This window comes from Lentzea aerocolonigenes (genome assembly GCF_000974445.1).
Taxonomy (GTDB): Bacteria; Actinomycetota; Actinomycetes; order Mycobacteriales; family Pseudonocardiaceae; genus Lentzea; species Lentzea aerocolonigenes.
Genome location: NZ_BBOJ01000019.1, coordinates 1 through 56,122 on the forward strand (window position 1 = coordinate 1; position 56,122 = coordinate 56,122).

Below are 56,122 nucleotides of genomic sequence, written 5' to 3' on the forward strand. Positions count from 1 at the left end.
GCCTGCACCGCCCTGGAACCCGACCTCACCAAGCTGGCCAACCCCATCCACGGCACCATGCTCGCCCTGCGCTCCATAGCCGAGCGAATCATCGCCCTCAACCAGCAGATCACCCAGCTCGACAAACACCTCGACCGGCTGGTCACCGCCACCGCCCCGACCCTGGTCCGCCTGCTCGGCATCGGCACCGACGTCGCAGGCCAGCTCCTCGTCACCGCCGGCGACAACCCCGAACGACTCCGCAGCGAAGCCTCCTTCGCCAAACTTTGCGGCGTCGCCCCACTCCCAGCCTCATCCGGACGAACCGACCGGCACCGCCTCAACAAAGGCGGCGAACGCCAAGCCAACCGCGTCCTGCACGTCGTCGCCGTCGTCCGCCTGCGCTACTGCCCACGCACCCAGGCCTACCTGCAACGACGCACCGAACAAGGCCTCACCAAACGCGACATCCTCCGCTGCCTCAAGCGCTACATCCTCCGCGAAGCACACACAGCGATCATGAAAGACCTCGCAGCCATCGCTTGACATCTATAGGAGCGTCAGGCGTGCCATCAACCCGCAGACGGCGCTGGCCGGTCTTTGATCAGATTGGCGGGGTAAGGGCAGAGCCCCAAGCTTGAAACAGGAACCGGACACGGCGACGCAACCCACCGCACCCCCAAATCAGCCCAACAACGTAGCCGCCGAAGGATCCGTGATCAACGCAGCAAACGTGTGCCGATCCCCCCACCGCCCAGCAACCCAAGCAAGCGCCCGCGAAAGCCCTTCAGGCGTGTCGGCAGCATGCGGAACCCCATCCGCCATCCACCACTCAACCCGCTGCCCATCAACGAACAACGACTCGTGCACCACAACAACACCATCCGGCAGCGCAACCTCCAACAGTTCGCACGCCATGCGAACCGCCCCCAGGTCCCGCCACTGAACAACCTCACCCACATGATCAGGCGACCCGGAGAACTCCTCAGAAGCCAGCGCCAGATCCAACAGATCCGCCAGCTCCTCAGACCCGTCCGCAAGCAGCACCCGAGACGCAGGCACCACCCCGAGCAACCAGGGATGGTCCAGCACAACGACATCGTCAGCCGCAGCCACGGCCCCGGAAAGCACCCGAACCCGCTCAGGCGGCGCGAAATCCCCTTCGGGCAACGCCGCGTACGCCCGCAACACCACGGCGTCAGCGATCACCCGGTCCGATTCACCAAGCCGCTCCAACACGAACTCGGCATCATCGTCGTCCCAGATCTCCAACCGGCCCCGGACCCCAGCCGCCCGCAGAACGTGCTCCGGCAGCTCCAAATCCGGCACGACATCGAAGAGCCCGTCGAGCAACGACGCCTCTGCCAGCCGGTACTCGCGAGGAGCCTTCCCGGCCAACGACGCGTGCCGGGCGATCCACCACCCGGTGTACCCGTCAGGCTCGGCAACAGCCCTCCAGGTGACCGGATCCGAAGCCAGCAACCGCAACGCGGCCGGCCAGTCCGCCACCAGGTCCAGATCACGCACGGCCACAACACGCCGAGGCTCGTCCGGCACCGAAGCCCACCAGGCGGACTCGTCCGGCAGATCGTGATCAGGCCCGGCCGGCTCGTCATCGACAACGAGCGAGAACGTGTCGACCACACCGACAGCGACCAGGGCAGCCCGCGGATAGGCCTCAGCGATCTCCTTGGACAGCAACGGGAACGCGTCAGCCTCAACCACACCGACAAGCGGCGAGTCCGGCATCAGCAGCTCGTCCGCCCGATGCCACTCCCCCGAACCATCGGGCAGCGCCAACGCCCCGAGCCAAGGCTCCTCGCCCGCCCGAACCCCAGCCCGGTCCACCAGCCGCAGCACGGTCTCGACCAGGTCGAACCCGTCCAGCCCGGCCTCGGCGTCCTCCACGGACCGCGCCACGGACTCCCGCAGCGCGGGGTCAGCCAGCAGCTCCGAAGCCCCGGCCTCGACAGCACCCAGCCGAACCAGCAACGGATGCACCGCATCCGGATGCACGACCCGCAGCCCGGGCAACGGCTCGTCCGCGATCAGGGTGGTCCGCGGCCCGGTGACCGTGCGCCCGTCAGCCAACGGCACCGGCAGCGACTGCAGCGCCTCACGAACGTCCGGATCGACCTCGGCCAACGGCTCGAACGCCGCGTAGACCTCTCGCCACCAGCCCGGATCGCCCGAAACCCCGGCCAGTGCGGCGACCACCTCGGCCACAGACACCCGCGGAACTTCCAGCGCCGCCAACGCCTTCGCGTGCACCGGTGCCGACAGCTCGGCGTCCAGCAGGCCGGGCAACGCGTCCTCGACCAGCTCGACGAGCTCCTCCGAGCCGACGTCCAGCACGCGGGCACGCGCTGGCGCGATCCACTCACCCGAGGCCAGCGGCAGCCACGAAGCGGCACGCAACGACCGCAGCACGGCGGTGCGCAGCCGGTCGTCCACTTCGGACAGCGGGAAGCCCGGCAGCGGCACCAGCGCGGTCCGCTCCACGGCGGGGACCCGTGCGATCAGCGACGGGTACAGCTCAGCGGCGGCGTCCAGCACCGACCAGGCGGCGGCGCCCGGCAGGATCCGGCGGCGCGACGGCTCGACCGGCAGGGTCGCGATCAGGCGGGCCGGCAGGGACAGGCGCTCGTCGGTCGGGGTCGGTGCGTGCAGCACGTCCTCGCCCAGCGGGCCGTCCAGCGGGTACGCCCACGACACCGTCCACTGAGGACGGTGCTCGACGCCCTGGACCAGCTCGGCCGGGAGTTCACCGACGGCGCGTTCGACCAGCCAGCGCGACGAGCCGACGGTGACCACGCCGTCCGCGGTCACGAAGCGCTCCCACGACTGGGAGCCGATCTCGATGCGGCGCAGACCGGGCAGCGCCAGCAGCAGGTCGGGGACCTCGGCGGCCAGGTCGTCCAGCGAGACGTCGACCTTCAGCGGCAGCCGGACCTCGGTCGTGAAACCGTCCGGCACCGACTCGGCACAGGGCCACACCAGGCGCAGCACCGGCACGTCGCCACCGCGCTCGGAAGCGAGCTCCGGCACCTCGGTACGAGTCCGCTCGGCGGAGAACTCCACCCCGCCCGACGTCGACACCACGCGCGGCGCGTCCGACACGGCCAGGACCGCCGCGAACCCGACACCGAACTGGCCGACCCCGGACTCCTTGGCCGAGGCGCGCAACGACGCCAGCGCCGCGACTCCTGCGGCGGTCAGCGGTGCGCCGGTGTTCGCGGCACGCAGCTCGCCGTCGACGAGAGTGATCCGCAACACACCCGGCTCGGCACCCGCCGCGTCGGCGGCGTTCTGGGCGAGCTCGACGAGCAGGCGGTCCCGGTAGCCACCGAGACGAAGATCTTCTTCAGCGTTCGCGTCTTCGCGGAAGCGGGTGGGTGACCCGCGCCACGCGGCGAGGACCGAGGTGCGCAGGGCCTCGGTGCCGAACGGGTCGGTCACTCCGAGACGTCCAGAACGTCCAGCTGCGCGTCGTCGTAGACCAGATCGGCGACCGGCACCATCGGGCTGATGTCGACCTCGGCCTGCGAGTGCGCGCCGCAGCCGTACTCGACGTGCACGACGTGGCCGTCCGCGGGCGAGATCTCGTTCGCGCACACACCGAACGCGGCGCCGAAGGCACCGGCCACGCGGGTGTAGAAGCCGCACGAGCCGCAGTGCGCGGGGGCGCTGCGGGCCATGTCGGACTTCGGCCCGAAGTCGGAGGAGACCCAGCGGTCCGCGGCGTCCAGGCGGCCCTCGCGGGACAGCACGCGCGTGCGGCCGAGACCGATCTCCAGCGCGACCTCCTCGACCGCGGGGTCGTCGGACTGCACGTACGCCTCGACCAGGCGCGGGTCGTCCTCGCGGGGCGGCAGCAGGTCGCCGACGCCGAGGTCGCCGGCGCGGACCCTCTCGCTCCACGGCACCCACTCCGGCGCGACCAGGGCGTCCTGACCGGGCAGCAACACGACCTCGCTGATCGACACCGGCGTGCCCTCGCCCGCGTACGCGACGGTCACCGCCCAGTTCCAGCCGCGGTAGCCCGCGTGCTCGGCCTCGAACAGGTGCGTGACGGAGTACTCGTCCTCGCCGTGCACCCCGACGTGAGCGCCGACGCGTTCCACACCTGCCTCTTCCTGCGCAGCGGCGCGGGCGAGATCAACGGCGTCGAGGAGCATCTCAGTCGCGGTCACGTCGTGAATTGTGCCGCAGGTCTTCGCCGGGACGAAAACTCGTGCCACCCTCCGTTGGGTGCGCTCACCCGTCTGGCTGGTCCTCGTCGCGGTTCTGGCCGCCTGCTCGACCCAGCAAGAAGCAAAACCGCAGGTAGAAGTCCTGCAGAAGATCCCGCACGACACAGCGGCCTTCACCCAGGGGCTGGAACTGGTCGACGGCGTCCTCTACGAGGGCACCGGCCTGGTTGGTCAGTCGTCGATGCGCGCGCTCGACCCGTCGAGCGGGAACGTGCAGAAGAAAGTCGATCTTCCACCGGACTTCTTCGGCGAGGGCATCACGGTCCTCGGCGACACCATCTGGCAGATCACCTGGCGCAACGGCGTGGCGATCGAACGCGACCGCAAGACGCTGAACGAGGTCCGCCGCGTGAGCTACGAGGGCGAGGGCTGGGGCATCTGCGACGACGGTCAGCGGCTGATCATGAGCGACGGCAGCGCGAAGCTGACCTTCCGCGACCCGAAGTCGTTCAACGAGACCGGAAACGTCCAGGTCACCCGCAACGGCCAGCCGCTGACTCAGTTGAACGAGCTGGAGTGCGTCGGCGGCAAGGTGTGGGCGAACGTGTGGAAGACCGACGAGATCGTCCGCATCGATCCCGCGAACGGTCAGGTGACCAACACCTACGACCTGTCCACGCTCAAGCCGACCGGCGAGAACGTCGACGTCCTCAACGGCATCGCGCACGTCCCGGGCACCAACGAGTTCCTGGTCACAGGCAAGAACTGGCCGACCATCTTCCGAGTGAGGTTCAACGGAATGGGGCAGGATTAGTGTGTGACGGGCGACCGCGGGTGGAGTGACGAACCGACTCCGAAGCGCTACCCGTGGCAGGACGACGAGTACCAGCCGCGGGAACGTCGCGGAACCGCGTCCGAACACGGTTTCCAGCCCCCGCCGCGGCGCCCTCAGAACACCCGGCCGCTGCCGAACGAAGATCAGCAGACGACGCCGACGCCCAAGCCGCCGAAGAAGCTCACGGTCACCCGCGTCGCGTGGTTCCGCAGCAAGCAGCTCTCGCAGCAGGCGGTCGCGGCGTTCCGGCGCGCGGCCCACGCCGACGGTGCGAAGAAGTCCGGCATGTCGTCGGTCACCTACGCGGTGATGATGAACTACGCCGCCGACGCGGCGATGGCCGTGGCGCTGGCGAACACGCTGTTCTTCAGCGCGGCCAGTGCGGAGTCCAAGACCAAGGTCGCGCTGTACCTGCTGATCACGGTCGCGCCGTTCGCGTTGATCGCACCGGTCATCGGGCCGTTGCTCGACAGGATCCAGCGTGGACGGAGGCTCGCGCTCGCGGCGTCGTGCGTGCTGCGGATCGTGCTGTCGGTCGTGATGGCGCTGAACTTCGACAACTGGCTGCTGTACCCGGCCGCGCTCGGCAGCATGGTGCTGTCCAAGTCGTTCACCGTCCTCAAGTCCGCGATCACCCCGCGCGTGCTGCCGCCGGAGATCACGCTGTCCAAGACCAACGCCAGGATGACGGTCTTCGGTCTCGCGGCGGGCGCGGTGTTCGGTGCGTTCGCAGCGGGCTTCGCGAAGGTGTTCGGCTCACCGGGCGCACTGTGGTTCACCGCGGCGCTGTGCCTGGTGAACGCGTGGCTGTGCATGAAGATCCCGTCGTGGGTCGAGGTGACCGAGGGCGAGGTCCCGGCGACGCTGAGGTCCAGGTCCGCCAAGCAACCCATGTCGCGGCACATCGTCGTCGCGTTGTGGGGCAACGGTTCCATCCGCATGCTGACCGGTTTCCTCACGCTGTTCGCGGCTTTTGTGGTCCGCGCGGAGACCGAGGGCGACGCGGTGCGGCAACTGCTGCTGCTCGGCGTGATCGCCGGTGCCGCGGGGGCGGGCAGCTTCCTCGGCAACGCGATCGGCGCGCGCCAGCACTTCGGCAAACCGGACGAGGTGGTCATCGCCTGCGTCGCCACGGCACTGGTGGCCACGATCGTCGCCGCCGCGCTGCCGGGCCTGGTCACCGCGGCGATCGTCGGTCTGCTGGGCGCCACGGCGTCGTCGCTCGCGAAGGTCAGCCTGGACGCGGTGATCCAGGACGACCTGCCGGAGGAGTCACGCGCGTCGGCGTTCGGCCGTTCCGAGACGATCCTGCAGCTCGCGTGGGTCTTCGGCGGTGCGCTCGGCGTGCTGCTGCCCGCGACGTTCTGGGTCGGCTTCCTGGTGCTCGCCGTGCTGCTCGCGGTGGGCCTGGCGCAGACGTGGATGTACCGCAACGGAACGTCGTTGCACAGGCTCGTCCGCAGGCCGACTCCCGCGACCCCGTAGGCTGCCTGACGTGCGTCGACTTGCTTCTGTCCTGGCCGCCAGCGTTCTCGTGCTGACGGGGTGCGCGCTGCCCCGCCACTACCCCGAGGTCACGTTCTACGCGAACGGCAAGACCATCCGGGTCGAACCGGCGGTCTACTGCGACCTCAACGGCGACAACTGCGCGGAGCGGGGCAAGCCGGCGCGGCTCAAGGTCCCCGCGGGCAAGGTCGTGCAGATCTCGGTCGACGGCCAGATCGCGAACGGGATCTGGGAAGCCGTGTTCCTCTACCGGGAGGCGAACGGCCAGGAGAGGACCTCGGGCACCAACCTGCTCGGCAAGGGCGAGGACTTCACCTACACGCTCGCCCTGCCGAACAAGACCGACCAGCTGCTGGGCATCGAGATCCACGAGGCGGCCGCGGCGGTCATGCAGACCGGTGAGCCGTTGCTGCGCGGTTTCTGGGCCGTCGAGGTCACCGGCTAACGCCTGCCGAACGCTTCCCACCACTCGCTGGGAACGATCTTCAGCGCCGACTCCATCAACGCCTTGCCGGTGTCGGTGACCACCGACGCCCGCATGGTCTGGATGAAGCGGTCCATCTTCGTGACCCCGGCGGCCTGGTACTCCCTGGCCTGCAACAGCAGTTCGAGCTTGTCCGCGTCACGCGAGCAGCGCGCCTCCGGCGTGAAGTCGTCGCTCTTGGCCGACTCGTGCTCGGCGATCAGCTGCTCGATGTGCGCGGCGAGAGGCGGCGGCAGGTGCCGGACCTGGTCGGCGGCCACGGCTTCGGGCGGCATCTTCACGTCGAGGTAGAGCTTGCCGACGTACGGGATGTCGCCGATGCGCGCCTCGGGCACGTCGTGGAACAGGCCGAGCGTCGCCGCCCGGTCCGGGTTCGCCCCCTCCTGCACGGCGATCGCGTACGCCAGAACGCCCACCCGGAACGAGTGGGCGGCCACCGACTCGGGGTTCTGCACCCCGGCGAACAGCCACCCCGCCCTGGGCAGGCGCTTGAGCTGGCCGACCTCGTAGAGGAACTCGACGATCCGATCCGCAGCCAGATGATCCGCTTCAGACATGCGGACGATCTTTTTACGGATCGAGGTCCCGCGCCACCGCCCGGACGACCTCGGCGACGAGCTTCATGCTCTTCTTGTCCGACGGGTAGCGGCCGCGGCGCAGGTCGGGCTGCACCTTGTTCTCCAGCAGCTTGATCATGTCCTCGATCAGGCCGTGCAGCTCCTCCGCGGGACGGCGGCGCGCTTCGGCGACCGACGGCTGCGGGTCGATCAGGCGCACCGACAGCGCCTGCGGACCACGACGGCCTTCCGCCATGCCGAACTCGATGCGCTGACCGGCCTTCAAACCGGTGACGCCGGGGGGCAGCGCGGCTTTGCGGACGTAGACGTCCTCGCCACCGTCCTGGGTGACGAACCCGAAGCCCTTCTCCGTGTCGTACCACTTGACCTTGCCGGTCGGCACCGCGCTCACCATTCCCTAGCTTGAAGCACAACGAACGCGCCCGTGGGCGCACCCAGGACGCGTCCCACCAGACTAGCGAGAAGACCAGGCGGAAGGCACCTCCGTTAGCGCGACTACCCTGCCGGTATGACCGCTCCGAAGTTGATGCCGCTGGCCATCGGCCTGTTCGCCGTGGGCGTACTGGCGATCATCGCGGTCTTCGTGCTCTTCGCCACGGGCCACAGCGACCTGCCGGTGTGGCTGAACGTGATCGCGACCTACCTGCCGGCCGTCGGCCTGGGTCTCGGAATCATCGCGGTGATCAGGAAAGCACGCCAGAAGAGGTCCTGAGCCACTCCGGGAACTCCCGCAGGTCCTCCAGGACGACCGCGGCACCCGCCCCGGCGAGCTCCTCACGCGAGCAGGGCCCTGTCACCACGCCGACGCCCAGCGCACCGGCCGCCGCGGCCCCGCGCATGTCGCCGATGTGATCACCGACGTAGATCGCGGCGCCGTGCAGCTTCAGCGACTCGGCCTTGCCCGTCGACCACAGCTCGCCGTAGAGGTGGTCGACCTCCCAGCCCAGCGCTTCCAGGTGCAGCGCGGCGTTCTTGCGGTACTTGCCCGTCACGACCATGGTCTGGCCGCCGAGCTCCCGCACGCACTGCAACGCGGCGGCCGCGCCGGGCAGCGCGACCGTCGCCGGGATCACGACGTCCGGGTAGAGCGCGCGGAAGAGCGACACCATGTCCGGGACCTCGTCCTCCGGCACGCCCATCTCGCGGTAGATCATGTCGAGGGGCGGGCCCAGGTTCGCCGCGAAGTGCTCGCCGTCGAGCTGATGGCCGGTGCGCGCGCCCACCTCGTTCATCACGGCCGCCATGCCGGGTCTCGGGTCGATGAGGGTCATGTCGAGGTCGAAGCCCACGGTGAACGGCACAGAAATCAACTCTACGTCTTTACAAAAGCTGTAACTGTGTAAAGGTGGGAGCGTGAGTGACATCACCGAGCTCTTGGTGGACGCGGCAGCCGACCTCCTTGCCGCCCACGGGTTCCACGGGCTGCGCATGATCGAGGTCGCCAGTCGCGCCGGGGTGAGCAGGCAGACCGTCTACAACGAGTTCGGCAACAAGGAGGGGCTCGTCCAGGCCGTCGCGGCCCACCGGACCGACGAGTACCTCTCCGGCATCGTGACGCGCCTGAAGCAGGACCCGGACCCGTGGCAGGCGATGCGGTCGGCGTTCCGCTTCACCTTCGAGCAGACCGAGAAGGACCGGCTGGTCTCCGCCGTGCTGACCGGGCAGGACGCGGAGGACCTGCTGCCGTTCCTGACGACCCGCGGCCACCCCGTGCTGTTCCACGCGACCGAGGTCGTCGAGCGGCACCTCAGCGAACACTTCCCCGGCAGGCACGTGCGGCTCACGGCCGAGACGACCGTGCGGCTCGCCCTGAGCCACCTGCTGATGCCGAGCGGCGATCTCGACAGCGCGATCGACGCGGTCGTCACGGTCGCGAGGGCGACGCTGGAGGCCTGACGCCGGGAACGCGGGGCCCCCGCGTTCCCCAAGCCGGGCGCTTGTTGCGATAGGTTTGCAACAAGGGGGTGTCCGGTGGTCGCTGTCAGCACGCGCCTGCGCACGGGTGCGGCGTTGCTCGGGCCGGCGTTCGTCGCCGCGATCGCGTACGTCGACCCCGGCAACGTGGCCACCAACACGGCGGCCGGCGCGCGGTTCGGGTACCTGCTGGTCTGGGTGCTCGTCGTCGCGAACGTGATGGCGGGGCTCGTGCAGTACCTGTCGGCGAAGCTGGGTCTGGTCACCGGGCAGTCGTTGCCGGAGGCGGTGCGCGATCACCTGCCGCGGCCGGTGCGGCTCGCGTACTGGGGCCAGGCGGAGGTCGTCGCGATGGCGACCGACCTGGCCGAGGTGCTCGGCGGTGCCGTCGCGCTGGCGATCCTCTTCGACCTGCCACTGCTGCTCGGTGGCGTGATCACCGGTGTGGTGTCGACGGTGTTGTTGCTGGTGCAGGACAAGCGCGGGCAACGGCCGTTCGAGCGCGTGATCACCACGATGCTGGTCGTGATCGCCGTCGGGTTCATGGCGGGGCTCTTCGTGTCACCGCCGTCGGTTTCCGGGGCCGTTGCGGGTGTGGTGCCGCGGTTCGACGGCGCGGACAGCGTGCTGCTCGCGGCGGGCATGCTCGGCGCGACCGTGATGCCGCACGCGGTGTACCTGCACTCCGCATTGGCCCGCGACCGGCACGGCAGGAACCCGTCGGTGCTCGGCGCGACGAAGGTCGACGTCGTGGTCGCGATGCTGCTCGCCGGTGCGGTGAACATGGCGATGCTGCTCGTCGCCGCGTCTTCGCTGCAGGGTCGCGATGGGGTGGACACGCTGGAAGGAGCGCACGCGGCGGTCGGCACCCAGCTGGGCGGCGGGATCGCGCTGTTGTTCGCCTTCGGTTTGCTGGCTTCGGGTTTCGCGTCCACCGCGGTCGGCTGCTACGCCGGTGCCGTCGTGATGGACGGCCTGCTGCGGGTGCGGATTACTTTACTGGCAAGGCGAATCGTCACTCTGGTGCCCGCACTGGTGATCCTCGCGTTCGGGGTCGACCCGACGTTCGCGTTGGTGCTGTCCCAGGTCGTGCTGTCGTTCGGCATCCCGTTCGCCCTGGTGCCGCTGGTGTGGCTGACCGCGCGCCGGCCGTTGATGGGCTCGTACACGAACCGGCGCTCGGTCACCGTTGCCGCTTCCGCGGTGGTGTTCGCTGTGGTGGTGCTGAACGTGGCGTTGATCTACTTGACGACGTCCGCGTAGCTCACGCCGATCTGGCCCAGCGCCTCCTCCAACGTGCGCATGACCTCCAGCGTGTTCTGCCACGTGATCGCGGGACTCTCCGTCAGACCGGCGGCCACGCACTCCTCGACCGCGCGGATCTGGTGCGTGTAGCCGCCGTCCTCGATCGTGTGCTCGACGCCGTTGATCGTCGCTTTGGTGGCCGCGAACATCGGCTCGGCGATGTCGATCCTGCCCTTGGTGCCGACGATGTCCGCCGTGCAGCCGAGGTCCGCGACGAGCGAGCAGCTCAGCAACGCGTGGGCGCCGCCGGGATACCCGAGCAGCAGACCCGCGTCGGAGTCCACATCGGACGGTGCCTTGCCTCCCCACGCCCTGACCTCCAGCGGCACGCCGAGCAGCATGTGCGCGAGCGCAACCGGGTAGACGCCGAGGTCGAGCAGCGCGCCGCCACCCGCCTCCTTGGCCCAGAGCCGGTGGTCGGGGTCGAAGTCGAGCGAGAAGCCGAAGGTCGCGCGCAGGGACCGGACCTCGCCGATCTCACCGTCGCGGATGGCCTCGTGAACCTTGCGAACCAACGGGTTGAACCGCGTCCACATGGCCTCCATCAGGAAGAGGTTCTTCTCCCTCGCCTTGGCGACCATCTCCTCGGCCTGGGCGACCGTGAGCGCGAAGGCCTTCTCGCACAGCACGTGCTTCCCGGCGTCGAGAGCGGCGAGCGTGACCTCGTGGTGCTGCCCGTGCGGGGTCGCGACGTACACGACCTCGACGTCGGGATCAGCGAGAAGGTCGTGGTAGTCGCCGTACGCGCGCTCGATGCCGAACCGCTCGGCAAACGCTTGCGCCCTGCTCTCGTCACGCGAGGACACCGCGAGGACCTGCACGCCCTCGACCTTCAGCATGTCGGCGGTCACGGTCTGCGCGATACCGCCTGTAGCGATCACACCCCACTTCATGGCGTGAGCTTAGATTGAAGGTATGCGCCTCATCCTGAACGTGATCTGGCTCGTGCTCGCCGGGTTCTGGATGGCCGTCGGCTACGCGGTCGCCGGCCTCATCTGTTGCGTCCTGATCATCACGATCCCGTGGGGCATCGCGTCGTTCCGGATCGCGAACTACGCGCTCTGGCCGTTCGGGCGCGAGGTCGTCGACAAGCCGGGCGCGGGCACCGGATCGTTGCTGGGCAACGTCATCTGGATCGTCGTCGCCGGTTTCTGGCTCGCGATCGGCCACATCGTCACCGGCATCGCGCTGTGCGTGACGATCATCGGCATCCCGCTCGGCGTCGCCAACTTCAAGCTGGTGAAGGTCTCGCTGGTGCCGTTGGGCAAGGAGATCGTCGAGGTGCCGTGAGGGTCCCCCGCTCCTCGTCGGGGGCGAGGAGCGGGAGACCACTCGGTGGCACGGCCGTCAGGCTCCGTCGCCCGTCAGCTCGTGCAGGCACAGGATGTTGCCCTCGGTGTCGCAGAACCACGCCGCGCGCTCGTTGCCCATGGTCGCGATGTGGTTGACCGTCTTGAGGTCGGGCATGTCGTAGTCCTCGAAGCGCACGCCTTTGCCCTCGAGCTCGCGGATCTCTCCCTCGAGGTCCGGCACCTCGAAGCTGAGGACGGTGTGCGCGGTCTGAGCGCCCTTCTCCGCGGGCATCAGACCCAGCGAGTCGCCCTGGCCGAGCTCGAAGATCCGCGTGCCGTCCGCGCCGGTGGCGACGGGCTTCAGGCCGAGCATGTCCGAGTAGAAGCGCCCGGCGCGCTCGGCGTCCTCGACGGGCAGCATCGTGGTGGTTTTCGTGGCGGTGAGCATGCGCGCCTCCTTTTGGCGGAATCCACCGATGTTGCGCCCGTCACACTCCGTCCACAAGGGTCCTTTCACCCCTTCGTGAGCTGCGGGGACAGTTGACTCACGGAACGATTTCGCTCCGTGAACACTCCGCGCCTCGTTGTGCTCGTCACCGCCCTCGGGCTCTCCGGCTGCGCGTTCGCAGGGCCTGAGATCAAACCGATCGAGCCCCTCGTCGTGCCGTCGACCACGCCGCCCTCGGACACGCCCGCGTGCCGGCTGTTCGACCCGGCCCTCCTCACCGAGCACCGCTTCTACAACGGCTACGCCAACGCCTCCAGCTGCTTCTGGCTCTCCGACGACTCCGGCCCGCTGATGATCAGCGTTCGCGACGGCATGACGCCCGCGCAGTACCTCGCCGAGCCGGACGGGCTCAAGACCTCACCGATCACCATCGGCAGCCACTCCGGCGTGCTGGCGGAGAACAGCGCCGGTCGGGGCACGTGCGGTGTCGTGCTGACTCACTCCGGCGACCTGACCTCCGCCCAGATGCTCACCGATGCAGGTGGCAGGGCGTGCGAGATCGCTGAGGCCGTGATGACGGCGATCGAGCCGAAGCTGCCGTCCTAGGCACCTGGCCAAGTCTCCTGTCCACAACCTCCGGGCTCGCAGCCTCCCACGTTGCGGATGAAGGGTTCCTTCATCCACCCCAGGTGGATGAAGGGTTCCTTCATCCACCTCGCAACGCGCACAGGCCGGGCCTACCAGGCGAAGCGGACGTGGTCCTGCCCAGCGAGTTGCGGACACAACTTCCGACAACCCGCTCAGGCGTGCTCGGTGCTGTCGTCCAGCTCCAGCAGTTCCACGGCCTTCGCCCGCATCTCCACCTTGCGGACCTTGCCCGTGACCGTCATCGGGAACTCCTCGACGACGTGCACGTACCGCGGAATCTTGTAGTGCGCCAGCTTCCCGGTGCAGAACTCCCGCACGGCCTGGGCGGTCAACCCCGAGACGCCCTCCCGCAGGCGCACCCACGCCATGAGCTCCTCGCCGTACTTGGCGTCGGGCACGCCGATCACCTGCGCGTCGAGCACGTCCGGGTGCGTGTAGAGGAACTCCTCGATCTCGCGCGGATAGATGTTCTCGCCGCCACGGATGACCATGTCCTTGATGCGGCCGGTGATGTTCACGTAGTCGTCGTCGTCCATCACCGCCAGGTCGCCGGTGTGCATCCAGCCCGCCCGGTCGACCGCCTCCGCCGTCTTCTCCGGCTCCTCCCAGTAGCCGAGCATGACGGAGTAACCGCGCGTGCACAGCTCCCCCGGCACCCCGCGCGGGACCGTGAGGCCCGTGTCCGGATCGACGATCTTGACCTCCAGGTGCGGGCCGACCCTGCCGACCGTCCCGACACGACGGTCGAGGGAGTCGTCGACGCGTGTTTGCGTTGACACCGGGGAGGTTTCGGTCATGCCGTAGCAGATCGACACCTCGCGCATGCCCATCCGTTCGACGACCTGCTTCATCACCTCGACCGGGCAGGGCGAGCCAGCCATGATGCCCGTGCGCAACGACGACAGGTCGTAGTCGTCGATCAGGTCGAGCATCGCGATGAACATCGTCGGCACGCCGTACAGGCTGGTGCAGCGCTCTTCCTGAACCGCCGCAAGGGTTTTCGCCGGGTCGAATGCCGGGGCCGGGATCACGACGCACGCGCCGTGGCTGGTCGCGGCGAGGTTGCCCATGACCATGCCGAAGCAGTGGTAGAAGGGCGGGACCACGCAGATGCGGTCGTTCTCGGTGTAGCTCAGCAGCTCGCCGACGAAGTAACCGTTGTTGAGGATGTTGTGGTGCGAAAGCGTTGCGCCCTTGGGAAATCCCGTGGTGCCGGACGTGTACTGGATGTTGATCGGGTCGTCGCGGTCCAGCTCGGTGTCCGGGATCTCACTGCCGGTCCACTGTGGATCGTCGACGAACACGACGTGGCGCAACGACGGACAGCGCGGGCGGACCTCCTCGATCATGCCCGCGTAGTCCGAGGTCTTGAACGAGCGCGCGGAGACCAGCGTGTGGATGCCAGCCTGGTTCAGCACGTACTCCAGCTCGTGCACGCGGTACGCCGGGTTGACGTTGACCAGGATCGCGCCGATCCGGGCTGTCGCGTACTGCACGAAGACCCACTCCGCGCAGTTCGGTGCCCAGATGCCGACCCGGTCGCCCTTGCGCACGCCGAGCGTCACCAGCCCGGCTGCCGCTTTGTCGACTTCCGCCGACAACTCCGCGTACGTCCACCGGCGATCTGTGGCCTTGTCGACAAGTGCCTCGCGGTCACCGAAGCGCGCGACGGTCGCTGCGAAGTTCGCGTGGATCGTGTCGCCCAGCAGCGGGGCGGCGGACGTGCCCGAGGAGTAGCTGGCGGTCATCCACCAGACCGTAGTCAGGCTTCGGCGTATGGCAAGGGGACGACCAGGCACGGACCGCCGCTGTAGAGGCCCGCGTCGATCGCCAGGACCTTGCCGTCGGCGTACACCAGGGGCCCGTCGATCTGGTCCGGAGGCACCCCGAGTTGATCAGCGATGACGCTGTGGCCGTGCACGATCTTGCTGCCGCCGAGGGTCGCCAGCAGCTCGTCTGCGATTTCCGGCCCCTGCGGACCGCGGAACGCGTACCGGGTCGTCATCTTGCGCCAGCACTCCCACCAGTCGACGAGGTCGTCGCCCTTGAGCACCTGGCGAACCGCCTCGTTGACCTCCTCGATCGAGGACCCCCATTCGAGGTAGGCCGCCGTGTCGGAGTGCATCAGCAGGTGGTCGTCGCGCAGCTTCAGCACGGGCCTGCTGGTGAGCCACTCGACGTGCGCGTCGGTCAGCCGGTCCTGGTCGCTGCGCAGCCCGCCGTTGAGCAGCCAGCTGCGCGCGAACGACCGCGGCCCCATGCTGTCCGGCACCTGCTCGTCGCCGAACCGGTACATGCCGAGCAGCAGCACCTCGTGGTTGCCGATCAGCGAGTTGACCGAGCCACCCGCCTGCGCCGCCTCCTCGCCGAGGCGCATCACCAGGTCGATCACGCCCACGCCGTCGGGGCCGCGGTCGACGAAGTCGCCGAGGAACCACAGCTCGGCCTCGCCACCCGTCCAGTGCCCCTCCTCGTCGCACAGCTCGGCGACGTGCAGGGCCCTGGTCAGTTCGGCGAGGTGCCCGTGCACGTCACCCACGACGTACATCGAGCGTCGGTCCGTGTCCACCTCCGCGACGATAGGTGATGGATCCTCGCGCGTCAGTGGTCAGTCCAGTCGCCGAACGGGTCCTGAGAGTGACCGACGAGCTCGGCGATCGACTTCAGCACGCGCGTCGGCCGGTACGGGTACATCTCGGCGTGCTCGGAGGTGAAGATCCCGGACAGCACGAGGATGGTCGACAGACCCGCTTCCAGGCCCGACCGCACGTCGGTGTCCATGCGGTCGCCGATCATGAGAGCGTTCTCGGAGTGCGAGCCCAGCGCGCGCAGGGCCGACCGCATCATCAACGGGTTGGGCTTGCCCACGTAGTAGGGCTCACGGCCGGTGGCGCGCTCGATCAACGCCGCCACGGCGCCGGTCGCGGGCAGCGAGCCCTCGCGCGACGGGCCGGTCGCGTCGGGGTTGGTCGCGATGAACTTCGCGCCCTCCTCGACCAGGCGGATGGCCTTGGTGATCGCGGTGAAGCTGTAGGTGCGGGTCTCGCCGAGCACCACGTAGTCCGGGTCGCGGTCGGTCAGCACGTAGCCGATCTCGTGCAGCGCGGTGGTCAGGCCCGCTTCGCCGATCACGAACGCCGAGCCGTTCGGGCGCTGCGAGTCGAGGAACTTGGCCGTGGCCAGCGCGGACGTCCAGATGGACTTCTCCGGGATGTCCAGGCCGGTGCGCTGCAGCCGCGCGCGCAGATCTCGTGGCGTGTAGATGGAGTTGTTGGTGAGCACGAGGAACGGGGTGTCGGAGGAGCGCAGCTCCGCGACGAACTCGTCCGCTCCGGGGATGAGGTGCTCCTCGTGCACGAGGACGCCGTCCATGTCCATCAAGTAGTGCCACATGGACCTAAGTATCGATCACGCGCTTGCGGAACGTCTCGACCTGGAGCTTGAGATAACGCTCGATCACCTGGAGTTCGTCGGCGTCGAAGTGGTCGAGGACCTCGACGAGGCTGGCCTGGGCCTTCTCGAACAGGTGACCGAACTTCACGAACTCCGCGGGCGTGACCTCGACCAACACCTTCCGGCGGTCGTGCGGGTCACGGACACGACGGACATATCCGGCACGTTCGAGGCGGTCGATGACCCCCGTGACGGCACCGGTGGAGAGGCCCGACAGCTCGGCGAGCCGGCCCGCGGTGAGCGGCCCTTCCGCCCGTATGGCGAGATCGAGGCACTTCTCGTCGGTCGCGGACAGGCCCATCTGCTCGGCGACCTTCGTGTGGAACATGATCGTGAGCGCACTGTGCTCCCGCATGTACCAGGTGAACCTCTCCAGCGCCTCAGGTTCCATGTCGAACATCTTAGCTGCTAAGACAATTCCTTGTGACTGTGCTCCAAACGGGCGGAACGTGAGAAACCTCGTTCTTGGAGTCATCCACAACGGGTTGTTCATTACCCTAAATAAGGTGACAGCAGTGGACTTGGGACTACCGATCGTGCGCGGCACGCCCGACGCGTCCGCACGGCCTGACACGCCGCTGCTCGTCGACAGGTTCGGCAGGGTGGCGACGGACCTCCGCGTGAGCCTCACCGACCGCTGCAACCTGCGCTGCACCTACTGCATGCCCGCCGAGGGCCTCGACTGGCTGCAGAAGGACGAGCTGCTCACCGACGCCGAGCTGATCCGGCTCATGCGGATCGCGGTCGTCGACCTCGGCGTCACCGACATCCGCTTCACCGGCGGCGAGCCGTTGCTGCGCCGTGGCCTGGAGCAGGTCATCGCCGCCACGGCCGAGCTGGAGCCGCGCCCGCGCATGTCGATGACCACGAACGGCATCGGGCTGTCGCGGCGGGCGAAGTCGCTCAAGGCCGCCGGCCTGAACCGGATCAACGTCTCGCTGGACACCCTCGACCCGGACCGGTTCGCCACGCTGACCAGGCGCGACCGCATCACCGACGTGCTGGACGGCCTCGACGCCGCCCGCGAGGCGGGGCTGGAGCCGGTGAAGGTCAACTCCGTGCTGATGCGCGGTGTGAACGACGACGAGGCCGTGCCGCTGCTGCGGTTCTGCGTCGAGAACGGCTACCAGCTGCGGTTCATCGAGCAGATGCCGCTGGACGCGCAACACGGCTGGACGCGCACGAACATGGTCACGGCCGATGAGATCCTCACGAAGCTCTCGTCCGCGTACACGCTCGCGCCCGAGGAAACCCCTCGCGGCGGTGCTCCCGCCGAACGCTGGCTCGTCGACGGCGGCCCGTCGGTCGTGGGCGTGATCGCGTCGGTGACCAGGCCGTTCTGCGCTGCCTGCGACCGGACCCGGCTCACCTCGGACGGCCAGATCCGCAACTGCCTGTTCAGCCAGGGCGAGACCGACCTGCGCACGCTGCTGCGCGACGGCAGCCCCGACTCGGCCATCGCCGACGCCTGGCGCGCCACGATGTGGGCCAAGGCAGCCGGTCACGGCATCAACACCGCGGGCTTCCACCAGCCCGACCGCCCCATGAGCGCCATCGGAGGATGACAGTGACCGTCGCCGTGAGGATCCGCTACTTCGCGGGCGCGCGGGCAGCGGCCGGGGTGGCCGACGAGGACCTGCTGCTGGACACCTCGGAGCCCACCGTGGCGCTCGTCGTCAGCACGATCGGCGAACGACACGGCGACAAGCTCGGCAAGGTCCTCGCGGCGTCCAGCTTCCTGCTCGACGGTGTCGCCGTGCGGGACACGTCGACGCGCGTGCCCGCCGGTGCTCAGCTGGACGTGCTGCCGCCGTTCGCGGGCGGCTGAGCGAGCACCTCCCGCAGTTCACGGTCCCACAGGTGGCACTCGGTCTCCTCGGCGAGCGCCTGAGCCTCCCGTGCGGTCTGGTCGGCGGCGGCGTGGTCGCCGAGTGAGCGGTGGACGCGGGCGAGGACGATCAGCACGCGGACGGCGCGCACCCGCAGTTCGTTCGCTTCCGCGCGTTCCCTGGCCCGCAGAGCCAGCTCCAACGCCTCCTGCAGCTCACCGGCGGCGTGGTGGTCGGCGGCGAGCCCGGCCAGGTTCTCCATCTCTCCGCGCACGTAGCCGTTCCTGACGCTGATCGCGAGCCCTTCGCGATGAGCGGCTAACGCCTGGTCGAGGTCACCGAGCTCGCGGTGCGCGTCGCCGATCGAGTCGTGGAGGTCGGCCTCCTCCCGCTGGAGGTTGCCGTCCTGGGCGACCTTCAGGCCCTGGAGCCACGCCTGTAGCGCCTCTTTCGTCCTGCCCTCGTGCATGGTGACCATGACACCCGCCGAAACGGCTCCCACCGGGTGCGCCAGCTCGGTCGGCACCTGCCCGCGCAGCTCGGCGGCTTCGTCCAGGAACGACTGAACGAGGTCGAACTTCCCGTGGTAGGTGAGAACCTCGGTGATCGCGTCGAGTGCGTACAACTTCATGTGCGGCAGGTGCTGCGCCTCGGCGAGCTCGAGCACGCGCTCGACGTTGGCGAGCGACTTCGACAGCGGGCCCAGGTCGAGGTAGGTGCCGCCGAGGTTGAACGCCACGGCGACGTTCTCCGGCTGCAGCTCCCGTGCGGCCGTCAGCGCCTCGACCGCCTCGCTCAGCCTGCCGAGTTGCTGGTACGCGATGCCGCTGTTGATCAGCAACGACACCAGCATCCGGTCGTCGGGCTGCCGTCGCAGCAACTCGCGCGCACGGCCGAACTCCACGACCGCGTCGGACAGCTCGCTCACGGCGAAGTGCGCGAGGCCGATGCTGCCGTGCATCACGGCCTGCGCCAGCACGTCGCCCGCCTCGACCGCCGCCGCGAGTCCCGCCCTGGCCGCCACGAACCAGTCGACGCGGTAGGACTGGAAGAAGAAGTAGGCGCGCAGCATGTCCGCGAGCAGCCACGCCACCGGTGCCGGGCCCGCGTGCGGGATGGCGGCGACGACGTTGCCGCGTTCGGCGTCGAACCACGCGATCGCGTCGGACTGGGTCTTGATCTCGTGCTTCGGCAGATCACCGGGGAGTTCCGGCACCGGCAGGCGCGCGAAGTCCGGGTTGGCGGTCCTGGCGGCCGCTTCGGCGTTGAGGAGGTAGTAGTCGAGCAACCTCGTGCGTCGGCTCGTCTCCCCTCCGGCCAGTCGCAGCGCGTACATGCGGAGGAGGTCGTGCAGGCTGTACCTGTTCTCGTTGCGCTGCACCAGGTTCGCGGCCACGAGCTGCCGGAGCGGTTCGTCCGCGCGGTGCCCGAGCAGCGCGGTCGCGGCCTCGACACCGAAGTCCTGCCCGGGAACCAGCCCGAGCAGGCGGAACAACCGTTGCGCCGCAACGGTTTGCGCGCGTGTCCCGCAGGGGCGGCCTGAAGTCTCATAGGCGGTTGATCGTAGGGCGGCTTCACGTCTGTGTCCGGCGTGTCGCGGATGGCCTAACGCACGTGAGCCACGCCTCACTTTGAGTGATAAATCTCGGCCGATCTCAGAATGGAAACGGACCGATAACGACACCTTTGAGCTGTGGTTTTGTACACTCCGCACAACGATTCGTAGCGTTACTGTGATGCGCGTCACAGTCGGAAACGTTTGGTGCGCCCCCGCCCGGTTACGTACGGTCGCTCCTCGGCTGGCCCGAACCGGCCACGAGCAAGACCGGAGGACCGAGCACCGAGCCCAGTCCGAGGGTTCCTCCGGAACAAACCCCGAGCGAGAGAAACCGCCGGACTGGGACGCAGGGACACACCGGGCCCCGAACCCGAGTTCCTGGCCGCAGGTGCGGTGGACCGAGAGGCACATGGCTTTCAACCGAGGCAAGCAGGGCAAGCAGGGCAAGCAGGGTTCCACCGCCGCTCGCACTATCGCCAAGGTCGCGGCTGTCGGCATCATCGCCGGCGCCCCTCTGGGCCTGGCCGTTGGCACCGCCAACGCCGCCCCTGGATTGGACTGGGACGCACTCGCGCAGTGCGAGGCCAGTGGCAACTGGGCCACCAACACCGGCAACGGCTACTACGGCGGTCTCCAGTTCACGCAGCAGACCTGGAACGCCTACGGTGGCCAGGGCAACCCGGCCAACGCCTCCCGCGAGCAGCAGATCGCTGTCGCCGAGCGCGTCCTCGCCGGCCAGGGCCCGCAGGCGTGGCCCGCCTGCACCGCCAAGCTGGGCGCCTACACGGGCCAGGCCCGCAAGACGGCCCCGGCCCCCGCGCAGCAGCGCAAGGCCCAGCCGCAGCAGCGCCAGGCCGCCGCCCCGGTCGCCCCGGCGCCCGTCGCGGGTTCGAAGTCGAACCCGAACGGCAACTACGAGATCAAGCCGGGCGACACGCTGTCGAAGATCGCCGAGGCCAACAAGGTCGAGGGCGGCTACCAGGCCATCGTGGAGAAGAACAAGGACTTCCTCACGAACCCGGACCTGATCTTCCCGGGCGACAAGATCCTGATCTGATCGCCTTCTGATCCGCAGTCCCGATGACGTGGGCTGGTGCAGGAACCAGGGATCTCACCGCTACCCCCCGGCGGTGAGGTCCCTGCCTGCGTTTCCGGGGTCCGGGAGCGCGCCGCGACGGCTTGGGGCGGGAGCGCGGGCAGAGGCACCCGGCTCACCTCAGGGGCAGTTGACCCACTCGTCCTCGCCCCCGGGAAACACCTGCCGCTTCCAGACCGGCAACCGAGCCTTGACCTCGTCCACCAGATCCGAGCACAACGAGAACGCTTCCCCACGGTGCTCAGCCGCCACCGCACAAGCCAACGCCACGTCGCCGATTTTCAGCGGCCCAACCCGATGCGACACAGCGATCCCGTGCACCCCGGGATACTTGGCAGCCAACGAGGAAACGACCTCAGCCACGACGTCCCCGGCAGACGGGTGCGAGTGGTACTCCAACTCCAGCACCGAACGCCCACCGTCGTGATCCCGCACCACACCGGAAAAGGTCACCACAGCGCCGGCCCGGTCAGAGGCCACCAGCGCCGCGTGCTCCTCGACCGAGAGGGGTTCCTCGGTCACGACCGCCCTCAGCACGACACTCACTTGTGGTCACCTCCACGCAGTTGGTCCAGCGCATGCTCTACGACGGTGCCGAGCACGTCCAGCCCGTCCCGCACCCCGCCGGTCGACCCGGGCAGGTTCACGATCAACGTCCGCCCCGCCACCCCTGCCACGCCGCGGGACAGCACGGAACCCGGCACGCGCGGCCACCCCGACATCCGGATGACGTCAGCGAGCCCGGGCACCTCGTAGTCCAGAACGGCACGCGTGGCTTCCGGCGTGCGGTCGGTCGGGTTGATCCCGGTCCCGCCGGTCGTCACCACGAGGTCAGCCCCGGACGAGACCGCCTGGACCAACGCCTCCTGGACCGGATCCCCGTCCGGGACCACGGACGACGAAACCGAGAACCCGCGCGCGGAAAGCCACGACACGATGATCGGGCCGCTGCGGTCCTCGTAAACCCCGGCGGCGGCGCGGTTGGAGGCGGTGATCACCACTGCCTTCACGGACGCTCCCACAGGCCCGACTTGCCGCCTTCCTTGCGCTCCACGCGCACCGCGTCCAGGGAGGCGGCCGGGTCGACGGACTTCACCATGTCGTGCAGGGTCAGACCCGCCACGGAGACCGCGGTCAGGGCCTCCATCTCCACGCCCGTGCGGTCGGTGGTGCGGACCGTGGCCGTGATCAGCACGGAGTCCGAGGCCAGAGCCAGGTCCACCACCACCGACGACAACGAGATCGGGTGGCACAGCGGCACCAGTTCCCACGTGCGCTTCGCGGCCATGATGCCGGCGATGCGGGCCGTGGCCAGGGCGTCGCCCTTGGGCAGGCCGTCGGCGCCCAGCAGCTCCACCACCTCGGCGGTCGTGTGCAGAATTCCGGTGGCCACGGCCGTCCGGGTGGTCTGCTCCTTGCCGGAGACGTCGACCATGCGGGCCGCGCCGTGGGAGTCCAGGTGGGTGAACTGCTTGGTCATACCGCGATCGTATGCCCGGCCCAGCGTTACGCGGGGCTCCCGCGTAACGCCGTGGGTTACGCGGGAGCCCCGCGTAACCCAAAATCAGGAGCTGGCTGCCTTGCGCACCGCTTCCGCCACGGCCGGAGCGACCGTGTTGTCGAAGACAGACGGGACGATGAACGACGCGTTCAGGCGGTCGCCGTCCACCACGTCCGCGATCGCGGCGGCCGCGGCCAGCAGCATCGCGTCGGTGATGGTCTTGGCGTGCGCGTCCAGCAGGCCGCGGAACACGCCGGGGAACGCCAGCACGTTGTTGATCTGGTTCGGGAAGTCCGAACGGCCGGTCGCGACGACGGCGGCGTGCTGCTGGGCCTCCATCGGGTCGATCTCCGGGTCCGGGTTGGCCAGCGCGAACACGATGGCGTCCTTCGCCATGGTCGCGACCTGCTCCGCGCCGAACAGGTTCGGGGCCGAGACGCCGATGAACACGTCCGAGCCGACCAGCGCGTCGTGCAGGCGGCCGGACTGGTTGTCCTTGTTGGTGGACGCGGCGATGGACTTCAGGTTCGAGTCCAGGCCGGGACGGTCGCGGTGCACGATGCCGTCGACGTCCACGGCGATGATGTCGCCCGGCGTCTGCGCCTGCAGCAGGCGGATGATCGCGGAACCGGCGGCGCCAACACCGCACACCGTGATGCGGCAGTCCTTGATGTCCTTGCCCACCACCCGCAACGCGTTCCGCAGCGCGGCGACCACGACGATCGCGGTGCCGTGCTGGTCGTCGTGGAAGACCGGGATGTCGAGCTTCTCGCGCAGGCGGGCCTCGATCTCGAAGCAGCGCGGCGCGGAGATGTCCTCGAGGTTGATGCCGCCGTACACGGGAGCGATGAGCTCGACCGCGCGGATGATCTCCTCGGTGTCCTGGGTGTCCAGGCAGACCGGCCAGGCGTCGACGCCGGCGAACTTCTTGAACAGCGCGGCCTTGCCCTCCATCACCGGCAGAGCGGCGGCGGGGCCGAGGTTGCCGAGGCCCAGCACGGCCGAACCGTCGGTGACGACCGCGACGGTGTTGCGCTTGATCGTCAGGCGGCGCGCGTCGTCCGGGTTCTTGGCGATCGCCTCACACACACGAGCCACACCCGGCGTGTACGCACGCGACAGGTCGTCACGGTTGCGCAGCGGCACCTTCGACGAGATCTCGATCTTGCCGCCGAGGTGCACGAGGAACGTGCGGTCCGACACCTTGCGGACGACGATGCCGGGCAACGTCTCCAGCGTGTCGGTGATGTCCTTGGCGTGGTTCGCGGACAGCGCGTTGCACGTGAGGTCGATGACGACGCGGTCGGTGTGCGACTCGACGACGTCGAACGCCGTGATCACCCCGCCGGCGCGGCCGACGGCCGAGGTGAGGTCACCCGCGGCGCTCGCTGACGGCGGCGCCTCCAGACGAACGGTGATCGAGTAACCAGGGCCGGGGACCGGCATCGTCGTCCTCCCACGAAGTGCTGCTCAAGCGGGAAGTGAGCCTATCCCCGGCCCCATTGCGGTACGCACGCGACTCGACAGAGTTAAGACCGCTCTGACAGTGCACGCGGGGAGCTTTCGTTCACTCTGAGAGTACGAAAGGGCCCCGCGTGCGTAAAACAAGCAGGGGGTCAGGACTTGTTGATCTCGGTGACCGGGTGCGTGTAGCCGAGGTCCTCCACCGGCAGCGGGAACGTCACCGTGCCGAACGGGGAGAGCGCACCCTGGGTGTCGCTGGTCAGTTCGGTGACGGGGTGGCCACCGTCGGGGCCCTCCGGCCAGTGCGGGTCGACCCGTCCAGGGCGTCCTTTCGCCACGATCTCCTCCTCGGTGATGCCTGGTGAACGGGCACAAGTGTGACAGAGCACGACGAGTACTCCACCGGCCCATATACCGTGGTGAGAATGTCCGGCATCACTCTCGCCGACTGGCTGCGCGCCAGGGACGACGCCGCTCTCGTGGCACTGCTGCGCGCGCGTCCTGACCTGGCAACGCCCCCACCTGCCGATATGTCCGTCCTCGCGACGCGGGTCGGCACCAGGGCGTCGATCGCGCGCGCCTGCGAGGACCTCGACACGTTCACGCTCGCGGTGCTCGAGGGCCTGGTCGTGCTGGGCGCGGACACCGAGCCCGTGGCGTTGGCCACACTCGCGGGGGTGCTCGGGCCGGACGTGAAGCCCAAGCCGCTCAAGCAGGCCGTCGCGAAGCTCGAGTCGCTCGCGCTCGCGTGGGGCGACGACGAGCTGTCGGTGCCGCCGGTCACGCGTGAGGCGTTCGGCACGTATCCCGGAGGGCTGGGCAGGTCCACGGGACAGACGTACGACCTCCAGGACATCACCGAGGGCGAGCAGCGGGTCCTGCACAAGCTCGCCGCCGGACCGCCCGTCGGCGACACCAAGGACGCCTCACGGGTCGTGCCGCTCGAGAAGGCCGAGACGCCCGTGCAACGGCTGCTCGCCCGCGGTCTGCTGCTGCGGCGCGACCCCGGCACGGTCGAGCTGCCGCGGGAGATCGGCCTCCAGCTGCGCGGTGAACGGCCGCTCGGCCCGATCCAGGTCACCGAGCCGAAGCCGAAGACGACGACCCTCCAGCAGTCCAGCGTCGACGCCACCGGCGGTGGTGAGGCCCTGGAGCTCGTCCGGCACGTCGAGAACCTGATCGCGAGCTGGTCCGCGGAACCGCCGCCGGTGCTGCGGACGGGCGGGCTGGGCGTCCGCGAGCTGCGCAAGGTCGTGAAGGACCTCGACGTCGACGAACGCCGGGCCGCCCTGCTGATCGAGCTCGTGGTCGGCGCGGACCTCGCCGCGAACACCGAAGCCTCCGAACCGGAGTGGGTGCCGACGACCAAGGCCGACGTGTGGCTCGCCGCGACCACCGAGGTCCGCTGGGCCACGCTCGCGCACGCCTGGCTGGAGCTGCCGAGGCTGCCAGCGCTGGTCGGCCGCCGCGACGAGAAGGACAAGCTCTTCAACCCCCTCGCGGACGAGATCCGCCGCGCGCAGGCACCGCGCGACCGCCGGTGGATCCTCGAGTCGCTCGAGGCGTTCCCCAAGGGCATCGCGATCGCGAATCCCGCCGACCTGGCCGCGCTGCTCGGCTGGCGGGCACCGCGCAGGGGCGGGCGGCAGCGCGACGAACTGGTGCGCTGGACGGTCGAGGAGGGCACCGCGGTCGGCGTGCTCGCCCTCGGCGCCATCACCAGCGCCGGCCGCGTGCTGCTCGACGAGGGGCCGGGCCACGCCGCCAAGACGCTCGCCGACGCACTGCCCGCGCCGCTCGACCACGTGCTCGTGCAGGCGGACCTGACCGTGATCGCGCCCGGCCGGCTCGAACCGGAGCTCGCGGACGAGATGGCGCTCGTCGCGGACGTCGAGTCCGCGGGCAGCGCGACGGTCTACCGGATCAGCGAGACCACGGTCCGCCGCGCGCTCGACTCCGGCCGCACCGCCGACGAACTGCAGGAACTCTTCAAGACCCGGTCGCGCACCCCGGTCCCGCAGTCGTTGACGTACCTGATCGACGACGCCGCGCGCCGCCACGGGAGGCTGCGCGGAGGTGCCGCCGGCTCGTTCCTGCGGTGCGACGACCCGGTGCTGATCAGCGAGGTGCTCGCGCATCCCGAGGCGGCGAGGCTGGAGCTGCGCCGGATCGCGCCGACCGTGCTCGTCAGCCCGTTGCCGCTGGCCGACGTGCTGGACGGGCTGCGCTCGGCCGGGTTCGCCCCGGCCGCGGAAGGCCCCGACGGCCAGGTCCTCGACCTGCGGCCGGGCGGTCGCCGGACCACGCCGAGGCAGCGGTCCGCCCGCAAACCGGCGTCACCCGCCGTGCCCGCCGACGAGCGGTTGGGTGAACTCGTCCGGCTGGTCCGAGCGGGAGATCGTGCCGCCGCGACACCACGGGGTGAACGCATCGCGGTCCCCGGCCACCTCGGCGCCGGGCCGTCCGCCACCCTGTCGTTGCTCCAGCAGGCCGCACGGGCGCGACGGAGAGTGCTCGTCGGGTTCGTCGACTCCCACGGCACGGCGGCGCAACGCGTGATCGAGCCCCACCTCGTCGGCGGTGGCGTGCTGGAGGGCTACGACCACAGCTACGGAGAGGTGCTGAGGTTCCCTCTTCATCGCATCACGTCCGCCGCATTGGTGGACGAGGCCTGACGGTCGGTCATCCCCCGGTCGAACCGCACGTACACCCTTGCGTGCGCGCGTCGCGACCTAGCGTCGAGTGGCGTGAGCGTTTCACGACGCCCACTCGACGAAGGAGGAGCAACGCAAATGGCCATCACCCGGTGGGCTCGCAGAGCCGTCCTCACCGCAACGGCATTGGCGTTCGCCTTGCCGTTCACCACAGGAACAGCTCAGGCCGACCCGATCATCGAGGCTCTCGCGGACAACAACGTCAACCTCACCGTTGGCGCCTACAACAACAACGTGAACTCGATCCCGGTCAGCCTCGGCGCGGGCGCGAGCCTCAACACGGGCAGCGGCATCACTCTCGGCCTCGACGAGAACGACGGCATCGAGCTCGCGATGGACATCGGCCACGCGGGGGTCTGGGCCGGCGCGTCGGTGGGCGTGCCCTTCACCGACGTCGAGGTCGGCGCGGCCGTCGCGACCGAGGTGGACGTGCCCGACGTGAGCGTCGCCGTCGGCAACGCCGGCGTGGACGTGGCCCTCGACCAGACCGAAGCCGACGACAGGACTCCAGTCGCGGCTCCTCCCGCCGCACCGGCGGCAGCCGAGCCCGAGCCCGCGATCGCCGCACCACCGGCACCCGAAGCGACTGAGCTCGTCCAGACCGCCGTCACGATCACCGAGGACACCGCGGCCGTCACCGAAGAGCCCAAGGGCGAGCCCGAAGAAGACGACTGCCCGGAAGAGGTCAGGCCGCACGGCTGCCCCAACGTCACCGCGCTGGGAATCCTCAGCGTCTGCCTTCTGCCGAACCTGGTTCAGCTGCACATCTGATCAGGCAACGGCACCGCTGAACCGGAAGGAGGCCATCACGACGACGACATCGAGCTGAATCAGACCGCAACGACGAGGCGAGCGCCGCACCCGAAGGTGGCGCTCGCCTCGTTCAGTTGTCTGTGATCGTCCCGTGGGAGGAGATCAGCCCGCGCGGACGGACATCCACTGGCGCATCGCGTGCTCCACCAGCGTGATGAGCGTCTGCTTCGTCGACTGCCGGTTGCGCGCGTCGCACGTCACGATCGGCACCGACTCGTCGATCGTCAACGCCTCACGCACGTCCTCCAGTCTGTGGTGGAGGAGGCCGTCGAAGCAGTTGACGCCCACGACGTACGGCAGCTGCCGGTCGTCGAAGAAGTCGATCGACGCGAACGCGTCCGCGAGCCTGCGGGTGTCGACCAGCACGATGGCGCCGATGGCACCCCGCACCAGGTCGTCCCACATGAACCAGAACCGGTGCTGACCCGGTGTACCGAAGAGGTACAGGATCAGGTCGCTGTCGAGCGACACGCGGCCGAAGTCCATCGCGACCGTCGTGGTGACCTTGTTCGGCGTGGCGGAGAGGTCGTCCACCCCCGCGCTGGCCTCGGTCATCACCGCCTCGGTGGTCAACGGGACGATCTCGGACACCGAGCCGACGAACGTCGTCTTGCCCACACCGAAGCCACCCGCCACCACGATCTTGGCGGAGGTCGTCGGCTTCCGTGCGCCCTCGGCGCCCTGGGGACTAGAGCCTGCGAAGCCCACTGAGCACCCTCTCCAGGAATTCCATGGAAGGCCGGTCCCCCACGACCAGACCGCCCTGGTGAATCAAAACCAATCCCATGCTTGCCATGTCGCCGATCAACACCCGCACGACGCCAAGAGGCAAGCGTAGGAGTGCCGCGACCTCGGCCACCGACCGCGTGTCCACACACAGCCCGCAGATCGACCTGTGCTCGGGAAGCACTGCGGCGTCCCGTTCGAGGCCACGCTCGCTGGTCGAGATCAGCGCCTCGATCGCCAGGTCGTAGTCGGGTCGTGTGCGTCCACCGGTGCGCGTGTAAGGCCGCACCAGTGAACCCGAGTCCGCAGAAGAAGTTTCCTCCGGACGCACAGCAGGCTGCGCACCGGTGCTGTACACCGGCTGCGGCCCGGTGGTGTACGGCAACTGTTCCGGCACCGCGTCCGGCATCTCGTGCTGGCCGAAGAGGTCCGCACCGGGGCCACCGAACAACCCGGTGCCGTACCCGTCGATGTCGAAACGGTTCGGCACGTCGTCGTACGGATACGACGACGAGTCATCCACCTCACGCTGAGACATATCGCCTAGCCCTTGCCCTGTAACCCGCTCATCGTGGGGTGCGTCCTCGGCTTCCTCTGGTTCTTGGGGAATCGCGTCAGGCTCGTCGAACTGGAACCCACCAGCGGCCCACTCCTGGTAGTTGAAGTTCCTACCGAAGCCACGGCCTCTAGCGCCAGATCTGCCAGCCATTTGTTCTCACCCCTGAACTTCAAGTGAGGTCTAGCGACGGACCACACCCTGAAGCTGCGCGCGCAGCTCAGGGGTGAGTTGTTGACCGACTCTCTCCACCAAAAGCGTCATCTCGTAGGCCACAAGGCCGATGTCACAGTTTGGTGCCGCCAGGACGGCAAGGCACGAGCCGTCACTGATCGACATGAGGAACAGGTAGCCCCGCTCCATCTCGACAACGGTCTGGTTGACCCCGCCTGCCTCGAAGCAGCGGGCAGCACCCTGTGTGAGGCTGACCAGCCCGGACGCGACGGCGGAGAGCTGCTCTGCACGGTCCCGGGGCAGACCCTGGGACCCCGCGAGCAACAGCCCGTCCGCGGACACCACGACGGAATGTGCCACGCCGGGCACCCTCCGCACGAAGTCGGTGATAAGCCAACCAAAGCTGCCTGGCTGCGCTGCGGTCGTCACTCCTGCTCCTCGTTCTGCCGGCTCGACTGGTCACCAGCGTATGCCTCGATCAATGCGTGCCGGCCTTTTCGGACACCACTTTGCAGACTCGACATCCGTCCACGCACCGCGTCTGCGGAGCGCGGCGGCAGCGGCGGGCGCTGCGCTGTCTGCGTCAGGGACTGCGGTTTGGGCGCCGCAGAACCTGGCACGAGCTGAGCCTTCGGCGTCCGTTTCGGCAAACCTGCCGATGTCTTCGACTCCGGCGCCTTGTTCAACAACGCCTGGGCCGCTTGCCATCCCTCATCGGCAGGCGATTGCCAAGCCGACTCGGACGTGAGTGCCGCCGCTGGAGTCTCCTCCACAACGGGCTCCGGTTCCACAACTCGCTCCTGCTCGGCGGGTGCGGTCACTGGTTCCTCGACCACGGGCTGCACCTTGGCGCGCGGCTGGCGCACAGGGAGACCAGCGGCCGACGTGGTGGTGGGTGCCACCGCCGGGACAGGCTTGCGGGTGCGGGTCGGCAGCTCCGGCTCCGGCCCGTCCGACAACGGAGGGGTCGAAGGCGGCTCGTCGATGTACTCGACCGCGCTCTTCTCGCCCTTGTCGGTGGTGCCGAGACCGGACTCGACACGACCGTTGGGCTCGGCCGGAGCGTCGTGCTCTGCGGCCGCGGGGACCGGCTGAGCGGCCGACGCGTTCGTCTCGCTCCCGACGGCCTGGAACCACTGCGACAGGACCGCCTCGTAGATCGGCAGGCGCTCCGTCGGGGCGTCCAGGTCGTGCTCGATCTGCTTGCGCGAGGCTTCCGAGGTGCCGTTGCGGTGAGCCATGCCCAGCTCGACGTGACCCTGGTCGACCGAGGCGCGCGAGACGCCGTTGGACGAGTGGTGCTCGTCCTCGATCGGGGGGATCGGCACGAACTGCGTGGTCTCGTAGCCCGGCTCGAAGGAGATCTCGCCGTCCTCCTCCTGCCGGTCCTCGTAGGCCGTGAAGAGGGTGGGCTCGCCGAACGAGCCCTCGGGCTCGACCGCGGCCAGCTGGTCGCGACGCCACCGCTCCGACGGCGTCACGTCCTCGACGGGCGGCTCGCTGTAGACGGGGACCGCCGTCGCGCCGGCACCGGTGTCGGTGAGCGGGCTCGGGACGAAGCTGACCGGGATGCTCGGGCTCGACTCGTCGATCCGCGGCGTGACACCCGTGGCGCCACCGAAGGCACCGGCGATGCCGCTGGCCCTCGTCGCGGTGGTGCCGATCTCGGTGGTGTGCTCGGCGGGGGCCGGCGCGGGCGCCGACATGCCGAACGCCGAGGCGAGCGAGCCGGAGCCGGACGGCGGGGTCGAGACCGGGGTCTGACCGGGGAACGCGATGAGCGTCTCCGGCACGATCACCAGTGCCGTCGTGCCGCCCTCGATGTCCTCGTTGCCGCGCAGGCGGACCTTGATGTCGTGGCGCTTGGCGAGCCGCGCGACCACGTACAGGCCCATTCGGCGGGAGACGGCGACGTCGACGTCCGGCGGGTCGGCCAGACGCTCGTTGGCGTCGAGGATCTCCTGGTCGCCCATGCCCACGCCGCGGTCCTGGATCTCGATCGCCAGCTCGCCCTTGCGGGTCTTGGCCGTGCGAACGGTGACCTTGGTGACCGGGTCGGAGAACGCCGTGGCGTTGTCCAGCAGCTCGGCGATGAGGTGCACGAGGTCGTTGACGGCGCGGCCCTGGACGGTGAGGTCCGGGGTCTGGCCGACCTGCACGCGGGCGTACTGCTCGACCTCGGAGACCGCGGCGCCGAGGACCTCGGCGGCCGGGACGGGCCGGGTCAGGCGCCGCGAGAGGTCCGTACCCGAGAGAACCAGCAGGTTCTCCGAGTTGCGGCGCATACGAGTCGCGAGGTGGTCCAGCTCGAACAGCGAGGCCAGCTGGTCCGGGTCCTGCTCGTCCTGCTCCAGCCGGTCGATCAGGTTCAGCTGGCGTTCGACAAGGGCCTGCGAACGACGCGACAGGTTGACGAACATCGCGTTGACGTTGTCACGCAGGAGAGCCTGCTGGGCGGCCAGTCGCACCGCTTCACCGTGCACCGCGTCGAACGCGCGCGCCACCTGACCGACCTCTTCACGGGTGTGCACCGGCACCGGCTCGACGGCCGTCTTGGCCGCGTCCTCCGGGTTCGGGTCCGCGAGGATGCGCTCGACCGCGTCGGGGAGTCCGTGGTCGGCGACGTCGAGGGCGGTGCGGCGCAGCGTGCGCAGCGGGTTGAGGATCGAGCGGGCGACGAACAGCGCCATCAGCAACGCGAGCGCGAGGAACGCGAGCACCAGCGCGGACGCGATGTAGGCCTGCGTCCTGGTGGCACCGGCGGCCTGGTCGGTCTTGTTCTGCAGCTGCTCGACCAGCAGGTTCTCGACGTCACGGGTCAGGTTGACCGTCAGCGTGGCGGCGATGTCCCACTTCTCGGACGTCAGCTGCGTGAAGTCCTTCTTGCCCGTCGCCGCCTGCTGGTTGATCGCCGATTCCTGCATGTCGTTCGCGGTGTCGACGATGAGGCCGGTGACGGTGTCGTCATAGATCTTGGCCTGTTCGGGCGTCGCGGACTTGCGGAAGTCGTTTCGCGCGGCTTCGAGCTCGGCGTCCGCGGCCTGCAGGGAACGCAGCTGGGACGGCGTGAACGCCTTGCGCTGGAAGACGTCGAGGAGGATCGCCCGCTTGAGCGACTCCTGCTCCTTGATGCGCGCGATGGCGTTCGTGGTCAGGTGCAGTCGCACCAGCTCGGGGTCGTTGATCTCGGAGATCGTCTGCTCACCGAGGCTGATGAGCGTCTCGATCGACTCCGAGTAGGTGCGCTGGACGGCCTCGGCGGGGTACTGCGTGTCGCGCACCGAGTTGCGGAGGCTGTTCAGGCGGTCGAGCTGCTTGGCCGCGACCTGGAAGCGCTCGACGGCCGCCGAGTTCAGGTCGGAGCTCAGCTCGGAGATCTTGGCGTTGAAGGCCTCGCTCGTGTCGTTCACGCGGCGCAGCTGGCGCTCGAGGACGACCCGGTCGACCTTCTTGTTCGACGCGACGTAGCTGACCGACAGGTCGCGCTCGCGCTGGAGCTGCTGCACCAGGTCCGCGACCGCTGTCTCCAGCCGGATCTGGTTCGCGAGGTTGTTGAGCTCCGTCGCCGCCTGGAGGTCGCTGCGCACGCGCAGGCCACCCAGGACGAGCGCACAGACCGTCGGGATGAGCAGAACGGCGAGCAGCTTGGTGCGCAACCTCCAGTTGCGCAGGCGCCATCCCGCGGATCGGGCAGGTCCTGAACCGGGTCCGGTTCCGACGTCCTGCTTCACCACGTCCGGTGTCGCGGTCATCGTTCCGTCACCCAGCGCAGCCAGTCCGTCACCCGATTCGGGCCTTTCGGAGCGTGTGGTGTCACCCACGCCAAACTGGCTGGGACCTCTCTCACGTCGGGCCACTCTGGGCTTCCTCTTCCAGCAGCAGTGTCCCGGTCTCTCCCCAGGACCGAGCATGGACTCGTCAAACGGGCCGAATTGCAGCACAGAGGCTGTTCGCCTGTGAAGGCGCCCTACCTCGTCTGAAGACACGTCGGTCTACTACAACCTGTGCCACCCGGCGGGGAGCGTAATGGCCACCCCCGCCTCGGGGGAAGTCTCCAGAAGCACTCACCGTATCGAGACGGGGTGTCCTTTCATACGTTCAGGTGGTTAACATCCCCGGTCGTCGGCATGCCTCAAGTCCGTCCGAACGCGCAGTTGGGACAGCGGACCACCTGGTCTGTGGCGACACTCACTGATCAATTTGATGCTACTCAAGGCCTACCGGCGAGAGGTGCCATGGCTACCCGAGCCAAAGCTCTGCGGCTTGTCGCAGTGCTCATCACGTGTGTTCTGACCGCGAGCTGCAGCCTGTTCGGAAGTTCGTCGAACACCAGCACTGCCGACGTGGAGCGCAACACCCTGCGCATCGGCGTGCTGCCGGTCGTCGACGTCGCCCCGTTGCGCATCGCGCTGACCGACAAGCTGTTCGAGAAGGCCGGCTTGCAGGTCAACCTGGTCACTCAGCCCAGCGAGTCCGAGGCGATCAAGCAGCTGGACACCACGCTGGACATCACGTGGGCCACGCACGTCAGCCTCTTCCGCTCCGTCGCCGAGGGCACCGAGCTTCAGCTTCAGGGCGAGGCCTACCAGGCCGGCCCGAACTCGATGGCGCTGGTCACGGGCGCGACGTCGGACTACGACGACCCCGGCAAGAAGCCCGCGCCGACCATCGCGGTCAACAGCGAGACCGACATCGGCGGACTGACCACGCGTGCCGTGCTGGACACCGCGGCGGTCGAGAAGCAGAAGATCAAGTTCCAGTCGATGCCGTACGGCGACATGGAGGCCGCGCTCAAGGCCGGCAAGGTCGACGCGGCGTTCATGATCGAGCCGTTCATCACGAAGGCGCAGCGCAACATCGGTGCGAGGATCCTCACCGACACCGCGCGCGGTCCGACACTGGACTTCCCGCTGTCCGGCTACGCGTCGTCGAAGAAGTTCGCCGAGCAGAACCCGAAGACGCTCAAGGTGTTCCGGGACGTGCTGCGCCAGGCGCAGCAGCGCGCGCAGGCCAACAAGCTCGCCGTGCAGGACTCGCTGACCAGCTACGCGGACGTCGACCAGCCCACCGCGGCGCTCGTGTCCGTGGGCACGTTCCCGCTGTCGCTGAACCCGATCCGGCTCCAGCGGGTCGCCGACATGATGGACACCGAGGACGTGCTGTCCGGTCGCCTCGACGTGCAGCAGCTGCTGCCGCCGGGAACGACGAGTTAGTTGTCTTCGGACATCAGTTGCGTGCAGACATGAAAAAGGCGGGCCGGGTTTCCGGTCCGCCTTTTCTCATTTGATCACTTACCGGCCAGCGCGCTCACGCAGTAGGTGATTCCCGGCTGGGGCTCGGTGTACGAAATGGCCGTGGCTTCACCGCAGTCGGCGGTCGCGGCCTTGACCACCTTCTCGATCTTGACGACCTTCTGGACGGCGAACTCGTTGTTGCCCTTCGAGCAGTCGACGACCTTCATGCCCTCCATGTTGATCTTGACGAGCTCCTCCTCGTAGCACTTGCCCTCTTCGAGCTTCTCGACGAGACAGAGCTTCAGCGACGAGGAGCGCCGGCCGGACTCGGTGTACTCGGCGTAGTCGTCGCTCGGGCACGCCTCGGTGGTCGAGGTCATCGCCTTGGCGATGATGTAGTTCGCCTCGGGCGCACCGCAGTCGACCTTCTTGTACTTCGGGCTGATCGTCGTGCCCGTGACGCTCGCGCACTCACCGGCCTTGGCCGACGGACCGGTGATGCTGCTCAGGCCACCGCCGATCAGGGACTTCACCAGGAAGAACGCGCCCGCCAGCACGATCACGCCGATGATCGAGCCGATGGCCTTGCCGGCGCCGCCCTTCTTCGGCGGCTGGGCGTACGGCATGGGCTGACCGGGCGGCACCTGACCGGGCGGCGGGCCGTACTGACCGGGCTGTCCCTGCGGCTGCGCGTACGGGTCCGCGGGGTAGCCGCCCTGCTGGGGCGGAGGCCCGTACTGGCCGGGCTGACCCGGCTGGGCGTACGGGTCGCCGGGCTGGCCGTAGGGCTGCTGGGGCTGCCCACCGGGAGGCGGGCCGTACGGCCCCGGCTGCTGGGGGTAATTGGGGGTAGTCACTTGATTCCTCTCCGATGGGTCACGCGAAAGACAGCGAAACCGGAGCCGCGAGGACGGCTCCGGTCTCGGAAAACTGGTGGGCCGGGCATCAGGGATCGCCTGGGCAGGTTCGTTCCGGCGAGACGATCACGCTGATCCCGCTTCCGCTTACGCCGAACGGCCCACGCCCCCCGACACGGCCGGAGGAGAGGTTGCCATGCGTTGGAGGAATCCGCCTGGGCTTTACGGAAACGTTACGGCCGCTTGGGTCGGCTAAGGGGTCGCGGTGCAGTAGGCCAGCCTCACCTCGGGATAGGTGAAGGCCTCCTCGCCCGCCGCGCACGACGGCGCGGGCACTTCCCTGCTGACCGCGGTGACCCTGAAGACGTCGTTCCCGGACGCGCAGTCCACGGCCTCGAGCTCCATGCGGGGCGACGTCGACGGGTAGCACTCGCCCTGCCCCCACAGCGGCGCGAGGCAGATCCTGATCTCCGGACCTCGCCTGGTGATCATGTCCGCGTAGGCGTTCGCGCAGCTCGCGGACTTGGCGACCGTCCCGGTGACCACGTAGTTCGCGCTCGACGAGAGGCAGCTGACGGCGTCGAAGTTCGGCTTGTTCGAGAACCCGGTGACATTCGCGCAGTCGCCCTGCTTCGGCTTCTGGATCGGCGTCAGGAACTCGGACAGGCCGTAGATGGCGATGGCCGCGACGACCAGGGTGGCCGCGTAGGTCAGGATCCGCTTCCCCAGGCTCGTCCGCGGTGCGGGCGGCTCGTCGATCATCACGCGCAGAGGGTGCCACGCGGACCCGTCGCCGCGGCGCGGTTCACCCGAAGATCACTGGTGCTGGTCGCCGCGTTCGAGGCAGAAGGTGACGGCGGGTTCCGGGAAGACCGCCGCGCGCGAGTCTCCGCAGGCAGCGTGGTCGGTCTTGCCGGTGAGCACCTTGGCGACCTTCACCGAGTCCTTGGTGGTGCAGTCGACCTTGGCGATGCCGGTGTCGGAGTTCTGGCCGTAGCAGGCGCCCTCGACGAAGTTCGGCATCAGGCAGAGCGTGGAGTCGCCCGTGTACGTCGAGTAGTCCATGCCGCCGGACGGGCACTTGGTCTCGTTCCACGGCAGGACCTTGGCGATCTTGACGTTCGCCTTCTCCGAGGCGCAGTCGAGCGCGGTGTACTTCGGGTCGTCGAGCGCGCCGGAGATCTGCGCGCAGTCGCCGACCTGGGCGGTCTCCGCCACGCCGCCCAGCTGGTTCATCACGAACCCGCCGAGCAGGACGAGCGCGAGGACAACGGCGATACCCAGGCCGACCTTCTTCATGGCCTGGGTATCGGCGTCAGAAGGGGCTCAACTCAACCGAGTTCACCCGATCAGGAGTCTCCGTGCACGCCCATGCAGTAGACCTCGGCAGGCTCGGTGAACCTCAGCTCGCTGGAGCCCTCGGGACACGCGGTGCCCTCCTGGGGCAGGCCGTTGACCTTCTTCACGATCTTCACCGGCGACTCGGTCGTGCACGCCTCCTTCTTGAAGGCGCCGTCGTCGCTGGACGTGTAGCAGTTGCCCTCGGCCAGGTTCGGCATGAGGCACATGAAGTCGCTGCCGGACTTCATCTGCTCGTAGATGCCCTCGTCCGGACACGGGTCCTCGGCGCTCTTGAGCACCTTGGCGACCTTGTGCGTGGCCGCCGCGTCGCCGCAGCTCTTCGACGAGATGTTCCACTCGCCGTCCGGCTTGTCCACGTCCTTCGGCGACGCGCTGACGCAGTCGCCGACCTTCGTGCTGTTGAGCGCCGTGAGCGCCCAGACGCCACCGCCGACCAGCACTACTGCCAGGACGCCGACGATGACGAACTTCAACCAGTTGTTGTTCTTGGGCGACTCGTCGGTCTCGGCGTCCTCAGGAGCCGGCGCCACCGTGGCCGGTGGCTCGACGGGATCAGTCGACTCGGTGCTCATGGGCGAGAAAGTACGACACGTCGTGTTGGCTGCGTGTGTCGCCTCACACATCTCGTCGCCAGTTGACGCAGGTCGAACACATTTGGCGTCGTCAGGGAGACTTGTGGGCGTGACCGATGGCCCCTTGATCGTCCAGTCGGACAAGACGCTGCTGCTCGAGGTCGACCACCCGCTGGCCGACGACGCGCGCACCTCGATCGCACCGTTCGCCGAGCTGGAACGTGCGCCGGAGCACGTGCACACGTACCGCGTCACGCCGTTGGCGCTGTGGAACGCCCGTGCGGCGGGCCACGACGCCGAGCAGGTGGTGGACGCGCTGGTGCGGTTCAGCCGCTACCCCGTGCCGCAGCCGCTGCTGGTGGACGTGGTCGACACGATGAGCCGGTTCGGGCGGCTGGTGCTGACCAACAACCCGGCGCACGGCCTGGTGCTGCACTCCAACGACCGCGCGGTCCTCGAAGAGGTCCTGCGCAACAAGAAGATCGCGCCGATGTTCGGTGCGCGGATCGACGACGACACGGTCGTCGTGCACCCGAGCGAGCGCGGACGGCTCAAGCAGCTGCTGCTCAAGGTCGGCTGGCCGGCCGAGGACCACGCCGGGTACGTCGACGGCGAGGCGCACCCGATCGAGCTCGACGAGAACGGCTGGAAGCTGCGCGACTACCAGCGACTGGCCGCCCAGGCGTTCTGGGCCGGTGGCTCCGGGGTGGTCGTGCTGCCCTGTGGCGCGGGCAAGACGCTGGTCGGCGCGGCGGCGATGGCCGAGGCGCAGGCGACCACGTTGATCCTGGTCACGAACACCGTGGCGGGCCGGCAGTGGAAGCGGGAGCTGATCGCGCGGACGTCTCTGACCGAGGACGAGATCGGCGAGTACTCGGGCGAGCGCAAGGAGATCCGCCCGGTCACCATCGCGACCTACCAGGTGATCACCCGCAAGTCGAAGGGCGAGTACAAGCACCTGGAGCTGTTCGACTCGCGCGACTGGGGCCTGATCGTCTACGACGAGGTCCACCTGCTGCCCGCGCCGGTCTTCCGGATGACCGCTGACCTGCAGTCTCGTCGTCGTCTGGGGCTGACCGCGACCCTGGTGCGCGAGGACGGCCAGGAGGGCGACGTCTTCTCGTTGATCGGGCCGAAGCGCTACGACGTGCCGTGGCGCGACATCGAGGCGCAGGGCTGGATCGCTCCCGCCGAGTGCACCGAGGTCCGCGTGACGCTGACGGACAACGAGCGGCTGCAGTACGCGACCGCGGAGCCCGAGGAGCGCTACAAGCTCTGCTCGACCGCCAGGACGAAGATCCCCGTCGTTCGGCGGGTGCTCGACCAGCATCCCGACGAGCCGGCTCTGGTGATCGGTGCTTACCTGGAACAGCTCGACGAGCTGGGCGAGGAGCTGGGGGCGCCGGTGATCAAGGGATCGACGAAGAACAAGGAGCGCGAGGAGCTGTTCGACCAGTTCCGTCGCGGTGAGCTGCGCACGCTCGTCGTGTCGAAGGTGGCGAACTTCTCCATCGACCTGCCGGAGGCGTCCGTCGCCATCCAGGTGTCCGGCACGTTCGGGTCGCGCCAGGAGGAGGCGCAGCGGCTCGGCCGGATCCTGCGCCCCAAGGGTGACGGGCGGCAGGCGCACTTCTACTCGGTCGTCGCGCGCGACACGCTCGACACCGACTACGCCGCGCACCGCCAGCGGTTCCTGGCGGAGCAGGGCTACGCGTACAAGATCGTCGACGCGGACGACCTGGTCGGATGACCACCTGGTGGATGTGGAACCCGGCCGGAACTGCGCCCCGCAGCAGGTTCCGGTCGGAGGAGTCGCTCGCCAGGTCGGCGCCGGACACGCAGGTCGTCCGGTCGGCCGACTTCACGTGCCCGGCGCAACGCCGCCGCGCCACCGCCGTGCGAGCGGACTTCCTGCGCGTCACCGGTGACCCGGTGCAGGTGGCGCTGGTCGAGCAGAGACTGTGGACGTTGCTCGTGGCGTTGCGCCGGTCCCAGCCCCTGCGGGACGCGCTGGCCACCGCCGTGCCCAGGGCGGGACGGGCGGCGCTGGTCGCGGAGCCGTCGCGCGAACTGGCCGAGTTCGACCGGCGCTTCGACCAGTTCGCGGCCGCGTTGCAGGTGCTCGTGGCCGACCCGACTCCGGAGCAGCTACGCCACACCGCCGCCCTGGACTAGCTGCTCGACCTGCTGGCCGTAGCGGGCACCCTGGCGCACTGTCACCGTGCCGTCCGCCGCGACCTCGCACGGGTTGTTGGCCGTGCACTGCTCGCCGCTGTCGTTGCCCGTGCTGTGGACACCGACGACCGTGACGCCGTCCTTGAGCACGATCGGTGAGCCCGAACCGCCGTGCGACGGCGTGCACTCGGGGCTGTACCGATAGGCGCTGTCCTGCGTGTAGCCCTCTTCGCGCAGATGCGGGACCACGGCGTCGATGGTGCAGCTGAAGCGCTTGCCGTTGCCCGCCGAGATGATCTCGACCTGCTGACCGGGCTCCGCTGACCTGTCGGAGAGCTTGAAGATCTTCACGCGCTTGGCCTGGAGCTGCGCGTACGTCTGGTCCAGCCGGAACAGCGCGGTGTCGGTGCCGGTCATGGTCGCGTGGACGAGACGGGTCGTCCTGGCCTTGGCCTGGAGGTAGCCCTGGCGGTCGCCGATGGTCACCGGGAGGTCCATCGCGACGTCGGACAGGGTGTGGCCGGGCGCGGGGCGTTCCGGGACGCAGTGGCCGTTGGTGAGCAGAAGGGCCTGGTCGTGGGGCTTGCTGTGGTCGGTCCTGACCACGGACGCGGAACAGACGCCGGCGATCACGGCGGCACCTTCGAGGTTCGGGACCGGGGTGTCCGGCGGGTTCAGCTTCCCGGTGACGACGTCGTCGATCCAGCCCTTGAAGTGGGTGATGTCGGTGTACATGACCGGCCGGTCATCGCCGCCGGAGCCGCTCACGACACCCGCGATCACCCAGCGGTCGCCTACGCGGACGAGTCCGGGGCCGCCGGAGTCCATGTTCGTCGCGGCCACGCTGCCGTCGAGCGCCCCGATACAGAGCTCGCGATCCGCCGCGATGCCGTCGCAGGCCTGCACCGGCTGGACCACGGTGTCGGCCTCGCGCAGCTTCTTCGGGTAGCACTCGGGCGCGCGGCGGTCGCACGTCATGCCCCAGCCGAGGATCCGCGTGGTCGTGCCTTCGGCGGGCCGGGCCGCCGGCAGCGCGATGGGCTTGGTCCTCGCCGGTTTCTTCAGCTTCAGCAGCCCGATGTCGCCTTCGTGGACGGGATACGGCGAGTAGGTGATGAACCGCTCGACCGCGATCACCTCACCGCCACTGCCCGCGTCCGTGGTGCCGAGCCGGACCGTCCAGTCCTTCGGGCGGCCGACCTGGGCACCGCTCGGGTTGTTCTTGGTGCAGTGGCCCGCGGTCACGGCCCACGTCGGGGCGACCAGCGTGACGCCGCAGGTGTGGCCGTCCTCGCGCGGTGAGTCCGGCCGTTGCAGGGAGCCGGAGAACGGGTAAGGCGCCGGGGCCTCGACGCCGCCGCGCACAGCCGCCGCGGGGGTGGCGGTGACGAGCATCGCGAAGCTCGTCACCAGGAGCACTTTTCGCATGCCGCAGAGGTTTTCGGACCCGTGTGCGCGCGGAGTGATGGCCGCGCAACAACTGCGCACGGACGGTCGTTACGCAACCATGACGTGGCAAGAACGTCCTCATGAGACCTGTCCGGAAGGCTGGAGGTCATGCCGCGCGTACTGCTGATCGAGGACGACGAGGCGGTCCGCGAGGGACTGTCGCTCGCCCTGACCTACCAGGGACACACCGTGGACGCGGTGCGCACGGGCGAGGAAGGTCTTGAGCTGCTCGGCCGCTCCACACCCGACGTGGTGGTGCTGGACCTGATGCTGCCGGGCGTGGACGGGTTCGAGGTGTGCCGCCGCATCCGCGCGTCCCGCGACCTGCCGATCATCATGCTGACGGCGCGCAACGACGACATCGACGTGGTCGCGGGGCTGGAGGCCGGTGCCGACGACTACGTGGCCAAACCCGCCCAGGCCCGCGTGCTGGAGGCCCGCATCCGCGCGGTGCTGCGACGGTCGTCCGCGCCCGTGGTCGAGGTCGTGGCCGAACGCCACGGCGACCTCACGATCGACCGCGACGGCCTCGTGGTGACCCGGCTCGGGCGGCCGGTGTCGTTGGCCCCCACCGAACTGCGGTTGCTGCTGGAGCTCTCGTCGTCGCCGGGCCGGGTGATGTCGCGGCAGCAGCTGCTGGAGTCGGTGTGGGACCAGGGCTACCTCGGCGACTCGCGGCTGGTCGACGCCTGCGTGCAGCGGCTGCGCTCCAAGATCGAGGACGACCCGGCGGCGCCGTCCTACGTGCAGACTGTGCGCGGCTTCGGCTACCGGTTCGGCCCGCTGTGACGCTGCGGCTGCGGCTGCTGCTCGCGTTCGCCTTCCTGAGCATCGTGACCGCGGTGGCGGTGGCGGGCGCCGGTTACGTGCGCTCTCGCGACGCCATCGTCCAACGCGCGCAGGACAACGCCGTCATCGAGACCACGAACCGCGTGGAGCAGCTCTACCCGTTGCCCGCCCGGCCACCCGACGCTGCGGCGCTGGAGCGCATCGCAGGGAAGGTCTCCGGCCGCGAGGGCACGGCGCTGGCCTCAGCCAACGGCCAGTCGTCGGGCAGCATGGACGCCTCGGTGATCACGCCGGAGCTGCGCGCCCTGGTGTCGTCCGGCCGCGTGGGCTGGCAGCGCGTGCCGTACGCGGGCGGGGTGTGGCTGGTCGTGGGCATGCAGCTGCGGGTGAGCTCAGGCGACACGTCCGGCATCGAGGTGTACGTGCTGCGGCCGTTCACATCGGAGATCGAGGTGGTGGACGAGCTGGCGCGCAACGCGTGGCTCATCGGCGGCGCGGGCCTGGTCCTGGCCCTCGCCCTGGCCTTCCTGGCGTCCCGCGGCGTGCTGCGCCCCGTCCGCGAGCTGCAGCTGGCCGCGTGGCGGCTGGGCCAGGGCGACCTGACCGCACGGGTGCCGGTGCGGGGCCGGGACGAGCTGGCGTCCGTCGCGTCGACGTTCAACAGCACGGCGTCGTCCCTGGAACACCACGTGGGCGAGCTGCGGCGGATGGAGGCGGACGCCCGCCGGTTCGTGGCCGACGTGTCACACGAGCTGCGCACCCCGCTGACCGCGATGACCGCCGTGACCGACGTGCTGGACGCGGAAACGGCCGCACTGCCCGGCGTCGCCGGCCAGGCGGCGCGGCTGGTGAACCGCGAGACGCAGAACCTGACTCGCCTCGTGAACGACCTGATCGAGGTCACCCGCTTCGACTCGGGAACGGCGGCACTGGCGCTGGACGATTTCGACGTGGCGGACGTGGTGCGCGCGACCCTGCGAATGCGCGGCTTCACCGACGTGACGGCGTCGCTGCCGTCCGGGGTGCGCGCCCGGCTGGACCCGCGGCGGCTGGACGTGATCGTGGCGAACCTGGTCGGCAACGCGCTGCGCCACGGGTCGCCGCCGGTGACGTTGTCGCTGTCGGTGTCGGAGGCGTTCCTGGTGATCGAGGTGGCGGACTCCGGTCCGGGGTTGGCCGCGGAGGTGCTGCCGCACGTGTTCGCGCGGTTCTACAAGGCGGACTCGGCTCGGGGACGGTCGAAGGGCAGCGGGCTGGGGCTGGCGATCGCGTGGGAGAACGCGCGGCTGCACGGCGGGACGCTGGCCGCGGCGAACCGGCCCGGTGGCGGGGCGCTGTTCACGCTGCGGCTGCCGCTGGGAGGCGAGTCGTGAAGCGGAAAACTGTCGGTGCCGGCTGGGAGAATGAGAACAGGGGGACCCCTGGGAGGGGACCCCTGCGCAAGCTTGGCCTGGCAGCGCTGACCCGACCCCCGCGCAACCCCGACCCGGCAACGCTGACGACCCGCCCTCCGCGCAACCTCGGTCTGACAGCGCTGGCTCGCACCCTGCGCAACCTCGACCTGACAGCGCTGACCCGACCCCCGCACAAGCCCGGCCCGGCAACGCTGACGACCCGCCCTCCGCGCAACCTCGGTCTGACAGCGCTGGCTCGCACCCTGCGCAACCTCGACCTGACAGCGCTGACCCGACCCCCGCACAAGCCCGGCCCGGCAACGCTGGCCCGTCCCCCGCACAAGCCCGGCCCGGCAACGCTGACCCGACCCCCGCGCAACCTCGGCCTGGCCGCGCTGACCCGTCCCCTGCGCAACCTCGCCCTGGCCGCGGTGGCCCTCACCGCGCTCACCGCCTGCGGCATCCGCCCCACCGAGCCCATCCCCGGCCTCGAAGCCCCCAGCGGCCCCGTCGAGAACACGTCGCCGTCGCTCTACTGGGTCTCCGACGGCAAGGTGATCCCGGTCAGCCGACCCCTGGGCAGCGTGAGCGGCTACGACGTGATCGCTCTGCTCGCCCAGGGCCCCACCAACGCCGAGCAGTCCCGCGGCCTGAGCACCGAGGTGCCGTTCGACGCCGCGCCTGCCGTCGTCGACCGGGTCGCCAGCGGGCTCGACGTCACGCTTTCCAGCGATGTCTCGCAGCTCAGTCCCGTTGCCGTGCAGCAGATCGTCTGCACGTTGCTCGGCATCCAGTCCGCCGGCACCGTGAACCTGCGCGGCGGCGGGCATTCGCTGGAGGCGCGGAAGTGCGCTTGAATCGGCGCGTGCACGTCTACTCCATTCCGATGCGCGTCCGGTTCCGCGGCATCACCCGGCGCACCGGACTGCTCGTCGAGGGGCCGGCCGGGTGGGGCGAGTTCTGCCCGTTCGAGGAGTACGACGACGACGAGGCCGCGCCGTGGCTGGCCTGCGCGCTCGAAGCGGCGAACGAGGGTTGGCCGGCACCGGTGCGTTCGAGGATCCCGGTCAACTGCACAGTTCCGGTGGTCGAGCCACACAAAGCGCATGAGATCGTCAAGATCTCAGGCTGCTCCACCGCCAAGGTGAAGGTCGCGGAGTCCACTCTGGACGATGACTGCGCGAGGCTCGAAGCGGTCCGGGACGCCTTGGGGCCACAAGGTTTCGTGCGGGTCGACGCGAACATGATGTGGGACGTCGACACGGCCGTCACGGCGATCAGGGCCATGGACAAGGCGGCCGGCGGGCTCCAGTACGTGGAACAGCCGTGCCGCACTCTGGACGAGCTCGCGAAGGTCCGCAAAAGGGTGGACGTGCCGATCGCGGCGGACGAATCGATCCGCAAGGCCGAGGACCCGTTGAAGGTGGCGGTGGCCGGTGCCGCGGACATCGCGGTGATCAAGGTGGCGCCGCTCGGGGGTGTGCGCCGGGCGCTCGAGATCGCCGAGGCGTGCGGGCTGCCGTGCGTGGTGTCGTCCGCCCTCGAAACCTCGGTGGGCATGGCCGCCGGAGTCGCGCTGGCGGCGGCGCTTCCGCAGCTCGACTACGCGTGCGGGCTGGCGACGCTCTCGCTGCTGGAGGGCGATGTCACGAGTGATTCACTCGCACCGGTCGGCGGCTATCTGCCGGTGCTCACCAAGCCACCCGTGCCGGACCGCGTCGAAGAGTTCGCGAACGATGTGATCGCAGAGGCCTGGATTTCTCGGTACGACAGGGTGTTGAGCAAGCTCAGTCAGCAGAGCTGATCGATGTCGATCGTTACCGGGAAAGGATCAGCCGCCTTGTAAGCGACTGTTTGTGCAGGTGCTTCCTCATAGCAGGACTCTGTGAGGTGCATCGCGGTCAAAGTCACCGGTTGGCCGACATCTATGATCCAGTAGAACGGAATGCCGGCGCTGGCGTACTCGTCACGTTTGGCCCTGCAGTCGGTCCATTTCGAACTCGGCGACAGGATCTCCACCACCAGCACGACTTCCGAAGCACGGAGCAGGCCACCTTCGCCGGCCACCCTGTCGACCTCGGCCTGGCTCACCACGATCACGTCAGGCCGACGCACGAACCCTGGCTTGTCCGCCGGCGCCAGTTGCAGATTGATGTCGATGTCCTGAATCACTCGGTACCCGTCGGGCACCTGTTTTCGAATCTGGGTGTAGAGCTCACCCAGGATGATGTTGTGACGCGGGTTGGGACTCGGGGTCATTTGCAGACGGCCTTCAACCAGTTCTGTATAGCCGTCTTCGGTTTCTCCGAGAGCGGCGTACTGAGCAACGGTCAGCAGACCCGTTGCGACAGCAGACAGACGCCTCGGAGACCTGTTGGGTACCGCGATCATTGCGTCTCCTTCCGTCTCAGCAACCGTCGCACATGGAGGTGCTCCAAACTGTCCCGCAATTCCACACCTTCGGCTGATCAGGGCTTGGCCCTGGTCAGCCCCTGCCCGGCAGCCCCCAGGCTGAACACCACGCCCTCGGTCCGGTTGATCGCCTCGGTCCGCCGCGCCGAAGCCGGCACCCGCGTCAGGTCCACCAGCCGGATCGGCGGCCCCAGTTCGACCAGCGTGGGCGTGTACGAGGCTTCGACGACGCTCCACCCCTCAGCCCCCTCCTCGAACTTGAACCGCGCGATCGCCCCCTCCTCGGTGACTCCGCGAGGCTCGGCGTGCCGGGCGACCTCGTTGCCCAGCCCGTAGGCGACCCACTTCTTGCCGATCTTCTCGAACGGCTGCACCACGTGGACGTGCGTGCCGATGATCAGGTCCAGGGCCGGGTCGGCGAGCAGTTGGCGGGCCAGGGCCTTCTGGTCGGCGGTGGCCTCGTGCTGGTACTCGTTGCCCCACTGCACGGACAGCACGACGACCTCGGCTCCGGCGGCACGGGCGGCGCGGGCGTCGGCGAGGATCTTGGTCGCGTTGATCTGGTTCGCTCGCCACGGCTGGGGCAGCGGGATGCCGTTGAAGCCGTAGGTGAACGACAGCTGAGCCACCTTCACCCCGCCCGCGTCCAGGATCAGCGGCGCCGCGGCCTCCTCCGGCGTGCGGAACGAGCCCGTGTGCTTCAGACCGACGGCGTCCATCGCATCCAAAGTCGTCTGGATGGCCGAGACACCGCGGTCCAGCGTGTGGTTCGAGGCGGTCGAGCACGAGTCGTAGCCGACGTCGACCAGGCCCTTCGCCACCTCGGGCGGGGCGAGGAAGGCCGGGTAGCCGAAGAACGGGCCCTCCTTCGGTCCCAGCGGCACCTCCAGGTGGCACAGGGACAGGTCGGCCTTCAGCGTGTCCTTCACGCCCTCGAACAGCGGCAGGAAGTTGCGGCCAGCGGCACCGCCGTCGGCCACTGCCTGGTCGGTCAGCGCCGGGTGGATGAGCACGTCGCCGCCGGCGGTCAGGGTGAACGACCGCGGCGGGGGCGGGCCCGACGAGGTGGGCGACGGCGGTGGCGCGGAGGTGATGACGACCGGGGAGCCGGTGCACCCGGACAGCGCGAAACCGGTGGCCAGCGCAAGCGCCGACCACCGGTGAACACGCCTCAGCGCTGCCGCCTGCGTCGCAGGACCACGAACAGCACGACCGCCAGCACCGCCGCCGCGACGGGCAGCACGCGCTTCAGGACGGGGACGCCTGCCGTGTCGATCAGATCGATCGGCTCGTCGGGGACCACTCGGAGATGCTGCTGTTGGGCCACCTCGTCAGGATCCACCGATCCCAGCGTGCTCGCCAGGCATTCGGCGAACTGGTCGACGAGCTTGCCGCTGACCTCGGAGATCAGCCCACGACCCAGCTGGGCCGGACGGCCGGTCACGCTCAGGTCCGTCTCGACCTCGACCGTGTCGCCCACCTGGAACGTCACGGTCGCCGACGCCGTGCCGTTGCCGCGGGCGTCCTTGCCCGCGGCCTTCATCACGGCGCGGCGCAGCACCGGATCGATCTCCACGAACTCGCCGCTGCCCCGGTACAGCAGCTGCACCGGGCCGAGCTTGACCTTCACCTCCCCGTTGAACGTCTTGCCGTCGACCGAGGTCAGCGTGGCGCCCGGCAGGCACGGCGCCACCCGCTCCGGGTCGAGCAGCGCCTCCCACACGTCCTCGGCCGGGGCCGGTGAGACGAACGAATGCGTCAACTTCATCCCGCTACCGCCGCGGTCAGCGCACGCCCGGTGAGCACCCGAGCCAGGTTGTCCTTGTAGCCGTCACCGGACGACGCCCGCAGCGCCGCCTCGGCGATCGCCGACACGGGCTGGCCGACCAGCGCCGACTCCACGTCGACCGCGCGCACGGGCCCGGAACCGACGTTGGTGAGGCCGACGCGAGCAGCCTCGATCGTGCCGCCGCGAACCTGCACGGCCGCCGCGACCGCGACGATCGACCACGCCTGCGCGACCCGGTTGAGCTTCTCGTAGTGCGCTCCCCAACCGGTGTATTTCGGCACCCTGACATCGATGAGGATCTCGTCGGGCGCCAGCGCGGTGGTGAAGTAGTCGACGAAGAACTCCGCCGCGGGCACCTCACGACGGCCACCAGGACCAGCGATGATCATCACGGCGTCCAGTGCGAGAGCCGGCGCCAGCAGGTCACCGGCGGGGTCGGCGTGGCACAGCGAGCCGCCGAACGTGCCGCGGTGCCGGACCTGCGGGTCGGCCACCGTGTCCGTGACCAGCTTCAACAACAACGCGTGGTCGTGGATCAGATGGTCGCGCTGCACCTCGTAGTGCGTGGTCATGGCACCGATGAGCAACGAGTCGCCGTCGTCGCGCACGCCCGTCAGCTCGGTCAGACCGCCGATGTCGATCAACGCGGTCGGTGCCGCCAGCCGCATGCGCAGCACCGGCACCAGGGACTGGCCGCCCGCGATGATCTTCGCATCCTCGCCCTCGTCGGCGAGCATCCGCACGGCTTCGTCCACAGTGGACGGGAACAGGTACCTGAACTCCGCCGGGATCACGACTGTCCTCCCTGCGCGTCGATCGAACCGAGCCCACCCGCTGCCACTTCACCCGCGTCGTCGGCCTTGCGGCCCTGCAGCGCCGTCCACACGCGTTCCGGCGACAACGGCATCTCGATGTCCCGCACGCCCAGGTGCCGCACGGCGTCCAGGACGCTGTTCACCACGGCGGGCGTCGAGGCGATCGTGCCCGCCTCGCCGACTCCCTTGGCGCCCAACGGGTTGCTCGTCGCCGGGGTCGACGTGCGCGCCGTCAGGAACGCCGGCAGGTCCGCCGCGGACGGCACGAGGTAGTCGGCGAACGTCGCCGTCGTCAGCGTGCCCATCTCGTCGTGGACGGCCTCCTCGTACAACGCCTGCGCGATGCCCTGCGCCAGCCCGCCGTGCACCTGGCCGTCGACGATCAACGGGTTCACGACCGTGCCGACGTCGTCCACCGCGACGTACGACCGGATCTTCACCACGCCGGTCTCCGTGTCGACTTCCGTTGCGCACAAATGGGTTCCGTGCGGGAACGAGAAGTTGTCCGGGTCGAACGTGGCGTCGGCGTCCATGCCGGGCTCCATGCCCTCGGGCAGGTCGTGCGCCACGTGCGCGGCCAGCACGACGTCGCTCAACGTCCGAGCGGTCGACGTGCCCCGCACGGAGAACGACCCGGACGCGAACTCCACGTCCGCCTCGTCGCACTCCATCATGTGCGCGGCCAGCGTGCGGGCCTTCGCGAGCACCTTGTCCGCCGCGTGCACCAGAGCAGTCCCACCGACGGCCAGCGAACGAGACCCGTAGCTGTCCATGCCCTTGTGCGACGAGGCCGTGTCCCCGTGCAGCACCTCGACGTCCTCGAACGGCACACCGAGCCGGTCGGCGACGATCTGCGACCACACCGTCTCGTGGCCCTGCCCGTGCGGGGAGGTTCCGGTGATCACCTCGACCTTGCCGGTGGGCAGCATGCGGATCGACGCGGTCTCCCAACCGCCTGCGCCATAACGCAAAGCGCCCAGCACGCGGGACGGCGCAAGACCGCACATCTCGGTGTAGGTGGAGATTCCGATACCCAGCTGGACCGCTGAACCGTCCGCACGCCGGCGTGCCTGCTCCTCGCGCAGGTCGTCGTACCCGAACAGCTCCATCGCACGCGCCGTCGCGGCCTCGTAGTTGCCGGAGTCGTAGGTGAGCCCGGCGACCGTGTTGAACGGGAACTCCTCGTGCTTGATCCAGTTCATCTCGCGGATCTTCATCGGGTCCATGCCCAGCTCGACGGCGAGCTCGTCCATCATCCGCTCGATCGCGAACGTGGCCTCCGGCCGTCCGGCACCGCGGTACGCGTCCGTCGGCACCTTGTTCGTGAAGACGTTCGTGCACACGAACCGGTAGGCCGGGAACTTGTAGATCGCGTTGAACATGAACGCGCCGAGGATCGGGATGCCCGGCGTGACCAGCCGCAGGTACGCGCCCATGTCCGCGAGCAGCTCGACCTTCAGCCCGGTGACGGTGCCGTCGCGCCGGGCGGACAGCGTGATCTTCTGGATCTGGTCGCGGCCGTGGTGGCCCGACAGCATCGACTCGGTGCGCGACTCCGTCCACTTCACCGGACGGCCCATCCGCCGCGCGACCAGCAGGCACAGCAGCTCCTCCGGCGTGACCTGGAGCTTGCCGCCGAACCCTCCGCCGACGTCCGGCGCGATCACGCGGATCTTGTGCTCGGCGATGCCCGTGACGGCCGAGAGCATCCAGCGCAGGATGTGCGGGATCTGCGTGGCGGACCAGATCGTGAACATGCCGGCGCTCGGGTCCACCACGACCGAACGCGGTTCCATGAACGACGGGATCAGCCGCTGCTGCCGGAACGTCCGCTCGATCACGACCTCCGCCGAGGAGATCTCGTCCTCGACGTTCGTACCGCTCCCTGCCTCGGCCGAATCGAAGACCCACGTCGCACACTTGTTCGTGCCGAGGTCCGGGTGCACCAGATCGGTGTCCCGCAAGGCTTCTTCCAGGTCGAGCACGACCGGCAGCTCGTCGTAGTCGACGTCGATCTCGGCCAGGGCGTCCGCGGCCCGGTAGGGGCTGTCGGCGATCACCAGGGCAACGGCCTCACCGGCGAAGTTGACCTGGTCGACGGCCAGCGCGGGGGCCGGGGGCGACTTCATGTCCTCGGTGATCGGCCACGCGCAGGGCAGCGAGCCCTGCTCCGCCGCGAAGTCCTCACCGGTGAGGACGACGGCGACACCGGGCATCGCGGTCGCGCGGCTGCAGTCGATGTTGCGGATCCGCGCGTGGGCGACGGGACTGCGCAGCACCGCCATGTGCAGCATGCCGGTCAGCTGGATGTTGTCGGTCCACCTGGTCTGACCGGTGATGAGTCGGGCGTCCTCCTTGCGGAGCCGGGCCTTGCCGACTTCCGGTTCCGCGGTGGCGGTCATTCCCCACCTACCGGCTGTTTCGCGGTGACGTGCTCATCGCTGTGCTGCTCGATCTTGGGTCCGGCGCCCGGCTTCATCCGCTGGGCGGCGTCCTGGACCGCGCGGACGATGTTCTGGTAGCCCGTGCAGCGGCAGAGGTTGCCCTCCAGGCCCTTCCGCACGGTCTCGTCGTCGGGGTCCGGCTCGTCGGCGAGCAGGTCGATGGCCTGCATGATCATGCCGGGCGTGCAGAAACCGCACTGCAACGCGTGGTTCGTGCGGAACGCCTCCTGCACCGGGTGCAGCTTGCCGTCGCGGGCGAGACCTTCGATCGTGGTGATCTCGTGTCCGTTCGCCTGGACCGCGAACATCTGGCACGACTTCACGCTGTGGCCGTCGAGGTGCACCGTGCACGCGCCGCAGTTCCCGGTGTCGCAGCCGACGACGGTGCCGGTCTTGCCCAAACGCTCCCGCAGGTAGTGGACGAGCAGGAGCCTTGGTTCGACCTCGTCGGCGTACGTCACTCCGTCGACGTTGACCGAGATGTGCATGAACCCTCCCAGGGGTGGGCAGCAGGTGTGACGAGGGCCACTCCAGCCTCCTCCCCTGTTCGTGATTCAACAACCCGATCAGTGGTGGATCGGTTCACCAAGATCGACGAGCCGGCGGCCGCTTCCCTTCCACCGCAAGGAAATGATCTCGGCGGCGATCGACACCGCGGTCTCCTCCGGCGTGCGCGCGCCCAGGTCCAGGCCGATCGGCGAGGCCAGAGCCGCCAGCTCGCCCTCGCTCAAACCCGCTTCCCGCAACCGTTGCAGCCGATCTTCGTGCGTGCGGCGGGATCCCATCGCTCCGATGTAGCCGACCTTCAGTCGCAACGCGACTTCCAGCAACGGGACGTCGAACTTCGGGTCGTGCGTCAGAACCGCGATGACCGTGCGTTCGTCGAGCTTGGACGCCTCACGTTCCAGATACCGGTGTGGCCAGTCCACAACGACCTCGTCCGCCTCGGGGAACCGGGACCGCGTCGCGAACACGGGTCGTGCGTCGCACACGGTCACGCGATAACCGAGAAAGGCTCCGAGCCTGGCCAGCGCGGCGGCGAAGTCGATCGCACCGAACACGAGCATGCGCGGCGGCGGCTCGAACGAGTTCACGAACACGCTCATGCCCTCACCTCGCCGCTGACCGTCCGGGCCGTACTGGAGGACCCCGCTGCGGCCGCTCGCCAGCATGCCGCGCGCGTCGTCCGTGACGGCGTCGTCGATGCGGCCGGAGCCGAGGCTGCCGGAGCGGCGGTCGGGCCAGACGACCAGGCGCCCGCCGATGCCGTCCGGGTGCTCGACGACGGTCGCGACGGCCACCGGCTCCTCGGCGCGCACCGTCTCAACAACCTCGCTGAGCTGCGGGAACGTCTCGGCGTTGATCTTCTCGACGTAGATGTCGATGATCCCGCCGCAGGTCAGCCCGACCGCGAACGCGTCGTCGTCGCTCACCCCGTACCGCTGCAACACCGGACTGTCGGTGGCCTGCGCGAGGTCGTAGACGGCACCCTCGACGCAGCCGCCGGACACGCTGCCGATCGCCTCGCCGTCCTGCGTCACCAGCATCGCCGCGCCCGCGGGCCGCGGCGCCGAGCTGAAGGTCGCGACCACGGTGCCGACGCCGACCGTCTCGCCGTTCGCCACCCGTTCCGCGAGGTCGAACAGGACATCACGCACGGCGGACCTCCTTCAGCAGTTCTTCGAGAGCGTGCACGCTGTGGCCGGCGACCATCGTGTCGACGTGCGGGAGCGCCGCCACCACACCGCTCTGCACTGGCCGATATCCGGGCTTGCCCGCGTGCGGGTTGGCCCAGATGACCTTGTGGCTCACCCGTCTCAGCCTCGCCATCTCGTCGGCCAGCAACGTCGGATCGCCGCGTTCCCAGCCGTCGCTGAACAGCACGACGACCGCACCGCGTTGCCGCCACTGCTGGTTGAACCGGCGCAACGCCTCACCGAGCCGCGTGCCGCCCTCGTAGTCGGGGATCGCCCGTCCGGCGGCTCGCAGCGCCCGTTCCGGGTCGCGTTCCTTCAGCTGACGGGTGACGCGGGTGAGCCGCGTGCCGATCGTGCGCACCTCGACGGGCATGGCGTGCGCGATGACGTGCGCGAACCGCAGCAGCGCGTCGGAGTAGGCCGCCATCGAGCCGGACACGTCGATCAGCAGCACGAGCCTGCGCGCTTTCACACCTCTCCTGCGATGACGCGGCCGGGTGATCTCGCCGCCCATCTCGATCATCGCGCGGACCGTGCGCGCCAGGTCCATGCGGCCGCGACGGGCCTTCCGCAGCCTTCTGGACCTCCTGCGCGGCGGGAGCGGGTTCAGCCTGGCGATCAGCGGTGCCGCGTTGAACTCGGAGATGTCCTTGTGGCGCAGCACTTCCACGTCGGAAGCGGCGACACCGACGGTGACCGAGTCGAGCTCGATCGTCGTGCGCGGACGGGGTGGCACGCCCCCGAAGTACGCCCGGTAGGCGGCGTCGTAGCGCGGCAGGTCGTCCGGGTCGGCGCACAACGTGAGGCGCCCGGCCCAGTAGAGGTCGACGTGCTCGGTGGCCCGCAGGTACGCCTGGACGCGATCCGGCCCGCACGCGAGCCCGGCGCCCCTCAGGACGCGCGTGAACCCCACGCAGGCTTCGGTCACCCCACGATTGTGCTCCCGATCACGCGTTCCGCGTCCTCGCGGTACTTCAGCACGGCCCCGAGCGTCGTCACGTCCGGTTCGGTCCGTCCCAGCGCCTGGAGCGCCCGCGCCCAGTCCAGCGACTCGGCCACACCCGGCGGCTTCAGCAGGTCGAGCCCGCGCATCTTGTGGACGGCCTGCGCGACCTGCTCCGCGAGGCGTCCGTCGAGGCCGGGCAGGGTGCGGCGCAGGATCGCGACCTCGCGTTCGGGCGACGGGTGCTCCAGCCAGTGGTAGAGGCAGCGGCGCTTCAACGCGTCGTGCACCTCGCGCGTCCGGTTCGAGGTCAGCACGGTCATCGGCGGCGTCGAGGCCCTGATCTCACCGAACTCGGGGATGCTCACCGCGTTCTCGGACAGCACCTCCAGCAGGAACGCCTCGAACTCGTCGTCCGCCCTGTCTATCTCGTCCACGAGCAGCACGCACGGCGCGTTCTCGAGCGCCTGGAGCAACGGCCTGGCCAGCAGGAACCGTCGTGTGTAGAGGGAGGCCTCGTCGACCTCGCCCTTCGTCTCCAGCACGCGCAGGTGCATGAGCTGGCGCGGGTAGTCCCAGTCGTAGAGGGCCTGGGTGGCGTCGATGCCCTCGTGGCACTGGAGGCGGATCAGCGGCACGTCCGTCGCCTTGGCGAGCGCCAGCGCGAGCGAGGTCTTGCCGGTGCCGGGTTCGCCTTCGAGGAACAGCGGCCGTCCCATCCGGAGCGCGAGGAACGCCGCCGTGGCGATGCCGCCGTCGGGGAGGTACCCCGCGCGGTCGAGCCCTGACGCCAGCTCCTCAGGGGACTCCATGAACCTCAGAGTAAGCCTCAGGGTCGGATTCGGGGTGGTCACCGATGTGCGAGGGCCCGGATTTCACGATTCTTGAGCCATGACGAACAACGTGCTCAACGAAGCCACAGACCAGGTCAAGAAGCTCCGCCGCAGCCGGAGCGACAAGATGATCGCCGGCGTCTGCGGCGGTGTCGCGAAGATGATCGGTGTCGACGCCGCGATCCTGCGGATCATCCTGGTGGCGGCGACGCTGCTCGGGTTCGGCACCGGAGCGATCCTCTACGTCGCCGCCTGGATCCTCATGCCCGAGGAAGACGCTGCGATGTGATCGACATGGGAACCACTAACGCGCACGTGACCGTCGGCAGGGGTGGGGGACACCACCCCTGCTGATCAGCGCGGGAACCCCGGAACACCGGGGAGCGTCTGCCACGGGAGCGGGCCGTCCAGGGGCCGGTACTCCACTCCCAGCGCGTCCAGGCGCGGCAGGTGGTGCTCCGCCAGCCGTTGCACGAAACCAGGATCCTTCTCCGCCGGGGACCACACGACCTCGGCGAACGCGGCCAGCCTCGGGAACGCCGCGTAGTCCACCCGCCGGGCCGAGTCGAGGTGCTCGGTCCAGATGTTCGCCTGGGCCCCCAGCAAGCGGCCAGGCTCTTCACCGGTCAGCCCGTCGGGCACCGGATCCCACGCGTAGACGTCCTCCAGCGTGGTCACCGTCCCCACCGGGATCGGTTCGTCAGGCGACTCGCTCTGCCGGTAGTCCAGATAAACGTGCTGCTCAGGGCACATCACCACGTCGTGGCCCTCGCGCAACGCCGTGACGCCGCCTTCGACACCGCGCCACGAAGCGACCACCGTGCCCGCCGGCAGCGGACCGGACTCCAGGACCTCGTCCCACCCGTACGGCCGCCGACCGCTGCGCACGACGTGTTTCGCGATCGCCCGCACCAGCTCGCCGTCGTGACCGGGCGCCTCGTCGCCACCGAGTCCGATGAACTCGCACGGGAACACGTCCATCAGCTCGTCGAACACGTTCCGATAGAAGTCCACTGTGGACTCCTCGGTGTTCAGCACGCGTTCGTTGACGCCCCAGTCGGTCCACACGCCACCACCGTGCACACCGAGCTCCGGGTACGCCGCGATCGCCGCCTGCGAATGGCCAGGGATGTCGATCTCCGGGACGACAATGATGTGCCGCTGCCGTGCGTACTCCACGATTTCCCGCAGGTCGTCCTGCGTGTAGAAGCCGCCGTGCGGACGGCCCGCCATGCCGCCGGAGCGCCGATCGCCGAACCGCGAGTCCTCCCTCCACGACCCGACTTCGGTGAGCTTCGGGTAGCGCTCGGACTCGAACCGCCAGCCCTGGTCGTCGGTCAGGTGCAGGTGCAGGACGTTGAGCTTGTGCACGGACAGCAGCTCGACGTACCGCAGCACCTCCCGCTTGGGCAGGAAGTGCCGCGCCACGTCCAGCATCACGCCGCGCCACGGGAACCGCGGGTGGTCCACGATCTCGCAGGCGGGGATCACCGACGGCTTCGCGCCCGCCGCCCGGAACGCCTGCGGGCCGAGCAGCTGCCGCAGGGTCTGCAACGCGTTCATCTCGCCGGCCGCGTCGTGCGCCTCGATCAGCACGCCGTCGTCACCCGACAGCAGCCGATAGCCACCGGCGGGGCCGTCGACGAGAACCGTCTCCCAGCCGCTGTACGCGCAGAGCCTGCCGCCGTCCACATAGGACACCGGGCGCGGAAGGAGGTTCATCCCTTCACCGCCCCGGCGAGTCCGGACACCAGACGGCGCTGCACGAGCATGAAGAAGATGAGCACGGGGATGGTCATCAGGGTGGAGCCCGCCATGATCGCGCCCCAATCGTTCTGGTCGGGTTTGACGAACACCTGGAGCGCCAGCGGCAGGGTCTGGTTCTCCACGGCGGAGATGATGAACGTCTTGGCGAACAGGAAGTCGTTCCAGGCGTGGATGAACGACAGCACGCTCGTCGCCACCAGCCCCGGCGCCACGAGCGGGAACAGCACCTGCCAGAGGAACCGGAACCGCGAGGCGCCGTCCAGGGTCGCGGCCTCCTCCAGCTCGACCGGCACGGCCGCGACGAACCCGCGCAACATCCAGATCGCGAACGGCAGGCTGAACGCCAGGTGCACCAGCACGAGCGAGCCCAGGTGGTTCAGCCCGAACGCCGGAACGCTGTCACCGACCGACCGCATCAGGAAGAACAGCGGCACGGTCAACGCCTCCACCGGCACCATCTGCACGACGAGCAGCATGATCAGCAGCGTCGTGCGGCTGCGGAACCGGAAGCGGGTGAGCGCGGT

58 protein-coding genes and 1 pseudogene (1 of these 59 cut by a window edge) are annotated in these 56,122 nt (G+C 69.1%); 23 read left to right on the top strand and 36 right to left on the bottom strand.

Going from position 1 to position 56,122, the window contains the following annotated elements; all coding sequences use genetic code 11:
* Nucleotides 1-525, top strand: a 525-nt coding sequence (locus AOM45_RS33065) for a transposase (RefSeq protein ID WP_156249752.1), incomplete at its 5' end; no start/stop codon positions are given.
* Nucleotides 526-663: 138 nt separating this feature from the next.
* On the opposite strand, the gene AOM45_RS33070 is transcribed toward AOM45_RS33065, so the two are convergent.
* Nucleotides 664-3,438 (bottom strand): sacsin N-terminal ATP-binding-like domain-containing protein, encoded by a 2,775-nt coding sequence (locus AOM45_RS33070; protein ID WP_030470847.1) that lies wholly within the window; start codon nt 3,436-3,438, stop codon nt 664-666.
* Nucleotides 3,435-4,172 carry a DUF3027 domain-containing protein gene (locus tag AOM45_RS33075; protein ID WP_030470848.1) on the bottom strand — a complete coding sequence of 246 codons (738 nt, stop codon included), beginning with the start codon at nt 4,170-4,172 and terminating at the stop codon, nt 3,435-3,437. Before AOM45_RS33075 ends, AOM45_RS33070 begins: the two co-directional genes overlap by 4 nt.
* Before the next feature lie 58 nt (nt 4,173-4,230).
* Between AOM45_RS33075 and AOM45_RS33080 the strand changes: the two genes are divergently transcribed.
* From AOM45_RS33080 to AOM45_RS33090, 3 genes are read left to right on the top strand one after another with little or no spacing between them, the layout of a single operon-like run.
* The gene (locus AOM45_RS33080) at nt 4,231-4,986 is read left to right on the top strand and encodes a glutaminyl-peptide cyclotransferase (protein WP_030470849.1); all 756 of its coding nucleotides are present in this window, start codon (nt 4,231-4,233) and stop codon (nt 4,984-4,986) included.
* 3 nt (nt 4,987-4,989) lie between these two features.
* Nucleotides 4,990-6,492, top strand: coding sequence for an MFS transporter (locus tag AOM45_RS33085; RefSeq protein ID WP_051784261.1), 1,503 nt, complete (start codon nt 4,990-4,992; stop codon nt 6,490-6,492).
* 10 nt (nt 6,493-6,502) lie between these two features.
* Nucleotides 6,503-6,958, top strand: coding sequence for a DUF2771 family protein (locus AOM45_RS33090; RefSeq protein ID WP_162185720.1), 456 nt, complete (start codon nt 6,503-6,505; stop codon nt 6,956-6,958).
* On the opposite strand, the gene AOM45_RS33095 is transcribed toward AOM45_RS33090, so the two are convergent.
* Together AOM45_RS33095 and AOM45_RS33100 are read right to left on the bottom strand one after the other, a co-directional pair.
* A complete protein-coding gene (locus AOM45_RS33095; RefSeq protein ID WP_030470852.1) occupies nt 6,955-7,554 on the bottom strand; it encodes an HD domain-containing protein in 600 nt (199 codons plus the stop codon). The genes AOM45_RS33090 and AOM45_RS33095 overlap by 4 nt on opposite strands.
* 13 nt (nt 7,555-7,567) lie before the next feature.
* Nucleotides 7,568-7,957 carry a cold-shock protein gene (locus tag AOM45_RS33100; protein WP_030470853.1) on the bottom strand — a complete coding sequence of 130 codons (390 nt, stop codon included), beginning with the start codon at nt 7,955-7,957 and terminating at the stop codon, nt 7,568-7,570.
* Nucleotides 7,958-8,083: 126 nt separating this feature from the next.
* Here AOM45_RS33100 and AOM45_RS33105 point away from each other — a divergent pair, with 126 nt between their 5' ends.
* On the top strand, nt 8,084-8,287 hold the full coding sequence (locus tag AOM45_RS33105) for a hypothetical protein (protein WP_030470854.1): 204 nt from the start codon (nt 8,084-8,086) through the stop codon (nt 8,285-8,287).
* Here the strand turns inward: AOM45_RS33105 and AOM45_RS33110 are convergent.
* Entirely contained in the window at nt 8,259-8,876 is a 618-nt protein-coding gene (locus tag AOM45_RS33110) for an HAD family hydrolase (RefSeq protein WP_156094161.1), read from the bottom strand. The two genes, AOM45_RS33105 and AOM45_RS33110, sit on opposite strands and share 29 nt — an antisense overlap.
* Nucleotides 8,877-8,928: 52 nt before the next feature.
* Between AOM45_RS33110 and AOM45_RS33115 the strand changes: the two genes are divergently transcribed.
* Together AOM45_RS33115 and AOM45_RS33120 are read left to right on the top strand one after the other, a co-directional pair.
* The gene (locus tag AOM45_RS33115; protein WP_162185721.1) at nt 8,929-9,471 is read left to right on the top strand and encodes a TetR/AcrR family transcriptional regulator; all 543 of its coding nucleotides are present in this window, start codon (nt 8,929-8,931) and stop codon (nt 9,469-9,471) included.
* A gap of 75 nt (nt 9,472-9,546) precedes the next feature.
* Entirely contained in the window at nt 9,547-10,752 is a 1,206-nt protein-coding gene (locus tag AOM45_RS33120; protein WP_030470857.1) for an Nramp family divalent metal transporter, read from the top strand.
* On the opposite strand, the gene AOM45_RS33125 is transcribed toward AOM45_RS33120, so the two are convergent.
* Entirely contained in the window at nt 10,731-11,687 is a 957-nt protein-coding gene (locus AOM45_RS33125) for a Gfo/Idh/MocA family protein (protein WP_030470858.1), read from the bottom strand. The genes AOM45_RS33120 and AOM45_RS33125 overlap by 22 nt on opposite strands.
* A 22-nt stretch (nt 11,688-11,709) precedes the next feature.
* Here AOM45_RS33125 and AOM45_RS33130 point away from each other — a divergent pair, with 22 nt between their 5' ends.
* On the top strand, nt 11,710-12,084 hold the full coding sequence (locus AOM45_RS33130; RefSeq protein WP_030470859.1) for a YccF domain-containing protein: 375 nt from the start codon (nt 11,710-11,712) through the stop codon (nt 12,082-12,084).
* A gap of 57 nt (nt 12,085-12,141) precedes the next feature.
* Here AOM45_RS33130 and AOM45_RS33135 read toward each other — a convergent pair whose 3' ends face one another.
* Complete coding sequence (locus AOM45_RS33135; RefSeq protein WP_030470860.1) at nt 12,142-12,534, bottom strand: VOC family protein; 393 nt, start codon at nt 12,532-12,534, stop codon at nt 12,142-12,144.
* Between the two features lie 117 nt (nt 12,535-12,651).
* Here AOM45_RS33135 and AOM45_RS33140 point away from each other — a divergent pair, with 117 nt between their 5' ends.
* Nucleotides 12,652-13,140, top strand: a complete 489-nt coding sequence (locus AOM45_RS33140; protein ID WP_156094162.1) for a DUF3558 domain-containing protein — start codon at nt 12,652-12,654, stop codon at nt 13,138-13,140.
* Nucleotides 13,141-13,334: 194 nt separating this feature from the next.
* Here AOM45_RS33140 and AOM45_RS33145 read toward each other — a convergent pair whose 3' ends face one another.
* From AOM45_RS33145 to AOM45_RS33160, 4 genes are read right to left on the bottom strand one after another with little or no spacing between them, the layout of a single operon-like run.
* The gene (locus AOM45_RS33145; RefSeq protein WP_030470862.1) at nt 13,335-14,930 is read right to left on the bottom strand and encodes an AMP-binding protein; all 1,596 of its coding nucleotides are present in this window, start codon (nt 14,928-14,930) and stop codon (nt 13,335-13,337) included.
* Nucleotides 14,931-14,944: 14 nt separating this feature from the next.
* Nucleotides 14,945-15,730 (bottom strand): metallophosphoesterase, encoded by a 786-nt coding sequence (locus tag AOM45_RS33150; protein ID WP_030470863.1) that lies wholly within the window; start codon nt 15,728-15,730, stop codon nt 14,945-14,947.
* A gap of 53 nt (nt 15,731-15,783) precedes the next feature.
* Complete coding sequence (locus AOM45_RS33155) at nt 15,784-16,575, bottom strand: HAD-IIA family hydrolase (protein WP_030470864.1); 792 nt, start codon at nt 16,573-16,575, stop codon at nt 15,784-15,786.
* A gap of 4 nt (nt 16,576-16,579) precedes the next feature.
* Complete coding sequence (locus AOM45_RS33160; protein ID WP_030470865.1) at nt 16,580-17,026, bottom strand: MarR family winged helix-turn-helix transcriptional regulator; 447 nt, start codon at nt 17,024-17,026, stop codon at nt 16,580-16,582.
* Nucleotides 17,027-17,141: 115 nt separating this feature from the next.
* On the opposite strand from AOM45_RS33160, the gene moaA reads away from it, so the two are divergent.
* Nucleotides 17,142-18,200: a GTP 3',8-cyclase MoaA gene (gene moaA / locus AOM45_RS33165; protein ID WP_051784263.1), complete on the top strand. Its 1,059-nt coding sequence runs from the start codon at nt 17,142-17,144 to the stop codon at nt 18,198-18,200.
* Nucleotides 18,197-18,463, top strand: coding sequence for a MoaD/ThiS family protein (locus tag AOM45_RS33170; RefSeq protein ID WP_030470867.1), 267 nt, complete (start codon nt 18,197-18,199; stop codon nt 18,461-18,463). Before moaA ends, AOM45_RS33170 begins: the two co-directional genes overlap by 4 nt.
* Here AOM45_RS33170 and AOM45_RS33175 read toward each other — a convergent pair.
* The gene (locus AOM45_RS33175) at nt 18,427-19,959 is read right to left on the bottom strand and encodes a tetratricopeptide repeat protein (RefSeq protein WP_030470868.1); all 1,533 of its coding nucleotides are present in this window, start codon (nt 19,957-19,959) and stop codon (nt 18,427-18,429) included. The two genes, AOM45_RS33170 and AOM45_RS33175, sit on opposite strands and share 37 nt — an antisense overlap.
* 472 nt (nt 19,960-20,431) lie before the next feature.
* Between AOM45_RS33175 and AOM45_RS33180 the strand changes: the two genes are divergently transcribed.
* On the top strand, nt 20,432-21,079 hold the full coding sequence (locus AOM45_RS33180) for a transglycosylase family protein (protein WP_030470869.1): 648 nt from the start codon (nt 20,432-20,434) through the stop codon (nt 21,077-21,079).
* A 159-nt stretch (nt 21,080-21,238) separates the two neighbouring features.
* On the opposite strand, the pseudogene AOM45_RS54045 reads toward AOM45_RS33180, so the two are convergent.
* The 4 genes and pseudogenes from AOM45_RS54045 to AOM45_RS33205 all read right to left on the bottom strand — a co-directional run bounded on the left by AOM45_RS54045 (nt 21,239) and on the right by AOM45_RS33205 (nt 24,421).
* A pseudogene (locus tag AOM45_RS54045) lies at nt 21,239-22,116 on the bottom strand (molybdenum cofactor biosynthesis protein MoaE).
* Between the two features lie 8 nt (nt 22,117-22,124).
* On the bottom strand, nt 22,125-22,598 hold the full coding sequence (moaC, locus tag AOM45_RS33195) for a cyclic pyranopterin monophosphate synthase MoaC (RefSeq protein ID WP_030470872.1): 474 nt from the start codon (nt 22,596-22,598) through the stop codon (nt 22,125-22,127).
* 84 nt (nt 22,599-22,682) lie between these two features.
* Nucleotides 22,683-24,065 carry an NAD-dependent malic enzyme gene (locus AOM45_RS33200; protein WP_030470873.1) on the bottom strand — a complete coding sequence of 461 codons (1,383 nt, stop codon included), beginning with the start codon at nt 24,063-24,065 and terminating at the stop codon, nt 22,683-22,685.
* A 170-nt stretch (nt 24,066-24,235) separates the two neighbouring features.
* Nucleotides 24,236-24,421: a hypothetical protein gene (locus AOM45_RS33205; protein WP_030470874.1), complete on the bottom strand. Its 186-nt coding sequence runs from the start codon at nt 24,419-24,421 to the stop codon at nt 24,236-24,238.
* 87 nt (nt 24,422-24,508) lie between these two features.
* On the opposite strand from AOM45_RS33205, the gene AOM45_RS33210 reads away from it, so the two are divergent.
* On the top strand, nt 24,509-26,758 hold the full coding sequence (locus AOM45_RS33210; protein ID WP_030470875.1) for a helicase-associated domain-containing protein: 2,250 nt from the start codon (nt 24,509-24,511) through the stop codon (nt 26,756-26,758).
* Between the two features lie 117 nt (nt 26,759-26,875).
* Nucleotides 26,876-27,568, top strand: a complete 693-nt coding sequence (locus AOM45_RS33215; RefSeq protein WP_030470876.1) for a hypothetical protein — start codon at nt 26,876-26,878, stop codon at nt 27,566-27,568.
* A gap of 144 nt (nt 27,569-27,712) precedes the next feature.
* On the opposite strand, the gene AOM45_RS33220 is transcribed toward AOM45_RS33215, so the two are convergent.
* From AOM45_RS33220 to AOM45_RS33235, 4 genes are read right to left on the bottom strand one after another with little or no spacing between them, the layout of a single operon-like run.
* Entirely contained in the window at nt 27,713-28,318 is a 606-nt protein-coding gene (locus tag AOM45_RS33220; RefSeq protein WP_030470877.1) for a GTP-binding protein, read from the bottom strand.
* Nucleotides 28,299-29,045 carry a DUF742 domain-containing protein gene (locus AOM45_RS33225; protein WP_081902482.1) on the bottom strand — a complete coding sequence of 249 codons (747 nt, stop codon included), beginning with the start codon at nt 29,043-29,045 and terminating at the stop codon, nt 28,299-28,301. Before AOM45_RS33225 ends, AOM45_RS33220 begins: the two co-directional genes overlap by 20 nt.
* Before the next feature lie 30 nt (nt 29,046-29,075).
* Nucleotides 29,076-29,495, bottom strand: a complete 420-nt coding sequence (locus AOM45_RS33230) for a roadblock/LC7 domain-containing protein (protein WP_030470879.1) — start codon at nt 29,493-29,495, stop codon at nt 29,076-29,078.
* Nucleotides 29,492-32,818, bottom strand: a complete 3,327-nt coding sequence (locus AOM45_RS33235) for a sensor histidine kinase (RefSeq protein ID WP_236703915.1) — start codon at nt 32,816-32,818, stop codon at nt 29,492-29,494. The genes AOM45_RS33230 and AOM45_RS33235 overlap by 4 nt, the downstream gene beginning before the upstream one ends.
* Before the next feature lie 591 nt (nt 32,819-33,409).
* Between AOM45_RS33235 and AOM45_RS33240 the strand changes: the two genes are divergently transcribed.
* Nucleotides 33,410-34,279, top strand: a complete 870-nt coding sequence (locus tag AOM45_RS33240; RefSeq protein ID WP_236703916.1) for an ABC transporter substrate-binding protein — start codon at nt 33,410-33,412, stop codon at nt 34,277-34,279.
* A 74-nt stretch (nt 34,280-34,353) separates the two neighbouring features.
* Here AOM45_RS33240 and AOM45_RS33245 read toward each other — a convergent pair whose 3' ends face one another.
* The 4 genes from AOM45_RS33245 to AOM45_RS33260 all read right to left on the bottom strand — a co-directional run bounded on the left by AOM45_RS33245 (nt 34,354) and on the right by AOM45_RS33260 (nt 37,091).
* Nucleotides 34,354-35,157, bottom strand: a complete 804-nt coding sequence (locus AOM45_RS33245) for an LppU/SCO3897 family protein (RefSeq protein ID WP_156094164.1) — start codon at nt 35,155-35,157, stop codon at nt 34,354-34,356.
* 252 nt (nt 35,158-35,409) lie between these two features.
* Complete coding sequence (locus tag AOM45_RS33250) at nt 35,410-35,919, bottom strand: LppU/SCO3897 family protein (protein ID WP_059362819.1); 510 nt, start codon at nt 35,917-35,919, stop codon at nt 35,410-35,412.
* Nucleotides 35,920-35,973: 54 nt separating this feature from the next.
* Nucleotides 35,974-36,456, bottom strand: coding sequence for an LppU/SCO3897 family protein (locus AOM45_RS33255; protein WP_051784265.1), 483 nt, complete (start codon nt 36,454-36,456; stop codon nt 35,974-35,976).
* A gap of 50 nt (nt 36,457-36,506) precedes the next feature.
* Entirely contained in the window at nt 36,507-37,091 is a 585-nt protein-coding gene (locus AOM45_RS33260) for an LppU/SCO3897 family protein (RefSeq protein ID WP_030470885.1), read from the bottom strand.
* A 109-nt stretch (nt 37,092-37,200) separates the two neighbouring features.
* Here AOM45_RS33260 and AOM45_RS33265 point away from each other — a divergent pair, with 109 nt between their 5' ends.
* Together AOM45_RS33265 and AOM45_RS33270 are read left to right on the top strand one after the other, a co-directional pair.
* A complete protein-coding gene (locus AOM45_RS33265; protein ID WP_030470886.1) occupies nt 37,201-38,841 on the top strand; it encodes a DNA repair helicase XPB in 1,641 nt (546 codons plus the stop codon).
* Nucleotides 38,838-39,266 (top strand): hypothetical protein, encoded by a 429-nt coding sequence (locus AOM45_RS33270; protein ID WP_030470887.1) that lies wholly within the window; start codon nt 38,838-38,840, stop codon nt 39,264-39,266. The genes AOM45_RS33265 and AOM45_RS33270 overlap by 4 nt, the downstream gene beginning before the upstream one ends.
* Here AOM45_RS33270 and AOM45_RS33275 read toward each other — a convergent pair.
* Complete coding sequence (locus AOM45_RS33275) at nt 39,240-40,694, bottom strand: trypsin-like serine protease (protein WP_051784266.1); 1,455 nt, start codon at nt 40,692-40,694, stop codon at nt 39,240-39,242. The genes AOM45_RS33270 and AOM45_RS33275 overlap by 27 nt on opposite strands.
* Before the next feature lie 129 nt (nt 40,695-40,823).
* Here AOM45_RS33275 and AOM45_RS33280 point away from each other — a divergent pair, with 129 nt between their 5' ends.
* Genes AOM45_RS33280 through AOM45_RS33295 form a run of 4 tightly spaced genes read left to right on the top strand, consistent with a single transcriptional unit; the run spans nt 40,824 to nt 44,702 of the window.
* Nucleotides 40,824-41,504 (top strand): response regulator, encoded by a 681-nt coding sequence (locus tag AOM45_RS33280; protein WP_030470889.1) that lies wholly within the window; start codon nt 40,824-40,826, stop codon nt 41,502-41,504.
* Nucleotides 41,501-42,877, top strand: coding sequence for an ATP-binding protein (locus AOM45_RS33285; RefSeq protein ID WP_030470890.1), 1,377 nt, complete (start codon nt 41,501-41,503; stop codon nt 42,875-42,877). The genes AOM45_RS33280 and AOM45_RS33285 overlap by 4 nt, the downstream gene beginning before the upstream one ends.
* A complete protein-coding gene (locus AOM45_RS50015; protein ID WP_059362822.1) occupies nt 42,874-43,755 on the top strand; it encodes a GerMN domain-containing protein in 882 nt (293 codons plus the stop codon). The genes AOM45_RS33285 and AOM45_RS50015 overlap by 4 nt, the downstream gene beginning before the upstream one ends.
* An 8-nt stretch (nt 43,756-43,763) precedes the next feature.
* Nucleotides 43,764-44,702, top strand: coding sequence for an o-succinylbenzoate synthase (locus AOM45_RS33295; protein ID WP_035912266.1), 939 nt, complete (start codon nt 43,764-43,766; stop codon nt 44,700-44,702).
* Here AOM45_RS33295 and AOM45_RS33300 read toward each other — a convergent pair.
* Entirely contained in the window at nt 44,690-45,289 is a 600-nt protein-coding gene (locus AOM45_RS33300; protein ID WP_030470893.1) for a Uma2 family endonuclease, read from the bottom strand. The two genes, AOM45_RS33295 and AOM45_RS33300, sit on opposite strands and share 13 nt — an antisense overlap.
* A 77-nt stretch (nt 45,290-45,366) precedes the next feature.
* Entirely contained in the window at nt 45,367-46,323 is a 957-nt protein-coding gene (locus tag AOM45_RS33305; protein WP_308202681.1) for a CapA family protein, read from the bottom strand.
* Between AOM45_RS33305 and AOM45_RS53875 the strand changes: the two genes are divergently transcribed.
* Nucleotides 46,316-46,474 (top strand): hypothetical protein, encoded by a 159-nt coding sequence (locus AOM45_RS53875; protein ID WP_308202680.1) that lies wholly within the window; start codon nt 46,316-46,318, stop codon nt 46,472-46,474. The genes AOM45_RS33305 and AOM45_RS53875 overlap by 8 nt on opposite strands.
* Before the next feature lie 7 nt (nt 46,475-46,481).
* Here the strand turns inward: AOM45_RS53875 and AOM45_RS33310 are convergent, their stop codons facing one another.
* The 7 genes from AOM45_RS33310 to AOM45_RS33340 all read right to left on the bottom strand — a co-directional run bounded on the left by AOM45_RS33310 (nt 46,482) and on the right by AOM45_RS33340 (nt 53,810).
* On the bottom strand, nt 46,482-47,078 hold the full coding sequence (locus AOM45_RS33310) for an SRPBCC family protein (RefSeq protein WP_030470895.1): 597 nt from the start codon (nt 47,076-47,078) through the stop codon (nt 46,482-46,484).
* A complete protein-coding gene (locus tag AOM45_RS33315; RefSeq protein ID WP_030470896.1) occupies nt 47,075-47,893 on the bottom strand; it encodes an FAD binding domain-containing protein in 819 nt (272 codons plus the stop codon). Before AOM45_RS33315 ends, AOM45_RS33310 begins: the two co-directional genes overlap by 4 nt.
* On the bottom strand, nt 47,890-50,316 hold the full coding sequence (locus AOM45_RS33320; protein ID WP_030470897.1) for a xanthine dehydrogenase family protein molybdopterin-binding subunit: 2,427 nt from the start codon (nt 50,314-50,316) through the stop codon (nt 47,890-47,892). Before AOM45_RS33320 ends, AOM45_RS33315 begins: the two co-directional genes overlap by 4 nt.
* Nucleotides 50,313-50,846, bottom strand: coding sequence for a (2Fe-2S)-binding protein (locus tag AOM45_RS33325; protein WP_030470898.1), 534 nt, complete (start codon nt 50,844-50,846; stop codon nt 50,313-50,315). The genes AOM45_RS33320 and AOM45_RS33325 overlap by 4 nt, the downstream gene beginning before the upstream one ends.
* Nucleotides 50,847-50,924: 78 nt before the next feature.
* Nucleotides 50,925-52,016 carry an XdhC family protein gene (locus AOM45_RS33330; RefSeq protein WP_030470899.1) on the bottom strand — a complete coding sequence of 364 codons (1,092 nt, stop codon included), beginning with the start codon at nt 52,014-52,016 and terminating at the stop codon, nt 50,925-50,927.
* Complete coding sequence (locus AOM45_RS33335) at nt 52,009-52,983, bottom strand: vWA domain-containing protein (protein ID WP_030470900.1); 975 nt, start codon at nt 52,981-52,983, stop codon at nt 52,009-52,011. The genes AOM45_RS33330 and AOM45_RS33335 overlap by 8 nt, the downstream gene beginning before the upstream one ends.
* A complete protein-coding gene (locus tag AOM45_RS33340; protein WP_030470901.1) occupies nt 52,980-53,810 on the bottom strand; it encodes an AAA family ATPase in 831 nt (276 codons plus the stop codon). Before AOM45_RS33340 ends, AOM45_RS33335 begins: the two co-directional genes overlap by 4 nt.
* Nucleotides 53,811-53,889: 79 nt before the next feature.
* Here AOM45_RS33340 and AOM45_RS33345 point away from each other — a divergent pair, with 79 nt between their 5' ends.
* Nucleotides 53,890-54,120 carry a PspC domain-containing protein gene (locus tag AOM45_RS33345; RefSeq protein ID WP_030470902.1) on the top strand — a complete coding sequence of 77 codons (231 nt, stop codon included), beginning with the start codon at nt 53,890-53,892 and terminating at the stop codon, nt 54,118-54,120.
* 65 nt (nt 54,121-54,185) lie between these two features.
* Here AOM45_RS33345 and AOM45_RS33350 read toward each other — a convergent pair whose 3' ends face one another.
* Together AOM45_RS33350 and AOM45_RS33355 are read right to left on the bottom strand one after the other, a co-directional pair.
* A complete protein-coding gene (locus AOM45_RS33350; RefSeq protein ID WP_030470903.1) occupies nt 54,186-55,553 on the bottom strand; it encodes a beta-N-acetylhexosaminidase in 1,368 nt (455 codons plus the stop codon).
* A protein-coding gene (locus AOM45_RS33355) for a carbohydrate ABC transporter permease (RefSeq protein WP_030470904.1) crosses the window boundary here: on the bottom strand, nt 55,550-56,122 show its 3' portion. Its footprint extends 261 nt past the window's final position; only the last 573 of its 834 coding nucleotides appear in the window; its start codon lies beyond the right edge, outside the window; the stop codon is at nt 55,550-55,552. Before AOM45_RS33355 ends, AOM45_RS33350 begins: the two co-directional genes overlap by 4 nt.

Coding starts and splice junctions, on each gene's coding strand:
- AOM45_RS33135 (WP_030470860.1), bottom strand. CDS start 12,534: ATGCTCACCGCCACGAAAACCACCACGATGCTGCCCGTCGAGGACGCC.
- AOM45_RS33150 (WP_030470863.1), bottom strand. CDS start 15,730: ATGTACGTCGTGGGTGACGTGCACGGGCACCTCGCCGAACTGACCAGG.
- AOM45_RS33275 (WP_051784266.1), bottom strand. CDS start 40,694: ATGCGAAAAGTGCTCCTGGTGACGAGCTTCGCGATGCTCGTCACCGCC.
- AOM45_RS33325 (WP_030470898.1), bottom strand. CDS start 50,846: ATGCACATCTCGGTCAACGTCGACGGAGTGACGTACGCCGACGAGGTC.
- AOM45_RS33350 (WP_030470903.1), bottom strand. CDS start 55,553: ATGAACCTCCTTCCGCGCCCGGTGTCCTATGTGGACGGCGGCAGGCTC.
- AOM45_RS33270 (WP_030470887.1), top strand. CDS start 38,838: ATGACCACCTGGTGGATGTGGAACCCGGCCGGAACTGCGCCCCGCAGC.
- AOM45_RS33105 (WP_030470854.1), top strand. CDS start 8,084: ATGACCGCTCCGAAGTTGATGCCGCTGGCCATCGGCCTGTTCGCCGTG.
- AOM45_RS33345 (WP_030470902.1), top strand. CDS start 53,890: ATGACGAACAACGTGCTCAACGAAGCCACAGACCAGGTCAAGAAGCTC.
- AOM45_RS33320 (WP_030470897.1), bottom strand. CDS start 50,316: ATGACCGCCACCGCGGAACCGGAAGTCGGCAAGGCCCGGCTCCGCAAG.
- AOM45_RS33300 (WP_030470893.1), bottom strand. CDS start 45,289: ATGATCGCGGTACCCAACAGGTCTCCGAGGCGTCTGTCTGCTGTCGCA.
- AOM45_RS33160 (WP_030470865.1), bottom strand. CDS start 17,026: ATGGAACCTGAGGCGCTGGAGAGGTTCACCTGGTACATGCGGGAGCAC.
- AOM45_RS33215 (WP_030470876.1), top strand. CDS start 26,876: ATGGCCATCACCCGGTGGGCTCGCAGAGCCGTCCTCACCGCAACGGCA.
- AOM45_RS33125 (WP_030470858.1), bottom strand. CDS start 11,687: ATGAAGTGGGGTGTGATCGCTACAGGCGGTATCGCGCAGACCGTGACC.
- AOM45_RS33225 (WP_081902482.1), bottom strand. CDS start 29,045: ATGGCTGGCAGATCTGGCGCTAGAGGCCGTGGCTTCGGTAGGAACTTC.
- AOM45_RS33180 (WP_030470869.1), top strand. CDS start 20,432: ATGGCTTTCAACCGAGGCAAGCAGGGCAAGCAGGGCAAGCAGGGTTCC.
- AOM45_RS33210 (WP_030470875.1), top strand. CDS start 24,509: ATGTCCGGCATCACTCTCGCCGACTGGCTGCGCGCCAGGGACGACGCC.
- AOM45_RS33170 (WP_030470867.1), top strand. CDS start 18,197: ATGACAGTGACCGTCGCCGTGAGGATCCGCTACTTCGCGGGCGCGCGG.
- AOM45_RS33145 (WP_030470862.1), bottom strand. CDS start 14,930: ATGACCGCCAGCTACTCCTCGGGCACGTCCGCCGCCCCGCTGCTGGGC.
- AOM45_RS33235 (WP_236703915.1), bottom strand. CDS start 32,818: ATGACCGCGACACCGGACGTGGTGAAGCAGGACGTCGGAACCGGACCC.
- AOM45_RS33200 (WP_030470873.1), bottom strand. CDS start 24,065: ATGCCGGTCCCCGGCCCTGGTTACTCGATCACCGTTCGTCTGGAGGCG.
- AOM45_RS33310 (WP_030470895.1), bottom strand. CDS start 47,078: ATGAAGTTGACGCATTCGTTCGTCTCACCGGCCCCGGCCGAGGACGTG.
- AOM45_RS33095 (WP_030470852.1), bottom strand. CDS start 7,554: ATGTCTGAAGCGGATCATCTGGCTGCGGATCGGATCGTCGAGTTCCTC.
- AOM45_RS53875 (WP_308202680.1), top strand. CDS start 46,316: ATGAGCACGTCGCCGCCGGCGGTCAGGGTGAACGACCGCGGCGGGGGC.
- AOM45_RS33130 (WP_030470859.1), top strand. CDS start 11,710: ATGCGCCTCATCCTGAACGTGATCTGGCTCGTGCTCGCCGGGTTCTGG.
- AOM45_RS33155 (WP_030470864.1), bottom strand. CDS start 16,575: ATGTGGCACTACTTGATGGACATGGACGGCGTCCTCGTGCACGAGGAG.
- AOM45_RS33260 (WP_030470885.1), bottom strand. CDS start 37,091: ATGAGCACCGAGTCGACTGATCCCGTCGAGCCACCGGCCACGGTGGCG.
- AOM45_RS33250 (WP_059362819.1), bottom strand. CDS start 35,919: ATGATCGACGAGCCGCCCGCACCGCGGACGAGCCTGGGGAAGCGGATC.
- AOM45_RS33280 (WP_030470889.1), top strand. CDS start 40,824: ATGCCGCGCGTACTGCTGATCGAGGACGACGAGGCGGTCCGCGAGGGA.
- AOM45_RS33340 (WP_030470901.1), bottom strand. CDS start 53,810: ATGGAGTCCCCTGAGGAGCTGGCGTCAGGGCTCGACCGCGCGGGGTAC.
- AOM45_RS33255 (WP_051784265.1), bottom strand. CDS start 36,456: ATGAAGAAGGTCGGCCTGGGTATCGCCGTTGTCCTCGCGCTCGTCCTG.
- moaC (WP_030470872.1), bottom strand. CDS start 22,598: ATGACCAAGCAGTTCACCCACCTGGACTCCCACGGCGCGGCCCGCATG.